A 49,464-nucleotide genomic window follows, 5' to 3' on the forward strand; every position below is an offset into this window, starting at 1 on the left:
GCCCATCCCAATTTCAGGCACCAATAAATCATATCCGTTAGCGCCTGAGGATGGCCGGACAGGTGCAAGCTCCTAACGTGTTCGGAGACAGCCTCAGGCCCTAAGGCGAGCATCTGAGTAATAAGATGATCGACGGCGGCCCGATGTTGATCTTGAGCCAAACTGACTTTAGGTGCTGCCGCGGAAGCACCAACCGCACACACCGATTGATCATCCCTTGCCATCACGCCCTCTCAGAAAGAGAGAGCAGCTTTTCATTCGACTTAGAGCCGAACCGCGGCGCGCCGGCCCGAATGGCGTCCGCAACGTAGGAAGGCGCAAGGTGCCCGTAGTGGGCCTCGACCATCTTGGTATCCACATGGCCCAGGTTCTTCGCCACCACCATCAACGGCACGCCGCCCATGACGGCGTGGCTGGCCCATGTGTGCCTTAGCCCGTGAAAATTGATCGGTGGGGAAATTTTCGCGCGGCGGCTGGCCTCTTTGATCGGGATTTGCTGCGCGGAGCGTATCCACGCGGTGCCGTCCGCTCTCTTGAAAATAGGCTCATCGCTGGCGCGACCTACGCAGATCGAACGGAAGAACGCCACTCCCTCGTCGGTCAAAATGATATGGCGCGGCCTGCCGCCCTTGGAGTCGTCCACCGATACAGTGCCGCCCTTAACGTCAAAATCAGCGACCTTGAATCGAATGAGCTCGCCATATCGTGCGCCGGTCTGCAACGCTCCCTCGACCAATTGGCGGAAATCCGGATCAGATGCGTTGAGCAGGCGCCGCGCCTCAACAATGGCCAGATAGCGGACACGAGCAGATTCCGCGCCCTTAAACGGCTTTACGCGCCGCCAGGCGGCGTCCGATTTCAGCTTCTTGTCGTTCCATGCGTAATTGAGACCGCCCTTTAGGACCTTCAGAATTCGGTTTGCGGTCGATTTTCGTCGACGTTTCCAGTCCGGGTCGTTTTGATGTGCTCGATGGTTTTGCTTTGTGCCCGGCTTGGTGCGCTGGCGAGCCGGAGAATTTGCGATCTTCATATGCCAATTTCGCAGCTGATCAACGGTCAGAGATTCGGCTTCTAGGTCTCCCAACTCCGGCAGGATGAATGCGTTGATGCTGTAGCGCGCGGTCCCGCCGGACTTCCGGTGGTTTTGCAAGAACTCGAGATATTCCATCATTATCGCGCGGACGGTGAGGGGGCCCGTTTTTCCCGCGGCGGTGTGAGCTCGCGTGACCATCCGCTCCCGTGCCCTCGCTTGGGCTTGTCGATAGTCGAGAATCGCCACTCCGTCCGCATCCGAATGATCGTCCGCAGTCGCGAGCGATTCCACCTCATAGCTTTGATTGCCGATGTAGTGCCGCGCCACCCACTTGCCGGAGCCTGCAAGGGGCTTTCGGTATCCGAGATGTAGCCCAGGCTCCAACGATCGGTAGTACGGCTTACCGCGCGCCCTAAGGCGACCACGGGCCGTTCTGCTATCGAGGGTGGTGTCCTTTATTGTCCGCGCCATGAATGCATTCCTCAATGGGCTGAAAACCGTCTTGTCCAACGAGTGTCCAATATATGGGTGCGCACACCCAAAAACAGCAAGCGACACGCACGCATATAATCGTTGGAAAATAAGGGTTTCAGTACACACCTGCGCACGGCTAAAGACAATTCAACAGCCCTATATGGGCGGGACGACGGTGATCGAACGCGACAGATGATTTGGTGGCGGTAGCTGACGCTGGACAGGGGCGGCACCAGGTACAGGAACCTGCATCCTGCGCTCGCAGGTGGGCAAGATCATGCCTCTCCACCGCTATCGCCGGGGCTAATCGACGCCGCACGACGGGTTTGCCTCATGGGCGATAGGGCGATAAGACGACGCCTGTCCGCGCGCTAATCCAAGAAGCACGACCTGCCAATGCGAATTCTCTGCACCAATGACGATGGCATCCACGCCCCGGGCCTGAAGATTGTCGAGCAGATCGCGCGCGCCTTGTCCGACGACGTCTGGATCGTGGCGCCCGAACTCGACCAGTCCGGCGTCTCGCATTCGCTCTCGCTCAATGATCCCCTTCGCCTGCGCGAAGTGGGGCCGCGCCATTTCGCGGTAAGGGGAACGCCGACTGACTGCGTCATCATGGGTGCGCGCCATATTCTGCGTGACAAGATGCCGGACGTCGTGCTTTCGGGCGTCAACAAGGGCCGCAACGTCGCCGAGGACGTGGTCTATTCGGGCACCATCGCCGGCGCGCTGGAGGGCACGATTTTGGGCCTGCCTTCATTCGCGCTGTCGCAGGAATTTACGGCGCAGTCGCGCGAAAATCCGATGTGGGACGCCGCGCTCGAATTCGGTCCACCGATCCTGAGCAAGGTGATCAGTGCGGGCGTGCCGAAGAACACGGTGATCAACGTCAATTTTCCCGCCTGCGCTCCAGGCGAAGTCGCAGGCGTACGCGTGACGCGACAGGGCAAGCGCAATCTCGGCTTTCTGAAAATCGATCAACGGCGCGACGGCCGCGGCAATCCGTATTTCTGGATCGGTTTCGAGCGACTCGCAAAAGTCGATATTCCGGAAGAGGGCACGGATCTCTGGGCACTGGCGTCGCGCTATGTTTCGGTGACGCCGTTGCGGCTCGATCGCACGGACGAGGCATTTTCCGAAGCCCTTACCGCGATGCTCAAGTGAGACAAGGTCGCAGGGCAAAATCGCAAGCGGATGGGCGGCGGTTCGATTTCGCGATCGGCTAAGCGGCCGTGCTTTTCAGCGTGTTCTCGATCACCCGCGCCAGCGTCTCGATCTGGAAGGGTTTTTGCAGCGACGGCCGATCGCGGTACTCCTCGGGCAACCCCGATGAGCCGTAGCCGGTCGCGAAGATGAAGGGGCGGTTGCGCGCCCTGATGAGATCGGCCACCGGCGAGATCACCTTGCCGTTGACGTTGACGTCGAGAATGGCAAGGTCGAAATCGATCGACTGGGCAAGCCTGATCGCTTCGCTGATTTCGCCGGCTTCCGCGGCAATGCGGTAGCCCAGCTCCTCCAGCATGTCAGCGACCATCATCCTGATCATGACCTCATCTTCGACGAGGAATACAGAGCCGCCTAGCGGCCGCTTCGCAGTCATTCATCCAGTCCTTGCGCCAGTCCCCTGAAGCGAAAAGAATCGCAAATAACCCTCAACGTGGCAATCTTAACTTGTATACGAAGAAGGGGCGAGCTCAGCCGTTGGCTGGGCGGCGAAAGCGTGGCCAGGTCAGATCGCGCCCGCCGTTAAGGGTATATACTGGGTTCCTCATCAGGAACTCCGTATTGAGTCGAGATGCGTCTTGGGGCCGCAGGACGACTGGGCTGATGGCCGACCGCCCGTGAACGAACCTTGGGACCGCGATGTCCACGATGCAAAATCCGCCAGAGAAAATGATGTTTCAGCTCAGCCTGCGCCGGCGCGGGATCAGCGATCAGGCCGTGCTTCGCGCCATGGAGGAGATTCCGCGTGAAATGTTCGTTGAGGCGGCCGATCGCGCCGATGCGTACCGCGACAGCGCGCTCGGCATCGCCTGCGGGCAGACCATCAGCCAACCCTTCGTGGTGGCGTACATGACCGAACAGCTGCAGCTGCAGAAGCATCACAGGGTTCTGGAGATCGGCACCGGCTCGGGCTACCAGGCCGCTATCCTGTCCCGCCTTTGTGGTCACGTCCTGTCCATGGAGCGATACCGGACATTGGCCGACGTCGCCCGGGGCCGGCTCGCCAAGCTCGGCTGCGACAATGTGGAGGTGGTGCTCGGCGATGGCTTCGAGGTGCCGGCCGGTGCCGGCAATTTCGACCGCATCATCGTGACCGCGGCAATGGAGCAGATACCCGATGCGCTTGCCCAGCGTCTCGATCGCGACGGCATCCTCATCGCCCCGGTCGGGCCCCTTCACGGCACCCAGACCCTCATCCGACTGGTCAGGACGGAGGCCGGCTTGGAGCGCAAGGAGCTCGTCGACGTCCGCTTCGTGCCGGCGCTGCCCGGCATCGCCCGCGAGCTCTAAAAAGCCAGGATTGAGTGTTCCGCCAACGTCTTAATCCGGGGTTTAAGCGGTTGTTTACTCGGGACGTGTTTACTCAAAACAGTATTTTGTTGCGTACGAGTGAGTAACCATGTCCCGTGTCGTCGAGTGGCTTTGCTCGCGTCGCGTATCGCAGGTCGCGGTGCTGGCGCTGATGTCGATCGGTTTTGCCGGCTGCAGCGCCGATATGTCGTCACGTCTTTCGCAAAATCCCTTTGCCTCACAGGCTGAAGCGACCGCCTCCGTTTCGACCCCTGCGGTCGAACGCCGCGAGTTGCCGCAATATGCCCGCCCGCAGTCGCTGCCCCCGGCAATCTCGGCCCCGCAATCCTACCCTTCCACCGCGGTTTCCGGAGGAGGGCGGGGCATTGCCTCCTACACGCCACCGGCCCGTCCGATCGAAACCACCGGCAGCGTCCCGCGCTCGGTTGCTGCCCGTAACCGGGCTGGCACCACGATCATCGTCGGCACCAGCGACACGCTTGAAATCCTGGCGCGCCGCTACAAGGTCACGCCGGCCGCCATCCTGCAGGCCAATGGATACAAAGGACCACGTGCGCTGTCGCCCGGCCAGCAACTGATCATTCCTCACCCGGCAGCGGTCGCCGCGGCGTCCGCGCCGGCTGATCCGGTAGCCAGGCCCGCTGCCGCGGCGAATGCGGCGCCTTCAGTGCATGTCGTCAATCATGGTGATACCCTGCTCGGCGTTGCGCGCCGCAATCACGTCTCGGTGGCGGAACTCGCGAGAGCCAACGGCATCCAGCCGAACGCCAAACTCCGGCTGGGTATGAGGCTCACGGTGCCGGCGAAGGCCACCGCACTTTCTCCGGCCGCCCAGCCAGCGGTTACTGCGGTACAGCCTGCGGCCGCGTCGGCGCCTGCGACCAGGTTGGCTGCCGTGACCGCCGAGTCCCAGCAAAAAGCGCGTCTGGCGCAAGCCACGAATGAAGACGCACCGGCCGAAACTTCAGTCAAGGCGGCGGAGGCAACCGGCGCACTGCCGACGTTCCGCTGGCCGGTGCGCGGCAAGGTGATCACTAGCTACGGCGCCAAGACCAACGGCAAGGCCAATGACGGTATCAACCTGGCTGTGCCGGAGGGTACGCCGGTCAAGGCTGCCGAAGACGGCGTCGTTGCCTATTCGGGAAATGAACTGAAGGGTTACGGCAACCTGGTCCTGATCCGCCACGGCAATGGTTACGTGACCGCCTATGCGCATGCGAGCGAGCTTCTGGTAAAGCGCGGCGACAGCATCAAGCGAGGCCAGGTCATCGCCAAATCGGGGCAGTCGGGCGAAGTGGGCTCGCCACAACTTCATTTCGAGATTCGCAAGGGATCGACGCCGGTCGACCCGCTTCAATTCCTCAACGGAGCCTGAGCAAGGCGACCGCCATCATCGCCCTCGGCGCATGGCCGAGGGACGTTCGCCTTATTTCCCGCTGAGCCGGACCCCGAGCCGTCCCGCGAGCTCCTGGGTGAATTGCCACGCCACGCGCCCGGAACGGGAACCTCGTGTCGTCGACCATTCCAACGCCTCGCGCTCGAGCTCTTCTTCGCCGAGCTTGATGCCGAAATGGCCGCAATAGCCCTTCACCATCGCCAGGTATTCGTCCTGGCTGCATCGGTGGAAACCGAGCCACAATCCGAAGCGGTCGGAGAGCGATACTTTTTCTTCCACCGCCTCGCCAGGGTTGATGGCGGTCGAGCGTTCGTTCTCGATCATCTCGCGCGCCAGCAGGTGGCGCCGGTTGGAGGTCGCATAGAGGATCACGTTGTCGGGGCGGCCCTCGATACCCCCTTCCAGAACCGCCTTGAGCGACTTGTAGGAGGCGTCGTTGCCGTCGAACGACAGGTCGTCGCAGAACACGATGAAATTGAAGCGTGCTCCGCGCAAAAGATCCATCAGCGCCGGCAGGCTTTCGATGTCCTCGCGATGAATTTCGATCAGCTTCAAACGCTCGGCAGGTTTGCGGTTGAGGTTGATGCTGGCATGGGCCGCCTTGACCAGTGACGATTTGCCCATGCCACGTGCGCCCCAGAGCAGGGCATTGTTGGCGGGAAAACCATTGGCAAAGCGTTCGGTGTTTTCGATCAGGATGTCGCGCATCCGATCGATGCCCTTGAGCAGGCCAATGTCGACGCGGCTGACGCGTGGCACGGGCGCCAGCCGTCCGTCGGGGTGCCAGATGAAGGCGTCGGCATGGCCGAGAGAATCCGCCGTCGAGGATGCGTTCGATGCGGCGGACAGACTCGTGGCGATGGCCTCGAGCGCAAGCGCGATGCGCTCGGCTGCATCGCCTTCGACAGCGGCCGGCGGCTGTTTGGTTGCCGCTGCAGGCCTTTTTCGTTGTGGGGCCCTTGCGCCGGCACGAGCGGCTGTTTTGGGTGGCTTTTTCGACATCCTCGGCCTTCCTGATGCTGCACCCTTAACGGGCCTTACAGGGGGCCGCAAGCCGCCCAAATTGAGGGGTTTGGCAGCGTTGCAATTGGGACCGTGGCCGCTATAGTCCGCGCGAATTTACCGGATCGGCCTGGCGCTCGCCCGCCTTGCCACCTATCCCCGTTTCACGAGGATTTCCCCGAATGCTGATTACTCCTGCGTTTGCCCAGGCCGCAGCCGGCGGCGATGCCAACAGTATGTTGATGTCGCTGCTGCCCTTCGCCCTGATCTTCGTGATCATGTATTTCCTGATTTTGCGGCCGCAGCAGAAGAAGGTCAGGGATCATGCGGAACTGGTGAAGAACATCCGCCGCGGCGATACTGTTGTGACCTCCGGCGGGCTGGTCGGCAAGGTGACCAAGGTCGTGGACGACGATCAGATCGAATTCGAGATTTCGGAAGGTGTCCGTGTTCGCCAGATGCGGCAGATGATCTCGGGCGTCCGTGCCAAGGGCGAACCGGCCAAGGAGACCTCCAAGGACGAAACGTCCGCGGGCTGATACCCGGCACCGCATTCTCCTGGATCTGACGAGTCAATTCGATGTTGTATTTCACGCGGTGGAAGGCGCTGGCGATCATTCTCACGGCGCTGGTCGTGTGTCTGTTCGCAGTGCCGAACTTCTTTCCGGAGGCGAAAGTAAAGACCTGGCCGGCCTGGGCCCAGCGGCGTCTCGTCCTCGGGCTCGATCTGCAGGGCGGCTCCTACCTGCTTTTGGAAGTGGATTCCAATTACGTCCGGAAAGAAAAGCTCGACCAGGTGCGCGACGACGTTCGCCGCGCCTTGCGCGAAGCCAAGATCGGCTATACCGGCCTCACCGCGCGAAACGACGCCGTCGAAGTCCGCATCTCCAGAGACACCGAACTGCAGGCGGCGCTTTCCAAATTGCGCGAACTGTCGCAACCGCTCGGCGGCCTGCTCGGTTCAAGCGGCCAGCGCAGCCTAGAGGTTAGCGATGCCGGCGGTGGCTTGATACGCCTGACGGTTCCGCAAGCCGCGATCACCGAGCGCATCCGGCAGACGATCGAGCAGTCGATCCAGATCGTCGAACGGCGCGTCAACCAGCTCGGTACGGTCGAACCCGTAATCCAGCGCCAGGGCACCGATCGCATCCTGGTGCAGGTGCCGGGCCTGCAGGATCCGACCGAACTCAAGCGCATTCTCGGCAAGACCGCCAAGATGGAATTCCGCATGGTCGATACGGCCGTGGCGCCGGATGCAGCCGCGCAGGGCAGGGTGCCTCCTGAGGATGAAATTCTCATGAGCGCGCAGCCGCCGAAGATCCCCTATGTCATCAAAAAGCAGGTGCTCGTCTCCGGCGGCGAACTCACCGATGCCCAGCCTGGATTCGATCAGCGATCGGGCGAACCGATCGTCACCTTCCGCTTCAATTCGTCGGGCTCGCGCAAATTCGCGCAAGCCACTTCCGAGAATGTCGGCCAGCCTTTTGCCATCGTGCTCGACAACGAGGTAATTTCCGCACCGGTGATCCGGGAACCGATCACGGGCGGTTCCGGCCAGATCTCGGGCAATTTCACGGTGCAGGCCGCCAACGAATTGGCGATCCTGCTCCGCGCCGGCGCCCTGCCGGCGCCGCTGACCGTGATCGAAGAGCGCACGGTGGGGCCGGGCCTGGGCCAGGATTCGATCGAAAAGGGCGAACTTGCCGCTTACGTCGGTTCGATCATGGTCATTGTGTTCATGCTCGCAACCTACCGGCTGTTCGGTCTGTTCGCCAATATCGCGGTGGCGATCAACGTCGCCATGATCTTCGGGGTGCTGTCGCTGCTCAATGCGACGCTGACCTTGCCCGGCATCGCGGGCATCGTGCTCACGGTTGGTATCGCGGTCGATTCCAACGTGCTGATCTACGAGCGCATCCGCGAGGAAATTCGCGGGGGACGCAACGCGATTTCGGCGATCGATGCCGGTTTCAAGCGCGCGCTGGCGACGATTCTGGACTCCAACATCACCACCTTCATCGCCGCTGCCGTGCTGTTCTACATCGGCACCGGCCCGGTGCGCGGTTTTGCCGTTACCCTCGGGATCGGCATCCTTACCACGGTTTTTACCGCGTTCACGCTCACTCGCCTGATCGTGGCGTGGTGGGTGCGGTGGAAGCGGCCGCAAAGCGTGCCGATCTAGGGGAATGCGCACTTGACTCACTTCGTTCTTATTGCGCTGGGCATTCTGATCGTCGTGTTGACCATAGTCAGCGTGATGGGCGTGCTGCCGCCGCTGCGCATCGTGCCCGACAACACGCATTTCGATTTCACTCAGTTCCGCCGCATCAGCTTTCCGATCTCGGCGACGCTTTCGATTGTGGCGATCACGCTGTTCTTTACCCATGGACTGAATTTCGGGATCGATTTCAAGGGCGGCACGCTATTGGAGGTGCAGGCGAAGTCCGGCTCGGCCGACATCGCCTCGATGCGTGCGACCTTGAGCGGGCTTGGGCTTGGCGAGGTTCAATTGCAGCAGTTCGGCGGTCCGGCTGACGTCCTGATCAGGGTCGCCGAACAGCCCGGCGGCGATGCGGCGCAGCAGGAGGCGGTACAGAAAGTGCGCGGCGCGCTCGGCGATTCCGTCGATTACCGGCGCGTCGAAGTCGTCGGACCGCGCGTTTCCGGCGAACTGCTCGCCTACGGCATGATCGGCTTGATGCTCGCGATCGTCGGCATCCTGATCTATCTCTGGTTCCGGTTCGAATGGCAGTTTGCGCTCGGCGCCATGATCGCCAACGTCCACGACATCGTGTTGACGATCGGTTTCATGTCGATCTCGCAGGTCGACTTCGACCTCACCAGTATCGCAGCGCTGCTCACGATCCTCGGCTATTCCCTGAACGATACGGTCGTGATCTACGACCGTATCCGCGAGATGTTGCGCCGCTACAAGAAGATGCCGATGCCGCAGCTTCTCAACGAGTCCATCAATTCGACGCTGTCGCGCTCGATCATCACTCACGTCACGGTAACGCTAGCCCTGCTGGCGCTGCTTTTGTTTGGCGGCAATGCGATCCACAGCTTCACCGCCGTCATGATGTTCGGCGTGGTGCTGGTGGGCACCTACACGTCGATCTTCATTGCTGCGCCGATCCTGATCTATCTCGGCGTCGGTACCAGCCGGGTCGACGCACCGGATACGCCGCAGAAGAAGTAGCCATGGCGAGCCGCTCGGACGCCCCGCATCTTCCGAGGTCGGCCCCGATCGACGCTTACGGCAAAGGTGGCTTTGTCTTTGCCGGAATGTCGCATCGAGGCTCGCTGCTGTGCCTGCCGGATGCAATCTGGGCATGGCCGGTGACGAAACCTGCGGAAATAACCGAGGAATCGCTGGCGCGTGTGTTCGAAGCCGCCAACATCATCGACACTTTGATCCTCGGTTCGGGTACCGACGTCTGGGTCCCTCCGAAAGACCTGCGCCAGGCACTGCGCGCCGTCCACATCGTTCTGGACCCGATGCAGACCGGACCGGCGATCCGCACCTACAACATCATGATCGGCGAGAGGCGGCGTGTTGCGGCAGCGCTGGTCGCGGTTCCATGAGCGATCTGATGCAGGATTCGGCTCAAGCCAGGGAGGCGTCGAGCTTCTGTGCAGAGCTGGTACGCTCGCACGATTTTGTTCGCTACGCATCAAGCCTCTTCGTGTCTGCCCCGCGGCGTCGAGCCCTGTTGGCGCTATACGCCTTCAATGTCGAGGTTTCCCGGGTGCGCACGCAAGTGAGTCAGCCGCTGCCAGGCGAGATGCGCCTGCAGTGGTGGACCGACATGCTCGCGGGCATGGAGCACGGCGGCGTCGAGGGCAATCCGGTCGCCGCCGAATTGCTGCTGGCGATCCAGACCTGGGGGTTGCCGGTCGTGCGGCTGTCGCGCCTGATCGAGGAGCATCAATTCGACCTCTACAACGATCCGATGCCGACCGTGGCGGCGCTTGAAGGTTATATCAACGACACCTCGTCTGCCCTTTTCTCGCTGGCCAGTGCGGTGTTCGGGCAGTCCTCGGGCGGCATCGAGCATCTCGCGCGGCATGCAGGACTTGCGCAGGGGATGGTGCAGGTGATGATCTCATTGCCGCTCGACGCCTCGCGTCGGCAATTGTTCGTGCCGCAACAGGTCCTGGAAAACCAGGGTTGCGGGATCGAGGACGTCTTCGCCGGCAAGCAGACCCCGAACCTTCGCGCCGCGTTTGATCAGTTGCTGGGCGAGGCGCGGGCTCATTTGACGACGGCATTCGACCTGATGGCGACCGTTCCGCCGGAAGTACGCTCCGTTTTCCTGCCGTTGGCCCAGGTCCGGCGCGACCTGACACGGCTGTCGCGTGCCGACAACAATCCGTTCGCACTTGGCTCGACGCCGCGGTTTCAGACCTTGTGGACGTTATGGCGGGCGTCGCGGTCGCGGAAATTCTCCGCCTGAACGAGAATTGAATTCAGCCGCCTCGAAAATCGAATCGATCGCGCAGATTTTTGCGCGATTCCAGGATGTTTTTCAGGAAGGCGCGATCGGTTTCGTTCTTCATCATCGGTTCGATCAGGTCGAGCTGGTTGGTCGCCACGAGTTGCAGGAGTTCGGTTCGGACTCTGCCGCCCGCATCGCGCGGCAACGCCTTCACCACCTGGATGTGTTCCGGCGGCCTCGGACCCTTGCGGGCCGCTAGCTCATTCCTGATCCGGGCTTCGAGAGCGGTCTGATCGGCCTCCACGAAGGCATAAAGCCCGACGCCGGCGCGGCGATCGGCGAATGCGACGATGGCCGCATCGCGCACACCGGGATTGTTCCGGATCTTTTCGATCAACACGGGCGCGTCGTTGACAAGGCGCCTGCCGCCACCCTCGCGATCGGTAAAATTGAACAGGCCACGGGTAATGGCGTGATAAACGTTTTTGCCGGTCGCAAGCCAGAGACGGGCGGCGAGCGACTTGCGCGCCAGGATTTTGCGCTCCTTCGGGGTCAGCGCCGATGGTGCGTAGCTGCGCTTGTGTTTGAGCATATGCCTGAGGTCTTCGTAGGCCGCGATCCGGAACAGGGGGCCGCGCGTGCGGAAGCAGGCGGCGAGCTGGAAGTCGGTGAGATAAGCGTGCCCGTCACGACCGACCAGCCAGTTCTGCTCTTTGGCGAGATCATTGTGGCAAATGCCGGCACGATGCAGTTTGTGCAGCGCCTGTTTGGCCGACCGAAAATAGGCGGCATTATCGAAAGGTTTCGCAAGGTGCAGGGCGATGCCGTCGATGAAGCTGCGCACCAGTGCCTGGCGTCCTGCCCACAGCAATTCGGGTCCCACATTCAAACCCCCGACGTGCTCCAGCGCGCGGCGCTCGCGAGCGAAAAGATGCCGCGCGAAAGCATAGGACCACCACGGAACCCGATCGATCCGGCGCAGGACCGCATCGACGTCGCCGCCTGACTGCCGAAAGCGGCCACGCTCGACCGTTGAAAACACGTCGCGTTTGAGCAATACGCCTTCAGTCCATCGCGCCGACAGAACGTCGGCGTCTTCCTTTGGCAAATTCATAAAAAATACTCACGCTGCCGCGGCTACGCGCAAATGGTCTGTTATCCAATGGTCGAGATCGGCGAGGGCCCGGGCAGTAATAGCCCGACGCTTTGCTATCGTCTTTTCATTGCCGCGCAGGCGCGTTCCCTCAGCGCTTCTGGTCGGTGGATTGGCCAGCGGCGGAAACAATCCGAAATTGATGTTCATCGGCTGGAACGAGCGGGGGCCGTTGTCGATCGTCTCGATATGGCCGCCGGTGATATGGCCAAGCAATGACCCCAGCGCCGTGGTCGGAGGAGGTGGTGGCAGCAAGCGGCCACGCGACTCCGCTACGGCATAGAGGCCGGAGATCAAGCCGATGCTCGCGGACTCCACATAGCCCTCGCACCCCGTCATCTGGCCTGCGAACCGCAACCGCGGAGCGGCGCGAAGGCGCAACTGCGCGTCGAGCAACTTCGGCGAATTCAGAAAGGTGTTGCGGTGGAGACCCCCTAACCTTGCGAATTCCGCGTTTTCGAGGCCGGGAATCATGCGGAAGATGCGCTGCTGCGCGCCATACTTCAGCTTGGTTTGAAAACCCACCATGTTATAGAGCGTGCCGAGCTTGTTATCCTGGCGCAATTGCACGATCGCGTAAGCCTTGACCTGCGGGTTGTACGGATTGGTCAGCCCGACCGGTTTCATCGGCCCATGACGCAGCGTCTGAGGACCTCGTTCCGCCATCACTTCGATCGGAAGGCAGCCATCGAAATAGGGCGTATTGGTCTCCCACTCCCTGAAATCCGTCTTTTCACCGGCGATCAGTGCTGCAACAAAAGTGTCGTATTGCTCCCTTGTCATCGGGCAGTTGATGTAGTCGGCGCCGGTGCCGCCCGGGCCCGTCTTGTCATAGCGCGATTGAAACCAGGCCACGGACATGTCGATCGAATCCCGATGTACGATCGGCGCGATGGCATCGAAGAAGGCGAGCGCATTCTCCTCGGTCAGTTTGCGAATGGCTTCGGCCAACGGCGCAGCGGTAAGGGGGCCTGTCGCGACGATCACGTTGTCCCAGTCCAGGGGCGGAAGTCCGGCGACTTCGCCGCGCCGTAATTCGATCAGCGGATGATCGCGCAGCGCCTTGGTAATGAATGCGGAAAAGCCGTCCCGGTCGACCGCCAAAGCTCCGCCGGCGGGGACCTGGTTGGCGTCGGCGGCACGCATGATCAGCGAGCCCAGCCGCCGCATTTCGGCGTGCAGTAGTCCGACGGCATTGTTGGCTGCATCGTCGGAGCGAAACGAGTTCGAACAGACGAGTTCGGCAAGCCCATCGGTGCGATGGGCTTCGGTCATCCGGTGCGGTCGCATTTCGTGAAGAACGACGGAAATTCCGGCATTGGCGACCTGCCAGGCCGCTTCCGAGCCGGCAAGGCCGGCGCCGATGATATGCACGCGCCGAGATGAAGATGGGAGGCCTGTCATGAGGCACAGAGGTAGCGCGTTTCGGCACCAAGTGGAATGCGCGCCGGCGCGGTACGCACTCGATACGACAACGCCCGCAACTTGGCGGGCGTTATCCGTTTTCGATCGCAGGCTGGAACCGTGTCAGCCGTTGTAGTTGCCGGCTGCAACGCGCGGTATATCCGACCTGTCAAGGCCGATATCGGCCAATTCGCGGTCGGTGAGCTGGGACAGCTCAGCAACGTTGCGCTGATAATCCCGAAACGCCCGGATCATGCGAATGAGCGAGAGCAACATGGTAGTCTCCTTGAAAATCGATGATTCAGCTCTTGGAGGAGCTTCACCGTTGAAGTGAATATAGAGGAGGGTTCCTCCGCTCAGAAGCTCCCATGTTGCGCTGCAGCTAAACGGAATTTGCATGGCTAAGGAAGGGAATAGTTAACCACCTTGGCCGCAGGTGGCTGCGCCCCTACGTCAGTGATTACCTCGTCCGATGACCTTTGGGTAGAAATGCCCCTCACGTTGCAGCATTAGTTGGCGAAAGAGGTCGCCCCTAACCCGGAACACCGCCCAGAGCACGTGTTCTCGGCCTTCTGTTCCGGCCTGCAAGAAAAGTTGAATTATGCGTGATTCGCATGTGAAATAGGAATGAAAGATGAATCATTCCATGAGCATGCCGTGATTTTACGGCGCGTGGGCAAGTTGGTCGGCGAAATAGGCGACCGTTTTGGCGTAAACCTCGCTTTTGTTCCATTGCTGAAGGACGCCGAAGTTGGCGCTGCCGGGGTCCCATCCTTTGCCGCGTTGCCAGCCGTAACTGGCGAGGAAATTCGCGGTTGAGGCCAACACGTCCGGGGCGCTGCGAAGCAGGTCGCGGCGGCCGTTGGCGTCGAAATCGACCGCAAACTTGATGTAGGACGATGGCATGAACTGGGTCTGGCCGATCTCTCCCGCCCAGGCGCCGCGCATGTCGGCAGCGGTGAGGTCGCCACGCTCGATAATGCGAAGCGCATCCAGCAATTCGTTGCGGAACATTTCCGCGCGCCGGCAATCATAGGCCAGCGTCGCCAGCGAACGCATGGTCGGGAACTTGCCGGTATTGGCGCCGAAATCCGTCTCCAATCCCCAAATCGCAACGATGACCTCGCCGGGCACGCCGTAGGCCTGCTCGATGCGCGACAGCACCGAACCGTATTGCTTCATCATGTTGCTTCCGCGCGAAAGCCGCGGCGGCACCATGCGGCCGGAAAACTCCTCGAAGCTTTGGTTGAAGACCTTTTGTGAACGATCCCGGGAGAGCACCGCCTGGTCGAGCGTTACGCCGTTGAGGCCTGAGGCGATCGCCGATTGGGAGATTCCCTTCGCGGCGGCTTCAGCCTTGAACTCTTCGAGCCAAGCCGGAAAGCTGCCCGTGCCGCAGGGCACGGCCGAGACTGGCGTGGTCGAAATCGCAAGCATCGTGCTCACGGCGAAAAAACAGCGGGAGATCACGGGATGTCGCACGGAATCGTTTCGCTCTTCAGGGCTCGATGGCGAAATATGTCTGCGGCAACCACGGCCAAAACAAGGCTTTTACCAAGGTGGACCTTCGCGAGAGGCCTCAATCGGCGGCAGCGGTTACCGCTCGACGCGAAAACCGCGACGCGATCGCCTTGATCTTACATGCCGCCCTTACGCCGCCATGGAAACAGGTTAGCCGGGAAGTCGGCCGCTGGACGCCGTTCGCGCGGCGGACGCGGTGGGATCGGCTGCTGGTTGGGATCGGGCGCGACCACCTTGCGGTAGAGGTGCCAAGTCGCGTGTCCCAGCACGGGCACAACGACGGCAAGACCCAGGAATAGCGGAAGCGAGCCCGCGACCAGCAACACAGCGACGATCAACCCCCAGGCGGCCATGGGAATCGGGTTCATCGCGACAGCCCGAAGCGAAGTCACCATGGCATCGCCGGCACCCGCATGGCGATCGAGCATCAGCGGAAACGAGACCACGCTGATACACAAGGCAACGAGCGCAAACAGAAAGCCCACGCCGCAACCGACGATGATCAGCCACCATCCTTGCGGGGTGGTCAGCACACGCCGCAGGAAATCAGGCATTTCGGCAGCCGCCTCGTAGCCGAAGGCCGCGACATAGATCGCCTGCGCGGTTGCGACCCAGGTCACGAACAGCGCCAGCAACAGCGTGCCAAGCCCGAGCATGGCGCCGAACGACGGCGAACGGATCACCTCGACGGCATCCCAGGCGGAGGGCTCTTCGCCGCGTTCGCGTCGGCGGCTGAGTTCGTAAAGGCCGAGTGCCGCGAACGGGCCGAGCAGGGCAAAGCCCGCAGCCAGGGGAAAGAGCAGCGGCAAGACCGAATAACCCAGCACGAGGCGGGCCAGCACAAGCCCGAGCACCGGGTAAATCAGGCAGAGGATGATAGCGTGGCTCGGGACCGCCTTGAAATCTTCCCAGCCTAGCCGCAGCGCATCACGCAGATCGGAAAGGTTGATCTTGCGGATGACGGGAGTGGAAGTGGTGCCCTGTGCTGGCTGCGCCAGCGGCGCGGCGTTGCCGGAGTATTGTGTCGCCATGGTCGCTATCTCCCTAGACGCAGCGGACCTGCGCGGGACCGTCTGCAGAAACGATCACGATCAGGCCAGACGCGAAGACAGCGATCCAAAACTGGCCATGTCGCGAACTGAAACTTCAGCGTACTCCGATTTGCCGATACTGTCGCTCACGCTTGAGTGAGCGCTGCGGGTTGTTGCACGCGAATGTAGCATCACGTGGACGTCATTTCGCCCAAGTTAAGCTCACCTCGTGGCGCTTGCTTGCATTGGCAGGCAGAGTGATCGTCCTTAAGTCTTAAGCGATGCAGCCCGGCAGTGCCGAATTTGCAGCGTTATGGTTAAGCCGTCGTGCGTTGCCGGGTTGATCAGGCGCAAAAATTTAATGGGAGAGAGCGATGAGTATTTTTGGAAAAATCATGAGCGCTATTTTTGGAACCAAGGCTGAATCCGCTCCCGCAAGCAGCGGCACGGCGGGATCTGCTTCCGGACCTGCCCCGCAAGCCGGCAGCTCCTCGTCTCCTTCCGCCCCGCCGGCACAGAAGGTCGACGTCGCGCCCATCCTGGACAAGGCGGTGGCGGCCAAGAAGGAGAAGCTGCAATGGCGCACGTCGATCGTCGACCTGATGAAAGCGCTCGACATCGACTCCAGCCTTGCTGCGCGCAAGGAGCTGGCAAAGGAGCTCGGCTACACCGGCGACACCAGCGATTCCGCCACCATGAATGTGTGGCTGCACAAGCAGGTGATGGCGAAACTCGCCGCCAACGGCGGCAAGCTGCCTTCCGACATCAAGTGGTGAGGAGTTCCTCATCGACAAGCCAGGGGCCCGCCTCGTCGCGGGCCTTTTTATGCTCCACTGCGACCTCGCGCCGGATCCGACCGAGCTTGCTCGCCCCGAAAGCGGGCGCTAGATACCTTCGCGAAAAGCCCAACCGGCAACAGAGTGGAGCACCCATGGAAACCGTTGACCGCAGGGCCATTCTCGCCTCGGGCGCGCTGGCATTGGCGGGCGCCGCGACAACAAACGGTCCGGCGCAGGCGCAATCAGGCGCAAAACCGATTTTCGACGTCCCCGCAGTCACAATCCCGATCGCAGGCGAGAAGGACGTGTTTCCGGTCCGCCGTATCTATTGCATCGGCCGCAACTACGCCGCGCATGCGATCGAACGCGGATCCGACCCTACCCGCGAGCCGCCGTTCTTCTTCCAGAAGCCGACCGATGCGATCCAGTATGTCGCGGTGGGCGAAGTGGCGGATCATCCCTATCCCTCGCTCACCAAAAACTACCACCATGAGGTCGAACTGGTGGCAGCATTGAAATCGGGCGGCAGCAATATTTCGCCGGAGAAAGCGCTCGAGCACGTTTATGGTTATGCCCTCGGCCTCGACATGACGCGGCGCGATCTGCAAAACGGCATGGCCGCCGAGAAAAAGCCCTGGGAGATCGGCAAGAGTTTCGACCACGCCGCGGTGATCGGTCCGATCCATCCGGTGACGAAGAGCGGCCATCTGACCAAAGGCGCGATCTCGCTTGCCGTCAACGGCACGGTTCGGCAGGCCTCCGATCTCGACAAGATGATCTGGAGCGTCGCCGAGCAGATCGCCAAACTGTCGGAAGCCTTCGAATTGAAAGCCGGCGACATCATCTATTCGGGCACGCCTGAAAATGTGGGTCCGGTGGTCAAGGGCGACGTGCTGTTGTGCAAGCTCGACGGCCTGCCGGACATGTCGATCCGGATCGTCTGAAGCATCGATTAAGTCCGCGTCGACCCCGTCGGCTCAGCCTACCATGGTTTCGTGTTCGGGATGCCTGCGCAGGTAATTCGCCACGAAACTGCACCCCGCGATCACCTTGCGTCCGTCGGCGCGGATCAAGTCGAGCGCACCTTCCACCAGCAGCGAGGCGATGCCGCGGCCACGAAGGCTTCGCGGGGTCTCGGTGTGGGTAATAATGACCGCATCGGGCGTGAGGCGGTAGTTGGCAAAGGCAATCCCGCCATCGACGTCGAGTTCGAAACGGCTTTGTGCCTTGTTGTCGCGGACGGGGGCCATCATGGAAGCTTTTTGCAGGAGTATTTCACCGGCTTATTTAAGCGATGTGAAGGGGTGACGCAAAGCTGCGACTAACCATCAAAAATCCTTGATAGGAGCTCGATCCCCCGCTGGCCCCGGCCAGGCCGCGCTGGAGATTTCAAGCCTTCAGAAGAGCCGAATATTCGGGGTGCTTGTCGATGTAACCCTTCACGAACGGGCACTCGGCGACCAGCTTGAGGCCTTCACTGCGCACCTGGTCGAGCGCGCCCTTCACCAGTTTCGACCCGATGCCCTTGCCGCCGAGTTCACTCGGGACCTCGGTATGAACGAAGGTGATCACGTCACCCGAAATCCTGTAATAGGTCGCGGCGAGGTGGCCATCGACGGTGAGTTCAAAACGATGATGGGCCTTGTTGTTCACGACGTCGGTCATGCCTGCGTCTTCCGGTTTGGTTAGGCAAAGCATAGGTGTGGCGATGGCGGGGGCAAGGCCTCAATTCTGGAGAACGAGATCGGTGGCCCCCGTTAACAAACGCCAATGGATCGGGTTCAAGCCTGCCGGAAGGCGACCAAAGGCCGGCGTCGCCAGATCATGATGCGATTAAGCGGAATCGCATCATGATCTCATCTCTTTGTATGAGCATGATCGCCGCGCAAACGCGTTATGCGTTTGTTAGCCAAGGGAAAACCGGTTTCCACTTCGCGCTAACGCGGCCTTCGCGTCCGGATCATGCTCTAATCGCAAAAGGAAATTTCAACATGAAGCTCATCCTTGTTCTCCTCGGCGTGATTCTTCTTGTCGTGGCTGGCGTGTATTTTACCGTGCCCGCGGATCAATTGCCCACTTTCATGCCGGGTCACGAGGCCGGGCTGACGCGCGTGCACAGCAAGCACGGCATCGTCGCCGCCATCGCCGGCCTGGTGCTGATCGCGGCGGGATGGTGGACGGGACGCAGGTGAGCAAATGGAGGTCGGGGCAACCCGCGGTTCGCCGTCGCCTATCTCGATACCATCGACGCTCTGCCGCAATTCGCAACGTGGTCCGCCGGCTCGGCACGCTCCCGGAATGTGAAGCGCGCGCCTGGAGCGAATCCCGCGATTAGCGGTGCATTTCAGCCGGGATTGGTTGTCGCCAATTCGTATTTTTCTCTTTGAAGAGAGGTCGCTTGCTTTTCTCCATCATGAGAGTAACAATTTTCCGTCCAGACCAGCGCAGGGCGAGGTCGTCATGGACCAGTGTGTGTACGTCGCGCAAATGAACATCGAGCACTTCCGCCGGAAGCTGCTCACTGAGCAAGACGAGAAAACCCGGCGGCAGATCATCCAACTGCTTGCGGAAGAAGAGGCGAAGCTGGTTACGCTTACTCGCTCGTCTGACAAGAACTTCGAGAAGAGTAAATCCTAGTTGTAAAACCTAGTCTGGCATTTTCCCGGTTGGTAGTTACCACTCGCGCCAGTGTGTCGGCCGCAAATTATCGAGCAGCTTTTTGGTCTCGGCATTGATCCAGCCGTGGAGAAAACGGCGACATGGAAACGCGAGCGCATGGGTGCCGTCGTAATCGATGATGGCAAGCTCAAGGTCGCGGTCGAATGGCGCGGTGATGATCGGCTTCCATTCCATGGCCAAATTGTCGGACGGGGCCATTCGGGCGCCTTGACCTGGATCAGAAAGTTCGGATGCGCAAGGTGAGGTTGGCGCTCTCGGCGCACCACGCCAGCAGATCAGCTCGCGCGCGATGGGCGAAAAGAGCCGATCGCTTTCAGATTCGAATGTCAAACAGCCTTTCGTCATTCCGGGGCAGCCCGCAGGGCTGACCCCGGAATCCATCACGCCACAAACTCTGCGGAGAAATGGATTCTCTGATGTGCAATTGCACATCAAAGCTCGCTCGTTACACTCGCGCCCCGGAATGACGACGCGGAAGAAGTCTGAATTGCTTTCCGTCTTCGCTAAAGCTGCCGCGGACAAGTCGCTTACGCTCGCAATGACGCGCATAAGCCACACTTCTACATTCTCGCAGCGTGATCCGCCCGAGTCTTGCACAAATCCGTCCGCCCATAGAGGGCGCAGGGAATTGCCGGGTGCTTAAGCGGCACCCGCAGCCTCACGTGCTAATGAAAAAAGCACATGAGCCTAAGTCACCACAGGTACAGCCAAATCACCGGCATTCCCTGCGCGATGGTGTTAACGGTTTCCTTCGTGCTCTTCCCGGGGACCGGGCTTTCTTGCCCCCGTCATCGGCGCGATGCGAGAGCACCGTCGCCAACTTGACACCAGCATCGGGACGGCTAGTGCCCGCTTTCCGAAGTTCGTCCACCCGTGCAGCGCCTTCCTTCACGAACTTCGGAAAGCTAAGGGCACTAGAGCAAATTCAAAATTTCAGTGCCGCTTACGATTTGAAGTTTCTGTCGCAGACTCGCCGCAACCTTCGCAGAAACTTCAAATCGGCGGCACTGGTACCACACGACTTCGCCGTCCGCGCTCATTGCCGTTCGTCCGCCGACATGGCGCGTCCATCGCATCCCGCGCCCAACGTCCGTGACGACGCGTACGCCCCTCTTGTCGAGGCGGGATGCATCGAAATAGCCGGTGATTTGGCCGGAACTGGAAGCGAAAAATTTTTCCGTCCGGGACTGGACAGCTAGAAACTGCTTGAAGAAATCGTTTTTGCGCGCACGGGATTTTGCCCGCTTTGACGGCTTTCAAGGCCAGTGCCAGACCAAAGAATGCTCACAAATCCGGCATCGACGCGGCGGAGTGACGCGGCATCGGAGCCCCTTAAGCGCGCGGAAGCAGCGGGATCATCTTCTGCCGCTGTTCGATCGACGACGCGCTTCGCTCAATGCCTGCGCGCCGTCGTTGATGGATGGTATCGTGCGATAGTGAGCGTGTGATGCAGTGTCCCGATTCCGAAGTTCGCAAGACGAACTCGCAGGCTACAATGATGCGGACCTTCTGAACCGCCACACTTGGCTGGCTGTGTCATTGCTGAAAGTCAGGGAGGAGTGCAATGCCGAGAGGTACAATTGCGGCTGCATTAGTTGCAGGGGCATTGTTGTGGAGTGGCGGATTAACCGTCGCCCAACAAACCGGGTCGGAAGCCGAAGCCAAAGCGATGTTTGATCGAGCCGTTCGTGCACTCAAGGCAAACGAGGCGGCGGCCTTGAGTGCTTTCAATGATAAGAGCAACAAGGAATACCATGACCGCGACATTTATGTTTTCTGCTACAACATGTCTGATGGCAAGTTCACGGCCCATCCAAACCCTGCGATCATGAACACGGACGTGCGCGATCTAAAGTTCAAGGACGATCCGTTCGGACAGCGCGCATTCGATACCGTCAAGAACGCAGCGCAGGGGGGTGTCAGTACATTCGATTATATGTTTCCAAAGCCCGGTTCGACTGAACCCGTTCCGAAGCGATCATTTGAAACGCGCATAGGCGATCAGGCGTGTGGAGTGGCCTACTACAAATAAGGTTGTTGGCCCGCTTCGTCGCCGGGCATCGATTGTCCGGAATGGAAGTTCAGTCTCCGGCTATCCTCTCGAATGCTCCCCACAAGCAACAGGCTTGCGCGCTCGCTGGGTTCGTTCAGGGGCGCACAACAAGCAATGGCTGCACGTTTGCGCCTCCTGCCATCAGAGGATTCGACGGTTCGAAATGCTCATGCAGTTCTCGCTTCCGCACCAGCGTGCGCGCCTCGACAAACGCGTCCTTCAGGCTTGCGGCCTGGCGGAGCGCCACGTTGAAAAAAGCGTCGCCAAAATAGGTCCACCTGGCCTTGTCCTGACAGCCGAACGACGGATGGTTGGCATCGGCCGCGGTGATCACCAGCACGTCGGGATTGGCGAGGCGCGGGATGAAGACCCCGGAATAACAAGCCGAGATGACCACCACCTTGTGCCGGACGCCCGTTCTCGCGAGCATGTCAGCGAGACGAGACGGCGTAAGCGTCTGCGTGAGCCGCCCCGCCTTGATGGCAAGGCCTTCGGGAGAGCCATGCGACGTGAGAATCAAAAACAGAACATCTTTCTCGGCATCGAGGCCATTGGCTGCAGTCTGCAACGACGTCGCCAGGGCCTCGATCGTTGCATTTCCGCCTTTCCTGGAATTATACCGCACGTCGACCGGGCCAGTCTCGAAACGGTCCGTCATGACCTGGGCTGCGCCGATCGCCTCATTTCTGAACACGCCTTGATCGCCGAAAAGGCCGAAGGACACCACACCAACCTTTCGAGCCACCTCAACAGCGTGTGCCGGCGAAACCGGCGGGGCGATGATCAAAATAAAAGCGACGAGCGGCGCGCCGAGCCGCCTGATCCAGGACCCGGAGAACATGGGAAACCTCATTTCGAGCGCGCCGCTTTGGGACCTGCGGCGGATTGAAAATAGCGAAACTGCAAAAATAGCGGAACCACGGCGAATTTCTATGGTTCGGAACCCCACTTCTACAGCCACGTTTCGCCGCTTCGACGCGTCGATTTGAAGGCTTGACAGGTTGCGGATGCGACCCCAGTGACGCTATGCATAAGCCATGTCCCGCGATCTCCGCCTTCATCGCATTCCCGCCGACGTTCTCGACTATGAAATCGTCCAGGAACAGGCGGTTGCGCTCGGGCGGATGGGGCGGGCGCTGGAAGCCGTTCTCGCCAGGCTGGCCGAGTTCGATGCTGCCCATCCGCGTCCGCGCGCGGAGGCATCGCTGCGGCAGTTGCGACGTGCTCTGGTGATGGAGGCCGGCCACGCGCTCTGGATGCTCGTGGTGCAGCGAGAGGCGTGCGGCCTTCGCGACAGCCGCGCCGTCATGCGTGATTATAACGTGCCGGACGAGGTGCAGCAGCACATGGGGCTATATCATCGCCCTTCGGGCTAAGTAGCTGCTTCGCCAGCTAGTGAAATGGATCGCTCCCGCGATCGATGACCTTTTCTAGCCGCGCCTTAATCGTCGCGAATAAGCGTTCAAATCGCTTTACTGAATCTCCGATCATAAGGTTAGTCGGATTCACGGCCATCCGCCGAAAAAATAGGCCGGCGGTTCGCGTCTTATGAAATGTCAATCCCACCCGCTGAAACGCGTCCTCAAACCGCTTCACGATACGAGGAATATTGCTGTTCAAATCAAGTGTCTTGCCTTGAAGCTCTTTAGAATAAGCATCTCTAGCCAAGTCTTCAAAAATTGTCGGGTCAAGCAAGTCTTCAATGTCTGCTTCAGGCGGTTTCGTGGAATCGAACGCTTCTGAAATCAAGATTACCTGCTCGTCGCGCAGTAACCGCGACTTGATCATTTCATCACGAATTGAACGTCCCTGACTATCATCATCGAGTAGCGCCATGACTATGAGTTTTTGGGCCGTTAGTAAGCTCACCATATTGGGGACTTTGGGCGCGCCATCCACAGGTGGCAATGCAAGTCTAGGAGGCAATCCCTCCTTCCCCGCGGCCACGAAATGTTTTGAAACAGCCTCTAAAATCCACCAATCGGTGACACCCTCAACAACTAGGTTATTTGGCCCGATGAACAGGCTGTCGGCGTAATAGTATCCCAACGCGGCCCTAATCGGAGCGAGCGTGCGGCCGTCACCTGTTGGATTATTGGTAACTACGGTGCCATCTTCTTCAGAAATCGTAACGGTTCTTAGGCGATCCAAAGTCTGAATGGGAATCATGAACGGCGAATGCGTCGTGTAGAGAATTTGATTATCAAAGTCCTGTTCGAAGTGAGCCTGCAAATCCTTTTGCGATTCTATATGTAGGAATAGCCCCGGCTCGTCCAACAGCAAGATCGCGTTCTCTGCCGCCCCTCCGTTCGTGTCAGCCGAAAACGTAATGTAGAAAGAAAAGAACCATCGAAGTCCTCGGCTTCGCTCATCTAAATTCACTTCGACGTCGAAGACCTGCGTAGGATCAGATATCAAGGTCTCGAAGTGCTCAGCGTCAGGACTGAAGCGCACCTTCAACTGACGATCTTTCCAAAGTCTCCGGATTTCACCTGTTACTACGGCGCTTGCTCTGTTCGCTATTAGGTTTCTTTCTTCGTACTTTCCTTCGCCTTGCAACGAGTGTAATTGTGCTGGATCGATCCCGGCGACCTTACATAATTTCTCAAAATTCTTCTCCGCTTCGCTCAACGTGTTATTACTTTTACGTTGAAGGAATTGCGCGATATTTTGGTGTCCGTTTAGTTCTGGATATTCGTCAACAAAAATGAAGATAGGCAACCTTCCAACGATCCAGTCTCGAGCCTTTTGCTCATCGTCTTGGTAGGAGGCCAAGCGTTCCGCGAGCTGTAATAATTCTTTAACTGCCTTGGCGCCGGCCTCAGGCATTGACATGCCGGCCTCTCTAAGGCTCTCGTTAAGAGGGCCTTGCGCGGACGTAAAATTGGACGCCCATTTCTCCTTGCTTTCAAACGCGGTTGAAGCTTTCTCAAACTGAAGCAAAGCGGCGCCGATTGATGTCTGTTTGGCTACGTCAAGTGCGCCCGCTGCCGTCCTTATCGCCAGAGTAATAACTGAAGCCATGGCTTTTATTGCAGCGGTATCAAAAGCAATTGGGGCGAGATCTATGAAACCGACCGTTCGCTTCTTGCATAACACCTCCCAACCTCAACGTGTTTCACTTTGCTGGCGTTTGGTAACAGCTTAACGAGTTCGGCTTGCTCCTTAGTTGTAAGACTCCATCGCGATGATACGACCTGGGTATCAGCAGTGCATTCGCTTAATCTTCGATGCCGTGGGAAATTCTTGGTACGGTTTAGTTCAGCGAAGCCCTCGGCTGGATTTAGGGTTCTGAGACCCAACAATAAGTTTGATTTTCCACTTTCATTGCGTCCAAGAAGGGCCGTTATGCGTGATGTTTGGATATCTCCGCTATCCTTGATTGATCTAAAGTTCTGAATCCGAAATGACTCAAGATGCATTTAGTTGCCCCAACACTTAGCTGCATAAAGGACGGTTGCCGTCTGAGCGGCGCTCGACTTTTTCAACAAGATCAGATGGATGGCGAGGAGCCGCAGCTCGAAGCCCCCATTTATAACAACTTATCCTAGGGAACTCGCGCCACGCGAGCAACATAGAATTTAGCTACTAGTACGAGATCAGTCTGTAGGGTGGGTTGAGCACAGCGATACCCATCAAATGTCGCAAGCGATGGGTTTCGCAAGTGCTCAACCCATCCAACGGGCTGAAATGATCAGGCGAGTTCACGCCCGCCGATCCGACGACCGACCCTAACCTTTCCCGTCATGCCCGCGCTTGGCGCGGGCATCCACGTCTTACTTTCATCCCGTTGCGACAAGGCGTGGATGGCCGGGACAAGCCCGGCCATGACGAACTGAGCTGTCACACCGTCATCGCGAGCGCTAGCGAAAGCGATTCAATAAGACGAATCGTTGGGTGGGTGGAGCGAAGCAAAACCCACCTTGCGCGAGCTTTTTTGACGATCCCAGGGGATTCGTCGAGGCCGCGATCGGGGAGGGGTGAGCGAAACGTGAACTCACCATTGCGAAAGGAGCAAGGCGACGAAGCAAGTTTTCCCTTGCCGTCATTCCGGGGCGCGAGTGGAACGAGCGAACCCGGAATCCATCCAGCCACGTAATGCTGGGAGAAATGGATTCCGGGTCTGCGCCTCACGGCGCATCCCGGAATGACAAACAAAGCGTAGCCTGGATGAGCGCAGCGACATCCGGGTTTCCTTCCGAACCCGCATGTCACTTCGTTCATGCGGGCTACGCGCTACGCGCTGCCGGACTGCAATTGCATCGACGCCAACAGAGCATCGCGTTCAGGTGCCGGCATGGCGCGCATCCGACGTCGGCCAATCAGGCGCATAGCGGCGAACCCGGCGAGAAACAGCGCGAGCTTGCTGACGATGCCAAAGACCGACATGAACGAAGCCCACGTGACCAGACTGAAATTCAGGGCCACGAACGCATTTATCGCGGCGGATACAAACATCAGACCGGCCCAACAGAAGCCGACAATTAAAGCAATATCAGGCACTATCGTCCGCGCGATGGGAGGCAAATAGCGATTCATCCATCCGGGCCTGAGCATCACGACGCCGACGATCACGTAGATCGCGCTGGGTTTGAACTGCACGAAGCGCGGGTCATCGGTGAGCAGCGCCGTAGTGCCGGAGGCGATGACCAGAAAGAGGCTCAGCCATTCCATGGTCTCGATTTGTCTTCCGCGGGCAAACTGGGTGCCGATTTGCGCCAGCCCCAGGGCCACGCCGAGACCAACAGCGGCACGAATGTTGTCGGTGAGAAGAAACACAATGAGAAACAGGATGGTCGAGGCCAGATCGAGGAGCAGCAGTTTTGCGGCGTTCAGAAACAGTCGCATGACTACCCCCGCTATTCCGCCGCCTCGCTGGCGCCGCCACCGCCGCTCTTGCGGCGCTTGCCGGCTTTCGCCAGCACGGGCTCGAGAAACTTGCCGGTGTAGCTGCGCGGCGCCTTGACGACGTCTTCCGGCGTGCCCCAGGCGACGATCTCGCCGCCGCCGTCGCCGCCTTCGGGGCCGAGGTCGATCACCCAGTCGGCGGTCTTGATCACCTCGAGATTGTGTTCGATCACCACCACCGTGTTGCCCTGCGCCACCAGCTCGTGGAGCACTTCGAGCAGCTTCTTCACGTCGTGGAAATGCAACCCCGTGGTCGGCTCGTCCAGAATATAGAGCGTCCGCCCGGTGGCGCGTTTGGACAGCTCCTTGGCGAGCTTGACGCGCTGGGCTTCGCCGCCCGACAGCGTGGTGGCCTGCTGGCCGACATGGATGTAATCGAGGCCGACGCGGTGCAATGTCTTGAAGGTGTCGCGCACGCGCGGCACCGCCTTGAAGAATTCGGCGGCTTCCTCGACCGTCATGTCGAGCACGTCCGCAATCGACTTGCCCTTGAACAGCACTTCCAGCGTCTCGCGGTTGTAGCGCTTGCCCTTGCAGACGTCGCAGGTGACGTAGACGTCGGGCAAGAAGTGCATCTCGATCTTGATGACGCCGTCGCCCTCGCAAGCCTCGCAACGGCCGCCCTTGACGTTGAAGGAGAACCGGCCCGGCTCGTAGCCGCGCGCCTTGGCCTCGGGCAGGCCCGCAAACCATTCGCGGATCGGCGTGAACGCGCCGGTATAGGTCGCCGGGTTCGAGCGCGGGGTGCGGCCGATCGGCGACTGGTCGATGTCGATGATCTTGTCGATATGCTCCAGCCCCTCGATGCGGTCGTGAGGGGCGGCGCCTTCGCTGGCATTGTTGAGTTTTCGCGCGATAGACTTGTAAAGCGTGTCAATGAGCAAGGTCGACTTGCCGCCGCCGGAGACGCCGGTGACGCAGGTGAAAAGGCCTAACGGAATTTCCGCCGTGATGTTCTTCAGATTATTGCCGCGGGCATTGACCACCTTGATGGTGCGGCGGTGGTTCGGCGGCCGGCGTTCCGGGATTTCCACCGACAATTCGCCGGTGAGATATTTTCCGGTCAGCGAATTCGGGCTGCGCATGATGTCGGCGGGCGTGCCTTGCGCCACGATCTCGCCGCCGTGCACGCCGGCGCCGGGACCGATGTCGAGCACATGATCCGCATGGCGAATGGCGTCCTCGTCGTGCTCGACCACGATCACGGTATTGCCGAGATCGCGCAGGCGTTTGAGCGTGTCGAGCAGCCTGGCATTGTCGCGCTGGTGCAACCCGATCGAGGGTTCGTCCAGAACGTAGAGCACGCCGGTCAACCCGGAACCGATCTGCGAAGCGAGACGAATGCGCTGGCTCTCCCCGCCGGACAGCGTGCCCGAGGCGCGCGACAGCGTCAGGTAACCGAGACCGACATCGAGCAGGAAGGACAACCGTTCGCGGATTTCCTTCAACACCCGGCTCGCGATCTCGTTCTGCTGGGCATTGAGCGCCTTTGGCACCGTCTCGAACCATTCGCCGGCGCGGCGCACCGAAAGATCGGAGATTTCGCCGATATGCTTATCCGCGATTTTCACGCACAGCGCTTCCGGCTTGAGGCGGTAACCGTGGCAGGCCTCACAGGGCACGTCGGAAAAATACTTGCCGAGCTCCTCGCGCGCCCATTCGCTTTCGGTCTCGCGATAGCGGCGGTCGATGTTGGTGATCACGCCTTCGAACGGCTTTTTGGTGTCGTACGAGCGCACGCCATCTTCGTAGGAGAATTTGATCTCGTCCTCGCCTGAGCCGTGCAGGATTGCGGCTTGCGTCTTCTTCGGCAGGTCCTTCCACTTGGTGTCGAGAGAAAACTTGTAATGCTTGCCGAGCGCGGTCAGCGTCTGGATGTAATAGGGCGACGACGATCTGGCCCAAGGCGCGATCGCGCCGCGCCGCAAGGTCAGTTCCTTGTCGGGGATGACGAGGTCTTCGTCGACATGCTGTTCGACGCCGAGCCCGCCGCAGGCAGGACAGGCGCCATAGGGGTTGTTGAACGAGAACAGCCGCGGCTCGATTTCCGGAATGGTGAAGCCGGAGACCGGGCAGGCGAATTTTTCCGAAAACAAAATCCGCTCTGGCCCGCTCCTGTCGTGGATCTTTGCGACTTTCTTTTTTTCACCCTCCCCTGAAAGGGGAGGGTCGGCGCGTAGCGCCGGGGAGGGGTCATCCATGAAGGTCTGACCCCCTCCCGACTGCTTCGCAGTCGACCTCCCCCTTTCAGGGGGAGGTGCAGCAGAGCTGGGCCCATCCGCAAACTCGATCACCGCAAGCCCTTCGGCGAGCTTCAGCGCCGTCTCAAAACTTTCGGCAAGCCGCTGGCCGATATCCGGCCGAACCACGATGCGGTCGACCACCACATCGATGTCGTGCGGGAATTTCTTGTCGAGCGCAGGCGCGTCCGCAAGCTCGTAAAAGACGCCGTCGATCTTGACCCGTTGGAATCCCTTCTTGAGATATTCGGCGAGTTCCTTCCTGTACTCGCCCTTGCGGCCGCGCACGACCGGCGCGAGCAGATAGAGCCGCGTGCCCTCGGGAAGTGCCAGCACGCGATCGACCATCTGCGACACCGTCTGGCTCTCGATCGGAAGACCCGTGGCCGGCGAATAGGGCACGCCGACGCGCGCCCACAACAGCCGCATGTAATCGTAGATCTCGGTCACCGTGCCCACCGTCGAGCGCGGATTTTTCGAGGTGGTCTTTTGCTCAATCGAAATGGCGGGAGAAAGCCCGTCGATCTGGTCGACGTCCGGCTTCTGCATCATCTCCAGGAACTGGCGCGCGTAGGCCGAAAGCGACTCGACATAGCGCCGCTGGCCTTCGGCATAGATGGTGTCGAAGGCAAGCGAGGATTTGCCGGAACCGGAGAGGCCCGTGAACACCACGAGCTTGTCGCGCGGAATCTCCAGGTCGATGTTCTTCAGATTGTGCTCGCGCGCGCCGCGAATGCTGATCGCCCGCAGACTCGAGCCGGCCATCTGTTGGCGCTGCTTGGCCTTGATCACTTCGTCCATATCGGCATTTCCAGGCGCGGGACAGCGGTCGGCGCGTCGCTTGGAAAGAGCGATCAGACGCCAGTGGGGTGGTGCTGTCGGAACATAGGAAGAACGGGAAACGATTTCCAGTGTGTTGGATTTGAAGTTCCTATCAGTGGCTCCGCTGCTCTTCATAGGAACTTCAAATCCAAAACCCCACTGCAATCATAACTCTCTGGTGTCCCTATGATTCCGAAGTTCGTAAGCCACTATGCCGCGCAATCATACGAACTTCGGAATCGGGACACCAGTGCTCGTTACGAACCATCAACGGATAGTTCGAAATTGCCTGGAACATGGCAGCAGCGGGCAGCAGCACAGCCGCGCGCGAGGCATTCACGTAAACTAAAAGGCCGGCGCGAGGCCGGCCTTTTTCGCACCGAAGCGTGTTCGTCGCGATCAGTATTTTGCGACGACCGGGCTGCCAAAAGTGTAGTTCAGGCGAACCGTTCCCATGTCGACATCCTGCTTGATGCGCATGGTGCGATCGAAGCCGCCCATGAAGTTGATGAGGTTGGCGCTGCTGCTGCCCATGAAGAGGTGGTCGTATTCGACCGCGACCGACCAGCCGGGCGCGAAGCGGAATTCGAGGCCGGTCCCGATGGCGCCACCCCAGCGGGTGTTACTGGCAGTATCGAAAGCGGCATTCGCCGGGAAGCCGACAACGGCGATTTGCGAGATCCCGCTATAGGTGTCGCGCGTGACGGCCGCGCCGCCCTTGCCGTACCAGAGCAGATTGTTCCAGGCATAACCGATCTGGCCGGTGAACAGACCAATGGCGTCGATCTTGGTTTGATTCAGGAATGGTTGACCGCCGAAGGTTCCGATTCCGCTGATGTTCGATCCCTTCAGGTTAGCCCAGTCGCCCTGCGCCTCGACGCCGAACACCCAGTTGGTCATCTGCCAGCGGTAGCCGACCTGGCCGCCGACGAGCCCGCCCGTTGCGTTGTGGCAGCCCACGCTGGTCGGTGGCACTGCACCAACCCCGGTGGTGGCAGTCAAATCCCAGCAATTGTGGCTCGATGCGCCGCCGCCATTGATGCCGATGTAGAAGCCGCTCCAGTCGTAGACCGGCGCCACGATCGGGGGAGCCTTGGTGTAGGTGCGGGCAGGGAGATCGGCGGCAAGCGCTGGGACGGCCACGCTCAACGCAGTGATGGCGGCCATACCCACAAGAACTTTCTTCATTATTCGTCGTCTCCGGTTTGCTCGTATCGTCGGGTCTGAATTGAATTCGGGCGCAGCTTCACCGCAGCCAAGCGGTGCGCAGCAATATCGTCATACAACCGGAAATGTTGTGTCAGGAAAGATACACTCTTGCGCAGAGTGACGTCCGAGGCTTCACCATTGCGTCAGAGTCCGACCTGTTCGCCAATCGGCCATGAAAAAAGCCGGCGCGAGGCCGGCCTTTTGCACGTCAACATGCCTGATCGCGATCAGTATTTCCCGACCACCGGGCCGCCCCAGCGATAATTGACGCGGACGGAGACCATGTCGGCATCGCCGTGAACGCGATCGCTGCTGAAGAGCGTGCCGGTAGCGACCGTGGTGAAAGTGGTGTTGTTGTTGGGGATGAAGAAATGATCCCATTCGACCGCCGCCGACCAGTTCGGGGCGAAAGTGAATTCCGCGCCCAGGCCGACTGCGCCGCCCCAACGGTTGTCGCCCGGTGCGGTCGCGAAGACCGTGCCGTTGGACACGATGTCGTTGCGATCGGAAATGACGGCCGCGCCGCCCTTGAAATAAAGCAGCGCCGTGTTGAAGGCGTAGCCGATCTGGCCGGTGAAGAGGCCAAACGCATCCATGCGCGAGCGGTTGACGAAACCGGGATTGACGATGCTCGCGCTCGAGCCTTTGAGGTCGGCCCAATCGCCCTGCAAATCCAGGCCCCAAACCCAGGGGCCGGTCTGGAAGCGATAGCCCATCTGGCCGCCTGCGAAGCCACCGGACGTGTTGCGGCATCCATCAGAAGCGACGATGGCGCCGCTCGCCGAGATTGAATCCCAGCAGCGGTTTTCAGTGCCCCAGCCGCCGTTCAAACCGAGATAGAAGCCGCTCCAGTCGTAGAGCGCTGGCATCAACACTGGAGTCTTGGTGTAGACCGGAAGATCGGCAGCGGGCGCAGCGACGCTCATCGCAACGAGAGCAATCGCACCCAGCAGAAACCTCTTCATTCTGTTCTCCGGCTTTTTCTTCGCTTCGTTTTTTCGAAGCGTTTCGCCTCAAACCCAGGGCCGCGCCAGACGGTCCTTGGGCACCGTTTATAGCCTGATTGAAGGCCGAAAGCCGTCTCCGAAATGCAACAGTCGAGGGAGAAGGTGAACCATGCCGAAGTTAATGAATTGTAAGCTTTTTCGAAGCTTCACCCCCGCCGGCTGGAGCCCGCAGGTCAGGCTTGCTGCCCTTGGCGCGGTGGCTTGGCCCAGCCAGATTTTCGCCGGAACAAAACTGGAACATCAGGGATCGAGATGCTATATGTGGATAACCGGCCGGTGACCGGCCGATCAAAGGGCTCCCGGCGCTGACGAGCGTATAGGGTCAAACAGACGGTTTTGAGCGGGACGGGAAGTCCAGCGGGTGGCTGGACCATCGATTGTCCCGGTGAATGCGAGTGGAGAGCGGCGATGGCAGGAAGCGTGAACAAGGTGATTCTGGTCGGCAACCTCGGCAAGGATCCGGAAATCCGGCGCACCCAGGATGGGCGGCCGATCGCCAATCTCAGCGTTGCGACCTCCGAGACCTGGCGCGACAAGGCGACCGGCGAGCGCAAGGAAAAGACCGAGTGGCACCGGGTCGTGATTTTCAACGAGGGCCTCTGCAAGGTCGCGGAGCAATATCTGAAGAAGGGCGCCAAGGTTTATATCGAAGGCCAGTTGCAGACCCGCAAATGGACCGACCAGTCGGGCGCCGACAAATATTCGACCGAGGTGGTGTTGCAGGGCTTCAACTCCAACCTCACCATGCTCGATAGCCGCGGTGGTGGAGGCGGCAGTTTCGCCGCCGAGGATCAGGGGGGCGATTTCGGTGCCGGCGGGCCGAGTTCGGCACCGCGTCGCGCCGTTGCTGCGGGCGCGCGAAACGGCGACATGGACGACGACATCCCGTTCTGATCTGGGCGGAGTGGAAGCTGGTTCTGCGTGCCGGCCGCCAAGTGCTGGAATCGTGGCCGACAAGTTTGCTGCCTTGAGCCGTTTGGGGCGTTTCGGATCAGCCTTGCACCGCTGTTCGATGCTGTGCGGCGCAAGCCATCGGGGCGCGGCCTCGTAGCGCCTTCAAGGGCTTTGCAGCCGTGGTTCCGGAAGCGGATTCTACAAGCTGAAATACCGCTGCCGGCCTGCCCGCTAAGTCACTGGAAAAACGAAGGGAAAATCCGCTTTTCCCGGCCAGTTAAAGGTGGTTTTGAAGGCGTCGATGCGCTATATGATTCCCGATCAAAAACTGACCGGATTCCCCCTTGTCTGACACCGAAGATAACAAGCCCGGAGAGCCGCCGGCGCCCTCCGACATTCGTCCGGTATCCATCCTCGACGAGATGAAGCGCTCCTACCTCGATTACGCCATGAGCGTGATCGTGGCGCGCGCGCTGCCGGATGCGCGCGACGGTCTGAAGCCGGTGCACCGCCGCATCCTCTATGCGATGCACGAGAGTGGCTACACGCCGGACAAGAAGCATAAGAAATCCGCCGGCATCGTCGGCGACGTGATGGGCCAGTATCATCCGCACGGCGATCAGGCGATCTACGACGCTCTCGTGCGCATGGCGCAGGATTTTTCCATGCGCGCTCCGCTCGTCGACGGGCAGGGCAATTTCGGCTCGGTCGACGGCGACCCGCCGGCGGCGATGCGCTACACGGAATCGCGGCTGGCCAAGATCGCGCTGGCCTTGCTCGACGACACCGACAAGGACACGGTCGACTTCCAGGACAATTATGACGGCTCCGCCCGGGAGCCGGTGGTGCTGCCGGCGAAATTTCCGAACCTTCTGGTCAACGGCGCAGGCGGCATCGCGGTCGGCATGGCCACCAACATCCCGCCGCACAATCTCGGCGAGGTCGTCGATGCCTGCACCGCGCTGATCGACAATCCCGGGCTGTCGATCGAGGACCTCATCAACATCATTCCGGGTCCGGATTTTCCGACCGGCGGCATCATCCTCGGACGCCAGGGCATCCGTGCGGCCTATCACCTTGGCCGGGGCTCGATCGTGATGCGCGGCAAGGTTTCGATCGACACTATCCGCAAGGACCGCGAGGCGATCGTCGTCTCGGAGATCCCCTACCAGGTCAACAAGGCCGCAATGGTGGAGCGCATTGCCGAGCTCGTGCGCGAAAAGAAAATCGAGGGCATCGCCGACCTGCGCGACGAATCCGATCGCGAGGGCTACCGCGTCGTGGTCGAGCTCAAGCGCGACGCGATGGCTGATGTCGTGTTGAACCAGCTCTACCGTTTCACGCCGCTGCAGACGACGTTCGGGGCCAACATGGTCGCGCTCGACAACGGTCGCCCGCAGACGATGAACCTGAAGGACCTGCTGACCGTTTTCATCGCCTTCCGCGAGCAGGTGGTGACGCGGCGCACCAAGTTCCTGCTCGGCAAGGCGCGCGACCGCGCCCATATCCTGGTCGGTCTGGCGATTGCGGTGGCGAATATCGACGAGGTCATCCGCGTGATCCGCACCTCGCCCGATCCCAATACGGCGCGCGATACCCTGATGTCGCGCGACTGGCCGGCAAGGGACGTGGCCGCGATGATCACGCTGATCGACGATCCCCGCCACCGCCTTGCCGAAGACGGCACCGCGCGGCTGTCGATGGAGCAGGCCAGGGCCATTCTCGATCTGCGCCTGCAGCGGCTCACCGCGCTCGGCCGCGAGGAGATTTCCGAGGAACTCGACAAGCTTGCGGTCGAGATCAACGATTATCTCGACATCCTGCGTTCGCGCGCCCGCGTCCAGGCCATCATCAAGAGCGAGCTTGCCGAGGTGAGAGCCGAATTCGCCACGCCGCGCAGGACCGTCATCATGGATCAGGAAGGCGAGGTCGAGGACGAAGACCTGATCCAGCGCGAGGACATGGTGGTCACGGTCTCGCACGCCGGTTACGTCAAGCGGGTGCCGCTGTCGACCTATCGCGCGCAGCGGCGCGGCGGCAAGGGAAGGGCGGGTATGCAGACCCGCGACGAGGATTTCGTCAGCCGCCTGTTCGTGGCCTCGACCCACACGCCGGTCTTGTTCTTCTCTTCGCGCGGACAGGTGTACAAGGAAAAGGTCTGGCGACTGCCGGTGGCGGCGCCGAACGCCCGCGGCAAGGCGCTCATCAACATCCTGCCGCTCGAGCAGGGCGAACGCATCACCACCATCATGCCGTTGCCCGAGGATGAATCCTCCTGGGCCAATCTCGACGTGATGTTTGCGACCACCGGCGGCAATGTCCGCCGCAACAAGTTGTCCGACTTCGTCGACGTCCGCCGTTCCGGCATCATCGCCATGAAGCTCGAGGACGGCGAGGCGATCGTCGACGTGCAGATCTGCACCGAGCACGACGACGTGCTGCTGACGGCGGCCGGCGGCCAGTGCATCCGCTTTGCCGTCACCGATGTGCGGGTGTTCTCGGGACGCACCTCGATGGGTGTGCGCGGTATCGCGCTGCCCGAAGGCGACAAGCTGATTTCGTTGGCGATCCTGCGGCACGTCGAGGCGACGTCGGACGAAAGATCGGCCTATCTGAAGATGCGGCGTGCGGTCGCCGGTGAGGCCGGGGCCGAGGAGGCCGCGGACGCCGACGCCGAGGAGGCCTCGAGCGCCATCCAGCTCAGCCCGGAGCGCTATGTCGAGATGTCGGCCCAGGAGCAGGTGGTGCTCACGGTCTCCGTCAACGGCTACGGCAAGCGCACCTCATCGTTCGAGTACCGGACGACCGGGCGCGGCGGCAAAGGCATCGTGGCGATGTCGGTCAACAGCCGCAACGGCAAGCTGGTCGCTTCCTTCCCGGTCGAGGACTCCGACCAGATCATGCTGGTGACCGACAAGGGCCAGCTCATCCGCTGCCCCGTGGAGGATATCCGGATCGCCGGCCGCTCGACCCAGGGCGTCATCGTGTTCGATACGGCGGAAGACGAGCACGTCGTCTCGGTCGAGCACATTGGCGAGGAAGCCGAAAACGGAAACGGAGGCTAGGCGACAACCGAGCCTCCGCTTCAGACGAGAATCGCGGAAATCCTTGTCCTGCGGCGCGGCTTACGGCGTGCGGTCGGCGGTGACCAGACGGGCCTGCTTGATCTGTGTTGGAGTGCTGGAACCCGCCAGGCGCAGGCAAGCGGGCTCGAAATTCGGCCAAGCCTGTTGCGAGCAATCGCGTCCAATTGGGTGAATATCCAGCCGATCGCCCTTGGCAAGCACATGCGGCACGCTGGCTTCGACTTCCGGCGCAAAGCCGGGAAGCAGGGCGAGAGCGGTGGCGACAAGCGCAGCAATAGCGATGGCTGAAACAGCTTTGATCATGAATGTCGGTCCCCATGTCACGGGGCCGTGGCGGCCCCTCGTTGGCTGGTCAACGCCATACAAAGTGCCCGTTTCCGGATGGCTTCTCATTGCGCGAAAGTGGTTTCATTCCCGCGCTGTTTCGTTTCATCGCCCCGCCCGCCAACGAAACAGAGCCGGCACGCAAGTCCGGGCCATCCCCGGAAGTGGTTCAACGGACGATAAAAAAGCCAAATGTTTGCTGATTGACGGACTTGCGAAAACCGTTCGGCTTGCGGGCCCGCGCCGGGCGGGGTAGGACGGATTTATGCCCCGTATCGCGCTTTATGCCGGCTCCTTCGACCCCGTGACCAATGGCCATCTGGACGTGGTCAGCCAGGCTGTCGGCCTGTGCGACCGCCTGGTGGTCGCGATCGGCGTCCATCCCGGCAAGGCCCCGTTATTTCCGGTCGAGGAGCGGCTCGCGATGGTGCGCGAGGTGTTCGAGCCCGTGGCCAAAGGCGCTCAGTGCGAACTCGAGTGCACCACTTTCGACGACCTCACGGTCACCGCGGCAAAACGCGCCAATGCGACCATCCTCATTCGCGGCCTGCGCGACGGCACCGACCTCGACTATGAAATGCAGATCGCCGGAATGAACGGGACCATGGCGCCGCAGATCCGCACTGTGTTCCTTCCGGCCTCGCCGACGGTTCGCCCGATCACGGCCACACTGGTGCGCCAGATCGCCGGGATGGGCGGTGACGTCTCGCACTTTGTGCCGAAGGCCGTGGCCAGGCGCATCAAGACCAAATTCGCCCGCTAGCATCTTCTGGAGCCTCCATGATCCGAATTCTCGCCGTTTTCGCCGCGCTCGTCTGCGCCGCCCCCGCAATCGCCCAGCCGCTTCCAGCCGGCCTCGACAAACAGAATGCGATCGTCATCGACACCAGCAAGGGACGGATCGTCGTCAAGCTGAGGAACGACATTGCGCCCCAGCATGCCGAGCGCATCAAGCAGCTCGTGCGCGAGGGTTTTTACAACAACGTCCCGTTCCACCGCGTGATCGACGGCTTCATGGCGCAGACCGGCGACGGCCAGAATTTCAACGGCACCGGCGGATCGAAATACCCGAACCTGAAGCAGGAATTTTCCAACGTGCACTTCAAGCGCGGAATCGTCGGAATGGCGCGGCGCGGCGACAGCGTCGATTCCGCCAATTCGCAGTTCTTCATCATGTTTGCCGACGGAGCGAGCCTCGACGGCCAGTACACCGTGATCGGCGAGGTGGTGCAGGGCATGGACGTGGTCGACGCGCTGAAAAAGGCCTCCCCCGGATCCGCTGGCGGCGCCGTCACCGATCCCGACAAGATGGTCAAGGTGCAGGTCGCATCCGACATCAAGTGACGCCAGTGCGGGGCTCCACCAGGTTGGTCCGAGCCCGCATCCTGCGGATCTGGTCGGCGGCAGCACTGTTGCTGATGGGAACGACGCCTGCGCTGGCGGAACCGGCCCAGGTCAACACCATCAGCGAACTCTTTGCGCGATTGGGGAGCTGCTGGAAGCCGCCGCCGCCGTCTCAGGCCCATCCTGGCATCGACGTCACCGTGATTGTGAGCTTTAACCGGGCAGGCGAGATCCTCGGCCATCCCCGGATCACCTATGAATCGGAACAGGCTGACGACAACGACCGCCTGATGTACCGGATCGCCGTGATGGAGGCGTTGAAGCGCTGTACGCCGATGCCATTTACTGAAGGGATGGCCGGCGCGGTCGCCGGCCGGCCTTTCGCGGTCCAGTTTCGAAATCGGAAACTTCCCCCCAAACCATTAGAGAGAAGAGCATGGCTGACACCGAAAATACTTTGATCCTCGACACCACGCAGGGACGTGTCACCATCGAGATGCGGCCCGATCTCGCGCCCAACCATGTCGCGCGCATCAAGGAACTGGTGCGCGATGGATTCTATGACGGCATCGTATTCCACCGCGTGATCGATGGTTTCATGGCCCAGACCGGCTGTCCGCACGGCACTGGCACCGGCGGTTCCGGCACTAAACTCAAGGCCGAGTTCAACGACGAGCCGCACGTGCGCGGCACGGTATCGATGGCGCGAGCCGCCAATCCGGATTCCGGCGACAGCCAGTTCTTCATCTGCTTCGACGATGCGTCGTTCCTGAACCGGCAGTATACGGTGTGGGGCAAGGTGACGTCGGGCATGGAAAATGTCGACAAGATCAAGCGCGGCGAGCCGGTCAGGGATCCCGACAAGATCGTCAAGGCGCACATGGCGCTGGATGCGGCGTGAGGCAGGATTGTCATTCCGGGGCGCGCGGCACGCGCGAACTATGGTGCGCGATTGCGCACCTGAGAATCTCGAGATTCCGGATGGCTTCGCTTCGCGAACCCTCCGGAATGACGCCCACATAATACCCACCGGCCATGCGCACCGATCTCTTCGACTTCGAACTTCCATCCGACCGCATCGCCTTGCGTCCGGCAAGCCCGCGCGATTCCGCGCGAATGCTCGTCGTCGGGCCGGGCGCGGCGTTGCGCGACCACCGCGTCGTCGACCTTCCACAATTGTTGAGGCCCGGCGACCAGCTGGTGGTTAACGACACCAAGGTCATATCGGCCCAGCTTGCCGGCCGGCGCATCGGCCGGGAAACCGAACCGAAGATCGAGGCGACGCTGATCAAGCGGCTCGATGCCTCGCGCTGGCAGGCATTGGTAAAACCGGCCAAGAAGCTTGCGCCGGGTGACGTGGTCCGGTTCGGCCATGAGGGAAGGGTCTGCCTTCTCGGCCACCTCGATGCCGAAGTCGAACACAAGGGCGAGGACGGCGAAGTCACGCTGTCGTTTTCGTTTCACGGGCCTGCGCTCGACTCCGCCATTGCCGACCTCGGCAGTCCGCCGCTGCCGCCCTATATCGCCGGGAGGCGCGCAACCGACGAGCGGGACGTCGCCGACTATCAGACCATGTTTGCAGAGAGGGAAGGCGCGGTCGCGGCTCCCACGGCAGGATTGCACTTCACGCCGGCGCTTGAGGCTGCGTTACGCAAGCACGGCATCGGCATCGAGCGGATCACACTCCATGTCGGAGCGGGGACCTTCCTGCCGGTCAAGGCGCAAGACACAAGTCTGCACAAGATGCATTCCGAATGGGGTGCCGTCCGAGGGGAGACTGCCGATGCGCTGAACGCCGCGCGCGCCAGGGGCGGCCGCATCGTCGCGGTCGGCACCACCTCGCTGCGGCTGTTGGAGAGCGCGGCGACGGAGGACGGCACCGTCGCGCCGTTTGCCGGCGAGACCTCGATCTTCATCACGCCGGGCTATCGCTTTCGCGCCGTCGACATTCTCCTGTCCAATTTTCATCTGCCGCGTTCGACCCTGTTTATGCTGGTCTCGGCCTTCAGTGGGCTCGAAACCATGAAGCGGGCCTATGCTCACGCCATCGAGAGCGGCTATCGCTTCTATTCGTACGGAGACGCTTGCCTGCTGTTTCGTGATAGATCGATTGCATGACTTTACCGAACCATTTTGAACTGCTCGGCCGTGACGGTCAGGCCCGCACCGGGCGGCTGACCACCCCGCACGGCATGGTCCGAACGCCTGCGTTCATGCCCGTGGGCACAGCCGGTGCCATGAAGGGCATGCACTGGCGCGAGGTGCGGGACGCGGGCACCGACATCGTGCTCGGCAACACCTATCATTTGATGCTGCGACCCGGTGCGGAGCGGATCGCGGCGCTCGGCGGTTTGCAGGCCTTTACCGGCTGGAACGGTCCGATGCTGACGGATTCCGGCGGCTTCCAGGTGATGTCGCTGTCCGAATTGCGCAAGATCGGCGAGCGGGCGGTCACCTTTCGCTCCCATATCGACGGCGCAATGGTCGAATTGTCGCCGGAGCGCTCGATCGAGGTCCAGCGCCTGCTCGGCTCCGACATCGCGATGCAGATGGACGAGTGCATCCGCTTGCCCGCCGCACCGGAAGACATCGAGCGCGCGATGCAACTTTCCCTGCGCTGGGCCGAGCGCAGCAAGCGCGCGTTTGAAAGCGCGCCTGAGGGCTACATGCTGTTCGGCATCGCCCAGGGCGGCGACGTGCCCGAGCTGCGCCGGGCAAGCGCTCGGGGCCTCGTCGAGATCGGCTTTCACGGTTACGCCATTGGCGGGCTTGCCGTCGGCGAACCGCAATCGGTGATGCTCGCGATGATCGAGGAGGTCACCCCGATCCTGCCCTTCGAGCGGCCGCGCTATTTGATGGGGGTCGGCACACCCGACGACATCCTGGAAGCGGTCGCGCGCGGCGTTGACATGTTCGATTGCGTGATGCCGACCCGCAACGGGCGGCACGGCGTGGCGTTCACGCGGTTCGGCCAGATCAACCTGCGCAATGCCCGTCATGCCGATGATCCACGACCGCTCGATGAGGAGAGTTCGTGGCCTTCAGCGCGCAGCTATTCGCGCGCCTATCTGCATCACCTCGTCAAATCGGGCGAGACGCTGGGCGCGATGCTGCTGTCGGAAATCAACATCGCGTATTACCAGCGCCTGATGCACGACATCAGGAACGTGATTTCCGAAGGCAGCTTCGCAACTTTCCGTGAGCGCACGCGGCGAGAGTGGGCGAAGGGAGATATTCCCGCCCGCTCATGACGATTCGATCATGGGGTCGGTCAAACGCAAATTCGAAAAAGCGGTTTGCGCGGGCAAGCGCTACGCGTTTGCCTTGAGATTTTCCCTCAACGACGAGCTGAACCTAGTTGCAGACCGGACGCTTGAGCGAATGTTTGGTCACAAAACCGTACCCGCACGTATCGCAGGTCCAGAGATAGCTGACGAGATTGTCGGCCAGATAGGCGGAAGCCTCCGCAGCCACCATCGAATCGGCGCAAACCGGGCAGGTCGGCAGATCGCAGCCGCGCGGATCGCGGTCGGTGGAGACGGTCGACATGGCATCAGCAACTGCTGGCATCGTGACCTCCTTGTTGCGATCTGATCCCCGTACCACATCATACTGCCACACATTGACGATGACGCAACACAAATACGTTTGATTTAAGTAATTTCGGAAATTTGAATTTTTGCATCGCAGCGAAATCCAAATGCGCACTATTCTTCCTTGCACGGAAGCATGACCAACCCGTAATGAAAGAATCGCTTGCAAATTCGAACAGAGCGCGCTCGCGTGGAGCCTTCATGAGCATGTCGCCATCAACGTCTGCGACGCAACGTCACGGCCGGGGCCGCGTCTTCGACAGTATTGTTGACGCGATCGGCGATACGCCCATCGTGCGGCTTGGCAAGCTGCCTCAACAGCACGGCTCGAATGCCAACATTCTCGCCAAACTCGAATATTTCAATCCGGCCGCGAGCGTGAAGGATCGAATCGGCGTTGCCATGATTGTGGCGATGGAAAAAGCCGGACTGATCAACGCCGACACGGTCCTGATTGAACCGACATCCGGAAATACAGGAATCGCGCTGGCCTTTGTGGCGGCCTCTCGTGGTTACCGGCTCAAGCTGGTCATGCCTGACTCAATGTCGATCGAGCGGCGCAAAATGCTGGCGTTTCTTGGCGCCGAAATCATTCTGACACCGGCGGCACAGGGGATGAGGGGATCGATCGCGACCGCCGAAGAGCTGGTGCGAACGACGCCCAATGCGGTGATGCCGCAGCAGTTCAAGAACCCCGCCAATCCGGAAATTCACCGCCGCACCACGGCGGAGGAAATCTGGAACGACACCGGCGGCAACATCGACATCTTCGTTGCCGGCGTCGGCACGGGCGGGACCATCACGGGCGTTGGGCAGGTGCTAAAACCCCGCAAACCCTCGCTGCGTGTCGTGGCTGTGGAGCCCGAGGAAAGTCCGGTGCTGTCCGGCGGTCAGCATTCCCCGCACAAGATCCAGGGGATCGGGGCCGGTTTCATTCCCGAAATTCTCGACCGTTCCGTCATCGACGAGATCGTCAGGATCGACAGCGCGACAGCGATCGACATGTCGCGGGCGCTTGCTCGCAACGAGGGCATTCCGGGTGGCATCTCCTCTGGCGCCGCGATTGCGGCGGCACTTCTGATCGGCAAACGGCCGGAAAACGCCGGCAAGACCATCGTGGCGGTGGTGCCGTCGTTTGCGGAGCGCTATCTATCCACCGTACTGTTTGAAGGAATCTAGTGCGACGAATTTGAAATTCCTGTCGGTATCGCGGCAAGTTCGTGAACTTCAAATTCAAAGCCGCTACGCAAATCAACAAGTTGCCAGAGCTCCTTTGATTCCGAAGTTCGCATCAGAGGTCGCCACGATAGCTTGCGAACTTCCGAATCGGAGCTCTAGCCTTGCCGGATCAACCAAGACGACCGAGAACACTCAATGACGCCCGCACCGAAGCCGAGGCCGCGTTCAAGAAAGTGACACGGAAAGAGGCCGAAACGTTGCCTAAGAAAATGGCACTGCCCGGGGTCAAGGAACTGGTTTCGCTGCGGATCGACCAGGACGTGCTCGAGTTTTTCCAGCAAGGCGGACCCGGCTGGCAGGACCGGATCAACGACGCGCTGAGAAAGGCGGCAGGGAAATAAATTTCATGGGGGGACGCTCGGCGATTTCCCGTCTTGCACTGATGACGGGATTGCTTTCGGAGCCGGTCACCGCGGAAACGGTTCCCTACCAGTGCATCATTCTGCCGGGCGAGGAGGTCGCCAGTATCATGATGACCAACTCGTTGAGCAGCAACGCGTCCTGTATCGTGACCTGCAAATTCTCCACCACGCGCTACAACAACAATCCGCAGATCACTTGCGCCAAACCGGTTCCGGCGGGCAAGGAGGTCCAGATGTGTCTCTTGACCTCGGGCGGCGACAAGATGGTGAAGCTGATCGAAGGTTACGCGGAGTGCACCAAATAGGTTGAGCGGCTCGTTCGGCAAGCCGAAAGGAACCTGGTCAGGCCGTTATCGGTTGATCAGCCGCATCATCGCGGAAGCAAGAAGCCCCAGCGGGCGTGGCGTTGGCCTGCGGCTCTGGGGCCCGGGTTCGGGAGCTTGTCATGAAACTGAGCAGCCTTGTCGCTGCAGCAGCACTGGTTTTTGCCGGCAATGCAAGTGCGGCCGAACCGATCAATTGGCAACGCTATATCGTCGCAGAAACCGGTGCGAGCGTCGATATTCCGACTTCGGTCTTCACGGAAGATGCGGGTAAACCGGAAGGCGCCTACGGCAAGCAATTTCTGACCTCGGATGGACGTGCCAATCTGACCATTGAATCGCTGACAAATGAGGCCCGAGACTCGCCGGCCACGTTTCTCGCCAAGCGAAACCCGCCGAAAGACATCGTCTACAAGAAAATCACGTCGCGTTTTTTCGTGGTATCGAGCTTCCGCAACGACAAGATCTGGTACGACCGCTGCAACTTCGCCGCTTCCTTGGTCAATTGCGTCTTGATCAATTACCCGGCCGCCGAAAAACGTGGCTGGGATGGCATTGTCACCCGCATCAGCAATACCCTCGCCAGTGGAAACCTTCAGGGAACCGGATCGGGTGGCGGCGACTTAACGCTCGGGACCGTCGCCCGCCGTTAACAACGACGGCGCATGTCGCGGATAGCCAAAGGCCCCTGGGACCCGCTGTTCAAAACGAGCGCACGCGCGGATAGCCAAAGGTGACGGTCTCCCGTCGAAGCCATCTCGCCCAGCAAAGCCGATTTCCGGTCAGTGCCGGAAGATGCCGCCTACCACGCCGCCAATAAATGAAACGGGATTGGGCGGACCGCCGCCGCCCCGGCGTCGGCGGCGTGAGGAACTATCCGTATCTTCGCTTGAACTTGTCTGTGTCGCTGCGACGGGTTCGGACAAAAGCGCCTTGTGCTGGAGCTTGTTGAGATAGCCGCTGCTGGGATAGCCGCGCGCGGCTTGCCAGCGGGTAATCACACTGCGTGTTTCATCATCGAATTTTCCCGTCACTCTGGTGTCGAAGCCGAGACCCGTCAGACGCTTCTGCACATCGCGCCGCTGTACCCTGTTGAGCTTGATCTGGTCTTCCGTCGTCTGACTGGCTTCCTCGGTGAAGGTGGCCGGATCGACGCCGGCCGACAGATGGGCCCTGGCAGTGGACGTGGAGAACGAGATGCAGATCAGGGAAAGAATGACGATCACGTAGCGCATCTTGATCCCCTCGACAGATTCGCTTTTGCAACGCTGCGCTTAAGACTACACGAGAAATTGCGCCCGGCTCCAGAAAATCCGTCTGCTTCAACCTTGGCGTGATCTGGATATCCGCATCGCTTCGAAAGTGGATGCGAAAGGGGGTAGGCGGAACGCCTTCAGCTCCCCACCCGCACCAGCCGTGCAGCGGAGGGTTTCAGGTTGAGCAGGTTGCCCGTTAGGATCAGGGCTGCGCCGAGGACCGTGAACATATCAAGCTGCTCCGAATAGATCAGCCAGCCGGCTGCGGCGGTCAGCGGAACGCGCAGGAAATCCATCGGCAGTACGATCGTGGCGTCGGCATAGAGCATCGCGCGTGCCATGCAGAAATGAGAAAATGTGCCGCTGATGGCAACCATGATCAGGCAGAGCCAGATATAGAGCGACGGCCATTTCCACACATAAAGCGATGGCAGGAGGCCGGCCACCGACTGGATCACCATCATCCAGAACACAATCGCCACCGCCGCTTCGGTGCGGGTCAGCGACTTCATCATCGCAACCGAGGTGCCAAATCCCACCGCCGCCGCAAACGCGATCAGTTGACCCGGATTGATCTCGCCAGTCGCCGGGCGGACGATGACAAGCACGCCGACAAGACCGAGCGCAATCGCGGTTATTTTCCAGATCGTCATGCGCTCGCCCAGGAAACTTGCGGCCAGGATCGCCGTCCAGATCGGCATGGTGAATTCGATCGACACCACCTGTCCCAGCGGAATCAGGGTCAGCGAGAAAAACCAGCCGAGCTGTGCGGCGTAGTGGATGAGATTGCGCGCGAGATGGGCCAAAGGCCGCGACGTCTTCAAGGTCGCAAAGCCGCCGTAGAGGCGGATCAGCGGATAAAGCAGGACGATCCCCAGGACGGTGCGCACCTCCATGATCTGAAAGACGTTGAGTTCCCGCGTTGACTCACGGCCGGCTACCGCCATGACCAGCATCAGGCCGAGCCAGCCCGCCATCCACAACGCGGCCCTTGATTTCGAAGGTGCAGGGTTCATCGGTGGGGGTGACAAGACATGGCGGAACGTCTGCGTGAAGCGTGAGCGGACAGGCCGGTATCGGCGACCCAGTGGCGGTTTGCAACGCGCAAATGTGCTGAGGCTGCGATGCCGGTGGCGATGGGGCGAATGCGTTGGCTTCGAGCGCGAGAAATTCCGGCTCGACATTCTCAAACGTGCCGTGCACATCTATGCGCAAGAAGCCCTGGAGGAACTACTCATGCGCATCCTGCAACCGGCTGACTGGTCGAAACCGCGCGGCTTTTCGCATGGGGTTACCGTCGATGGCCCGGGCCGATGGATCGTGCTGGCCGGCCAGACCGGCGGCGACGACAAGGGCGAATATCAAGCGGACCTGGCCGGGCAGGTTGCGGTCGCATTGCGGCGGATAGTCCGCTTGCTCGAGGAGGCGGGAGCCGGGCCACAGCACATCGTCCGCCTGACCTGGTATTTGACCAGCCGGAGCGAATACGAGACTGCAGGCGCAGGCATCGCCTCGGCCTGGCGCGAGACGATCGGCAAGAATTTTCCGCCCTCGACGCTGCTTTATATTGACGGCCTGGTCGATGTCCGCGCCAAGGTCGAGATCGAAGTCACCGCGTTTGTCCCACCCGCTTAAACGGAGCGGAAACGACGGCGAAAAAATCCCCGCCGGCTCGCCGGCGGGGATTTCTGTCCGGCTGATCTGAGTTGGCTCAGGACTTGCTCAGGACTTGCTCAGGACTCGCTCAGGATTTGGACAGCGAAATCGAAGCGCCCCTGAACACGCTCTCGGCCCTGATCACGACGGACTGTTTGGTGCCGCGCGTGGTCAGCGTGATGTTGGCGGTAAATCCGGGAGCGCTGGCGACGACCTGGAAAACGCCGCCACCCGAGCGTCCTTCAAGATTGCCGTTGATGTTGCGGCTGGTTTCGCTCCAGGTGCCGGCAACGGCCGAGCCCTGGGCGACGACGTTGCTGGTCAAATTGAATTTGTAGGCGTCGCTGGCGCAGGTCAGCGTCTGCTGCAAACCATTTCCGCCCGCACCGACCGCGTAGGTGGCGCGGCACCGAATTCGTTCGGTCGAGCCGTCATCCAGCGTGACCGTGCCGCCGCCGGACCAAACTCCGGCCATGCCGGCAAACGGCCCCGATTGCGCGTGGCTTGTCGAGCCCCATAGCGCGGCCACCAGCAGCGCGGCGACGGCGAATATCAGCCGCCGGGCGTCGACGAGGATTTTTTGATGGGTGTTGTTGTCGCGAGGCTTTCGACCGGCCGCTGCACGATAGTTCCGCAAATGCTCCATTGCACTCCCCCGTTCAGCGTGGCGACTTTTCCGTCGTGGCATATGCACTATTGATCGACAAAAGCACAAGCCCTCCGCGACCAATACCGCCGCAGACATCGTGTCGCGGGAACCGAAATGCCAGTGCGGCGACGTCGTTATTATTCGTTTGCGGCACGGGTTGAAATCTTGTTCTGTCGTGCAATGAAAAATCGATACGATGCAAACGGTTATGAAGGGTTGATGAAAAATCGAGAGATCGATAATTCTAGTCGGTAATGCGGGGTGCGTTGGTTGCGAATTGCTCGTCCTGGGGTTTGCCGGGAAGGGCGTGGTAGGTATTGGCGTAGTCGATCATTTCGCCCAGCAGTCTCAGGCCCAATGGCGCCAGCGCGCGCTCCCACAATTCCCGCGCGGTTTCGCCCTTTTTGACGAAACACCAGTCCTGCACCGCGATCGCGCCGGCATCCATGCGATCGGCGAGGTGATAGACAGTGCCGCCGGCGATCGGATCCTTTTCGCGGATCGTCCACTCGACCGCAGCGAGGCCGCGATGCCTGGGTAAAAGCGAGGGATGGTATCCGATACCGCCGAGTTTGGCCGCGGCCAGCGCCTCCCGGCTGACGCGGGCATGGCTGTGCGCGGTAACGATGAGATCGGTGTCGTCTGCGATTTCGCTAGCCGCCACCAGTTTCGGATTGCCCTGGACGACGACATCGATCCCGGCCGCTCGGGCTGCGCCCGCGAGCCGGTCATCGGCATCGGCAACGACAACCCTGACAACGTCGACACCGCGCTGGCGCAGCATGTCCAGGGCAGTCACGCCGAAATGGCGGGAGCCGACGAGGGTGATCCGCATGGTGTTTCTTCCGTCCGGGAGTTGCCTGTTGTCCGTCGTTAACACGCTGTCGAGCGTTGTCACGCCATCGGCCAAAGGTGACGGCGGGTTATCAACAGGACCAGGCGAGGCGTGCGTGTGGCAAAATCATACGAAGGTCGGCACCGGGACACTAGTGCTCCGATTCCGAAGTTCGCAAACATGCGCGGCGACCTCTGAGGCGAACTTCGGAATCAAAGGAGCACTAGCAAGTTAATGTTTCTAGTGCGGTTTTTGAATTCGAAGTTCCTACGACGAGATTGCAGCAACACTGATAGGAACTTCGAATTCACCGCACTAGCGCGACGAAAATTTCGGAATCTTCTCCGCGAATCCGTTGAAGCATTTTAAGCGCTCGTCTTCCTCCTTGACGTAACGGCAATCCACCACGCCGTTCGCAGGTCCCGCCTTCTTGGGCTTTGGCTTCGGCGGAATGACCGCGTCGTAGCAGTCCAGCCGGTCCTTCGTCTCGTCGTCGATCTCAAGGCAAGCCAAGAGCTTCTCCGCCAAGGATTTCGGAGGGCCGTGCTGCTTTGAATGTGCCGGCGGCTTTCCGTCGGCTGGCGGAGGGCTGCCTTGCGCAAATGCAGCCGTCGCGTGCAGCAATACGACCAGCGCGAGCATCTTTTTCATGTCGATTTCCCCATTGCCGTCGCAATTAGCTCTACAAGGCACGTGGTGGGGATGGCAACACGAAGAAATGATGGGATGAGCGGCAAATCCGGCCCAAAACAGGCGATTTGGCGGAACCCGGCAACACAAAAGGCCCAAAATTGTCTGCAACGGGTGGGACGGGCCTTGGTCACCGTGGCTTTTGCGGTGGCGGTGATCCAGTGTGCCCACTAGGAATCGTCGAGGTGGCAGTGGAGCAAATATCAACATGAGCACGGTCAAACGTTCTCGCATCATCCTACCCCTGGTTTCGATCGTATCCGTCCTTGCGCTGTCTGCGCATGCGGAGGAGGGCAGAGGGCCGCCTCAGGGCCAGCCGGGAGTCCAGGGTCACCCGGCTCCGCCTCGCGGGGGGCAGGCACAGGTCCGTGGACCGCAGGGTGAGGCACGCTATGCGCGAATGGGCTTGGCGCAACGCAATTTCGGCGGACATGCCTATCACGGCCGTCTGGCCTGGGAGGGCGGACGCTGGCGCCAGGAAACCCACAACGGCCGTTATGGCTGGTGGTGGGATGTCGGCGGCGTCTGGTATTTCTACCCGCAGCCGATGGAAGGTCCGCCCACCTATGTTTCGGAGGTCGAGTTCCTGGACGATGTCGGCGGGCCTCCGGTCGCAGCCGGTTATCCGGCGGGACCGCCGGTGGCCTATGCGCCGCCTCCGCCTCCGCCGCCACCCCCTGCGCCGGACCCGGCCGCAAGCGCGGTCGGCGGTGCGATCGTCGGTGGGCTGCTCGGCGGCATCCTGACCGGCCGTCCGGGCGGTGCGGCTGTGGGTGCGATCGCCGGCGGCACCGCCGGCGCGATTTCCGGCGCGGTCGCTGCCAGCCGTCAAGGCTACTATCTCGCTCAAGGCAATTGCTATTACCGGTATCCATCGGGACAATACGTCCTGGTCGATCCCCGCACCTGTTATTGAAGCAAAGTTGATGCCTTCCAGCCCTTCGCTCTGCCGGCACCCGGCGGCGAAGGGCTTTGCTTTTCGACGTTGCGAAATCTGATCGGCTTTGACTCGCATCAATGTGAAAATTTGCTTCTGGACGTCAGATGAATGGCCGTGCGATTTGACGTTTGCAATCGCAGGGCAGATCGTGCTGCTGCATAGCCGTCGATGCGGAAGCGCTAGTGCGGCGAATTTGAAGTTCCTATCGGTATCGCGAAGTGCGTGATAGGAACTTCAAATTCAAAGCCGCTACTCAAACCAAAAAGTTGCTGGAGGTCCTTTGATTCCGAAGTTCGCATCAGAGGTCGCCGCGACAGCTTGCGAACTTCGGAATCGGAGCTCTGTTTTCCGGGCGAAACAAGAAGAACGAACCGGCCGAACATGCGAAAGTCAGCCACAACCTCGCTTCCATCCTTGAGCGTACGAATCGATCTCGACGGGATCGGGCGGATCGGGCCGGGCAAGATACTTTTGCTCGAACAAATCCGCTCCCACGGCTCGATCTCCGCAGCCGGCCGGGCGATGAACATGTCCTACAAGCGGGCGTGGGATCTGGTGGACGAGATCAATCACCTCTGCAGACGTGCA

55 protein-coding genes are annotated in these 49,464 nt (G+C 60.6%); 29 read left to right on the plus strand and 26 right to left on the minus strand.

The window, feature by feature from the left end:
• Positions 1-224, minus strand: a 224-nt coding sequence (locus tag VNX23_RS20345; RefSeq protein ID WP_325632924.1) for a hypothetical protein, incomplete at its 3' end; no start/stop codon positions are given.
• Positions 224-1,543, minus strand: a complete 1,320-nt coding sequence (locus tag VNX23_RS20350) for a site-specific integrase (RefSeq protein ID WP_325632926.1) — start codon at positions 1,541-1,543, stop codon at positions 224-226. The genes VNX23_RS20345 and VNX23_RS20350, both read right to left, overlap by 1 nt.
• Positions 1,544-1,903: 360 nt before the next feature.
• On the opposite strand from VNX23_RS20350, the gene surE reads away from it, so the two are divergent.
• Entirely contained in the window at positions 1,904-2,671 is a 768-nt protein-coding gene (gene surE / locus VNX23_RS20355) for a 5'/3'-nucleotidase SurE (protein WP_325632928.1), read from the plus strand.
• 58 nt (positions 2,672-2,729) lie between these two features.
• On the opposite strand, the gene VNX23_RS20360 is transcribed toward surE, so the two are convergent.
• On the minus strand, positions 2,730-3,107 hold the full coding sequence (locus VNX23_RS20360; protein ID WP_325632932.1) for a response regulator: 378 nt from the start codon (positions 3,105-3,107) through the stop codon (positions 2,730-2,732).
• A gap of 263 nt (positions 3,108-3,370) precedes the next feature.
• Between VNX23_RS20360 and VNX23_RS20365 the strand changes: the two genes are divergently transcribed.
• Both VNX23_RS20365 and VNX23_RS20370 read left to right on the plus strand, forming a co-directional pair.
• Positions 3,371-4,021: a protein-L-isoaspartate(D-aspartate) O-methyltransferase gene (locus tag VNX23_RS20365; RefSeq protein WP_325632934.1), complete on the plus strand. Its 651-nt coding sequence runs from the start codon at positions 3,371-3,373 to the stop codon at positions 4,019-4,021.
• Positions 4,022-4,130: 109 nt separating this feature from the next.
• Positions 4,131-5,417: a peptidoglycan DD-metalloendopeptidase family protein gene (locus VNX23_RS20370; RefSeq protein WP_325632936.1), complete on the plus strand. Its 1,287-nt coding sequence runs from the start codon at positions 4,131-4,133 to the stop codon at positions 5,415-5,417.
• Between the two features lie 51 nt (positions 5,418-5,468).
• On the opposite strand, the gene VNX23_RS20375 is transcribed toward VNX23_RS20370, so the two are convergent.
• Positions 5,469-6,440 carry an ATP-binding protein gene (locus VNX23_RS20375; protein ID WP_325632938.1) on the minus strand — a complete coding sequence of 324 codons (972 nt, stop codon included), beginning with the start codon at positions 6,438-6,440 and terminating at the stop codon, positions 5,469-5,471.
• A gap of 182 nt (positions 6,441-6,622) precedes the next feature.
• Between VNX23_RS20375 and yajC the strand changes: the two genes are divergently transcribed.
• From yajC to VNX23_RS20400, 5 genes are read left to right on the plus strand one after another with little or no spacing between them, the layout of a single operon-like run.
• A complete protein-coding gene (gene yajC, locus VNX23_RS20380) occupies positions 6,623-6,979 on the plus strand; it encodes a preprotein translocase subunit YajC (protein WP_325632940.1) in 357 nt (118 codons plus the stop codon).
• Positions 6,980-7,020: 41 nt separating this feature from the next.
• The gene (gene secD, locus VNX23_RS20385) at positions 7,021-8,622 is read left to right on the plus strand and encodes a protein translocase subunit SecD (RefSeq protein ID WP_325632942.1); all 1,602 of its coding nucleotides are present in this window, start codon (positions 7,021-7,023) and stop codon (positions 8,620-8,622) included.
• 12 nt (positions 8,623-8,634) lie between these two features.
• Positions 8,635-9,639 carry a protein translocase subunit SecF gene (gene secF / locus VNX23_RS20390; RefSeq protein ID WP_325632944.1) on the plus strand — a complete coding sequence of 335 codons (1,005 nt, stop codon included), beginning with the start codon at positions 8,635-8,637 and terminating at the stop codon, positions 9,637-9,639.
• A gap of 2 nt (positions 9,640-9,641) precedes the next feature.
• The gene (locus VNX23_RS20395; RefSeq protein ID WP_325632946.1) at positions 9,642-10,025 is read left to right on the plus strand and encodes an Mth938-like domain-containing protein; all 384 of its coding nucleotides are present in this window, start codon (positions 9,642-9,644) and stop codon (positions 10,023-10,025) included.
• Positions 10,026-10,033: 8 nt separating this feature from the next.
• The gene (locus tag VNX23_RS20400; protein ID WP_414643041.1) at positions 10,034-10,897 is read left to right on the plus strand and encodes a phytoene/squalene synthase family protein; all 864 of its coding nucleotides are present in this window, start codon (positions 10,034-10,036) and stop codon (positions 10,895-10,897) included.
• Positions 10,898-10,910: 13 nt separating this feature from the next.
• On the opposite strand, the gene VNX23_RS20405 is transcribed toward VNX23_RS20400, so the two are convergent.
• The 5 genes from VNX23_RS20405 to VNX23_RS20425 all read right to left on the minus strand — a co-directional run bounded on the left by VNX23_RS20405 (position 10,911) and on the right by VNX23_RS20425 (position 15,988).
• On the minus strand, positions 10,911-11,993 hold the full coding sequence (locus VNX23_RS20405; protein ID WP_325632950.1) for a serine/threonine protein kinase: 1,083 nt from the start codon (positions 11,991-11,993) through the stop codon (positions 10,911-10,913).
• A 9-nt stretch (positions 11,994-12,002) separates the two neighbouring features.
• Complete coding sequence (trmFO, locus tag VNX23_RS20410; protein WP_325632951.1) at positions 12,003-13,436, minus strand: methylenetetrahydrofolate--tRNA-(uracil(54)-C(5))-methyltransferase (FADH(2)-oxidizing) TrmFO; 1,434 nt, start codon at positions 13,434-13,436, stop codon at positions 12,003-12,005.
• A gap of 123 nt (positions 13,437-13,559) precedes the next feature.
• Positions 13,560-13,712 carry a DUF1127 domain-containing protein gene (locus tag VNX23_RS20415; RefSeq protein ID WP_325632953.1) on the minus strand — a complete coding sequence of 51 codons (153 nt, stop codon included), beginning with the start codon at positions 13,710-13,712 and terminating at the stop codon, positions 13,560-13,562.
• A gap of 387 nt (positions 13,713-14,099) precedes the next feature.
• Positions 14,100-14,873 carry a lytic murein transglycosylase gene (locus tag VNX23_RS20420; protein ID WP_325632955.1) on the minus strand — a complete coding sequence of 258 codons (774 nt, stop codon included), beginning with the start codon at positions 14,871-14,873 and terminating at the stop codon, positions 14,100-14,102.
• A 200-nt stretch (positions 14,874-15,073) separates the two neighbouring features.
• Entirely contained in the window at positions 15,074-15,988 is a 915-nt protein-coding gene (locus VNX23_RS20425) for a DUF2189 domain-containing protein (protein WP_325632957.1), read from the minus strand.
• 374 nt (positions 15,989-16,362) lie between these two features.
• Between VNX23_RS20425 and VNX23_RS20430 the strand changes: the two genes are divergently transcribed.
• Positions 16,363-16,764 carry a DUF3597 domain-containing protein gene (locus VNX23_RS20430; RefSeq protein WP_325632959.1) on the plus strand — a complete coding sequence of 134 codons (402 nt, stop codon included), beginning with the start codon at positions 16,363-16,365 and terminating at the stop codon, positions 16,762-16,764.
• Positions 16,765-16,919: 155 nt separating this feature from the next.
• Positions 16,920-17,711, plus strand: coding sequence for a fumarylacetoacetate hydrolase family protein (locus tag VNX23_RS20435; RefSeq protein WP_325632961.1), 792 nt, complete (start codon positions 16,920-16,922; stop codon positions 17,709-17,711).
• A gap of 33 nt (positions 17,712-17,744) precedes the next feature.
• Here the strand turns inward: VNX23_RS20435 and VNX23_RS20440 are convergent, their stop codons facing one another.
• A complete protein-coding gene (locus VNX23_RS20440; RefSeq protein WP_325633022.1) occupies positions 17,745-18,017 on the minus strand; it encodes a GNAT family N-acetyltransferase in 273 nt (90 codons plus the stop codon).
• A gap of 139 nt (positions 18,018-18,156) precedes the next feature.
• Positions 18,157-18,432 carry a GNAT family N-acetyltransferase gene (locus tag VNX23_RS20445; RefSeq protein ID WP_325632963.1) on the minus strand — a complete coding sequence of 92 codons (276 nt, stop codon included), beginning with the start codon at positions 18,430-18,432 and terminating at the stop codon, positions 18,157-18,159.
• A 209-nt stretch (positions 18,433-18,641) separates the two neighbouring features.
• On the opposite strand from VNX23_RS20445, the gene VNX23_RS20450 reads away from it, so the two are divergent.
• Together VNX23_RS20450 and VNX23_RS20455 are read left to right on the plus strand one after the other, a co-directional pair.
• Positions 18,642-18,959, plus strand: a complete 318-nt coding sequence (locus VNX23_RS20450) for a hypothetical protein (protein WP_325632965.1) — start codon at positions 18,642-18,644, stop codon at positions 18,957-18,959.
• 268 nt (positions 18,960-19,227) lie between these two features.
• Positions 19,228-19,404 (plus strand): hypothetical protein, encoded by a 177-nt coding sequence (locus tag VNX23_RS20455; RefSeq protein ID WP_325632967.1) that lies wholly within the window; start codon positions 19,228-19,230, stop codon positions 19,402-19,404.
• Positions 19,405-19,440: 36 nt separating this feature from the next.
• On the opposite strand, the gene VNX23_RS20460 is transcribed toward VNX23_RS20455, so the two are convergent.
• Complete coding sequence (locus VNX23_RS20460) at positions 19,441-19,995, minus strand: hypothetical protein (RefSeq protein ID WP_325632969.1); 555 nt, start codon at positions 19,993-19,995, stop codon at positions 19,441-19,443.
• A 1,015-nt stretch (positions 19,996-21,010) separates the two neighbouring features.
• Here VNX23_RS20460 and VNX23_RS20465 point away from each other — a divergent pair.
• Positions 21,011-21,478, plus strand: coding sequence for a cache domain-containing protein (locus tag VNX23_RS20465; protein WP_325632971.1), 468 nt, complete (start codon positions 21,011-21,013; stop codon positions 21,476-21,478).
• Positions 21,479-21,593: 115 nt separating this feature from the next.
• Here VNX23_RS20465 and VNX23_RS20470 read toward each other — a convergent pair whose 3' ends face one another.
• Complete coding sequence (locus tag VNX23_RS20470) at positions 21,594-22,340, minus strand: C13 family peptidase (protein WP_325632973.1); 747 nt, start codon at positions 22,338-22,340, stop codon at positions 21,594-21,596.
• 196 nt (positions 22,341-22,536) lie between these two features.
• On the opposite strand from VNX23_RS20470, the gene VNX23_RS20475 reads away from it, so the two are divergent.
• Positions 22,537-22,875, plus strand: coding sequence for a DUF6665 family protein (locus tag VNX23_RS20475; protein ID WP_325632975.1), 339 nt, complete (start codon positions 22,537-22,539; stop codon positions 22,873-22,875).
• 16 nt (positions 22,876-22,891) lie between these two features.
• On the opposite strand, the gene VNX23_RS20480 is transcribed toward VNX23_RS20475, so the two are convergent.
• The 6 genes from VNX23_RS20480 to VNX23_RS20500 form a co-directional block, all read right to left on the minus strand.
• Positions 22,892-24,523, minus strand: a complete 1,632-nt coding sequence (locus VNX23_RS20480; RefSeq protein WP_325632977.1) for a hypothetical protein — start codon at positions 24,521-24,523, stop codon at positions 22,892-22,894.
• Positions 24,524-24,564: 41 nt separating this feature from the next.
• Positions 24,565-24,921: an AAA family ATPase gene (locus VNX23_RS31100; protein ID WP_414643038.1), complete on the minus strand. Its 357-nt coding sequence runs from the start codon at positions 24,919-24,921 to the stop codon at positions 24,565-24,567.
• 814 nt (positions 24,922-25,735) lie between these two features.
• On the minus strand, positions 25,736-26,347 hold the full coding sequence (locus VNX23_RS20485) for an inner membrane-spanning protein YciB (protein ID WP_325632979.1): 612 nt from the start codon (positions 26,345-26,347) through the stop codon (positions 25,736-25,738).
• Positions 26,348-26,358: 11 nt separating this feature from the next.
• Positions 26,359-29,448: an excinuclease ABC subunit UvrA gene (gene uvrA, locus VNX23_RS20490; protein ID WP_325632981.1), complete on the minus strand. Its 3,090-nt coding sequence runs from the start codon at positions 29,446-29,448 to the stop codon at positions 26,359-26,361.
• A 420-nt stretch (positions 29,449-29,868) separates the two neighbouring features.
• Positions 29,869-30,657: an outer membrane protein gene (locus VNX23_RS20495; RefSeq protein ID WP_325632983.1), complete on the minus strand. Its 789-nt coding sequence runs from the start codon at positions 30,655-30,657 to the stop codon at positions 29,869-29,871.
• Between the two features lie 248 nt (positions 30,658-30,905).
• A complete protein-coding gene (locus VNX23_RS20500; protein ID WP_325632985.1) occupies positions 30,906-31,643 on the minus strand; it encodes an outer membrane protein in 738 nt (245 codons plus the stop codon).
• Positions 31,644-32,093: 450 nt separating this feature from the next.
• On the opposite strand from VNX23_RS20500, the gene VNX23_RS20505 reads away from it, so the two are divergent.
• Positions 32,094-32,579, plus strand: a complete 486-nt coding sequence (locus VNX23_RS20505) for a single-stranded DNA-binding protein (protein WP_325632987.1) — start codon at positions 32,094-32,096, stop codon at positions 32,577-32,579.
• Between the two features lie 344 nt (positions 32,580-32,923).
• On the plus strand, positions 32,924-35,644 hold the full coding sequence (gyrA, locus tag VNX23_RS20510) for a DNA gyrase subunit A (RefSeq protein ID WP_325632989.1): 2,721 nt from the start codon (positions 32,924-32,926) through the stop codon (positions 35,642-35,644).
• A 60-nt stretch (positions 35,645-35,704) separates the two neighbouring features.
• Here gyrA and VNX23_RS20515 read toward each other — a convergent pair whose 3' ends face one another.
• A complete protein-coding gene (locus VNX23_RS20515; protein ID WP_325632990.1) occupies positions 35,705-35,968 on the minus strand; it encodes a hypothetical protein in 264 nt (87 codons plus the stop codon).
• Positions 35,969-36,254: 286 nt separating this feature from the next.
• Between VNX23_RS20515 and coaD the strand changes: the two genes are divergently transcribed.
• The 6 genes from coaD (at position 36,255) to tgt (ending at position 40,584) form a co-directional block, all read left to right on the plus strand.
• Positions 36,255-36,752 carry a pantetheine-phosphate adenylyltransferase gene (gene coaD, locus VNX23_RS20520; protein WP_325632992.1) on the plus strand — a complete coding sequence of 166 codons (498 nt, stop codon included), beginning with the start codon at positions 36,255-36,257 and terminating at the stop codon, positions 36,750-36,752.
• Positions 36,753-36,769: 17 nt separating this feature from the next.
• Positions 36,770-37,333, plus strand: coding sequence for a peptidylprolyl isomerase (locus VNX23_RS20525; protein WP_325632994.1), 564 nt, complete (start codon positions 36,770-36,772; stop codon positions 37,331-37,333).
• Positions 37,334-37,407: 74 nt separating this feature from the next.
• Entirely contained in the window at positions 37,408-37,794 is a 387-nt protein-coding gene (locus VNX23_RS20530; RefSeq protein ID WP_325633023.1) for a hypothetical protein, read from the plus strand.
• A complete protein-coding gene (locus tag VNX23_RS20535) occupies positions 37,770-38,234 on the plus strand; it encodes a peptidylprolyl isomerase (RefSeq protein ID WP_325632996.1) in 465 nt (154 codons plus the stop codon). The genes VNX23_RS20530 and VNX23_RS20535 overlap by 25 nt, the downstream gene beginning before the upstream one ends.
• Positions 38,235-38,368: 134 nt before the next feature.
• On the plus strand, positions 38,369-39,451 hold the full coding sequence (gene queA / locus VNX23_RS20540) for a tRNA preQ1(34) S-adenosylmethionine ribosyltransferase-isomerase QueA (protein WP_325632998.1): 1,083 nt from the start codon (positions 38,369-38,371) through the stop codon (positions 39,449-39,451).
• Complete coding sequence (gene tgt / locus VNX23_RS20545) at positions 39,448-40,584, plus strand: tRNA guanosine(34) transglycosylase Tgt (protein ID WP_325633000.1); 1,137 nt, start codon at positions 39,448-39,450, stop codon at positions 40,582-40,584. The genes queA and tgt overlap by 4 nt, the downstream gene beginning before the upstream one ends.
• A gap of 103 nt (positions 40,585-40,687) precedes the next feature.
• On the opposite strand, the gene VNX23_RS20550 is transcribed toward tgt, so the two are convergent.
• Positions 40,688-40,903 carry a hypothetical protein gene (locus VNX23_RS20550; protein WP_325633002.1) on the minus strand — a complete coding sequence of 72 codons (216 nt, stop codon included), beginning with the start codon at positions 40,901-40,903 and terminating at the stop codon, positions 40,688-40,690.
• Between the two features lie 224 nt (positions 40,904-41,127).
• On the opposite strand from VNX23_RS20550, the gene cysK reads away from it, so the two are divergent.
• The 4 genes from cysK (at position 41,128) to VNX23_RS20570 (ending at position 43,503) form a co-directional block, all read left to right on the plus strand.
• The gene (gene cysK, locus VNX23_RS20555) at positions 41,128-42,105 is read left to right on the plus strand and encodes a cysteine synthase A (RefSeq protein WP_325633004.1); all 978 of its coding nucleotides are present in this window, start codon (positions 41,128-41,130) and stop codon (positions 42,103-42,105) included.
• 161 nt (positions 42,106-42,266) lie between these two features.
• On the plus strand, positions 42,267-42,506 hold the full coding sequence (locus VNX23_RS20560) for a BrnA antitoxin family protein (RefSeq protein ID WP_325633006.1): 240 nt from the start codon (positions 42,267-42,269) through the stop codon (positions 42,504-42,506).
• Positions 42,507-42,511: 5 nt separating this feature from the next.
• Positions 42,512-42,832, plus strand: coding sequence for a hypothetical protein (locus VNX23_RS20565; protein ID WP_325633008.1), 321 nt, complete (start codon positions 42,512-42,514; stop codon positions 42,830-42,832).
• Between the two features lie 140 nt (positions 42,833-42,972).
• Positions 42,973-43,503 (plus strand): hypothetical protein, encoded by a 531-nt coding sequence (locus VNX23_RS20570; protein WP_325633010.1) that lies wholly within the window; start codon positions 42,973-42,975, stop codon positions 43,501-43,503.
• Positions 43,504-43,632: 129 nt separating this feature from the next.
• Here VNX23_RS20570 and VNX23_RS20575 read toward each other — a convergent pair whose 3' ends face one another.
• A complete protein-coding gene (locus VNX23_RS20575; protein WP_414643039.1) occupies positions 43,633-44,085 on the minus strand; it encodes a peptidoglycan-binding domain-containing protein in 453 nt (150 codons plus the stop codon).
• A gap of 158 nt (positions 44,086-44,243) precedes the next feature.
• Positions 44,244-45,122 carry a DMT family transporter gene (locus VNX23_RS20580; RefSeq protein ID WP_325633012.1) on the minus strand — a complete coding sequence of 293 codons (879 nt, stop codon included), beginning with the start codon at positions 45,120-45,122 and terminating at the stop codon, positions 44,244-44,246.
• 220 nt (positions 45,123-45,342) lie between these two features.
• On the opposite strand from VNX23_RS20580, the gene VNX23_RS20585 reads away from it, so the two are divergent.
• Positions 45,343-45,741 (plus strand): RidA family protein, encoded by a 399-nt coding sequence (locus tag VNX23_RS20585; protein WP_325633025.1) that lies wholly within the window; start codon positions 45,343-45,345, stop codon positions 45,739-45,741.
• A 109-nt stretch (positions 45,742-45,850) separates the two neighbouring features.
• Here VNX23_RS20585 and VNX23_RS20590 read toward each other — a convergent pair whose 3' ends face one another.
• The 3 genes from VNX23_RS20590 to VNX23_RS20600 form a co-directional block, all read right to left on the minus strand.
• Entirely contained in the window at positions 45,851-46,408 is a 558-nt protein-coding gene (locus VNX23_RS20590) for a hypothetical protein (protein ID WP_325633014.1), read from the minus strand.
• Positions 46,409-46,655: 247 nt separating this feature from the next.
• Positions 46,656-47,246 (minus strand): formyltransferase family protein, encoded by a 591-nt coding sequence (locus VNX23_RS20595; protein WP_325633016.1) that lies wholly within the window; start codon positions 47,244-47,246, stop codon positions 46,656-46,658.
• Positions 47,247-47,561: 315 nt separating this feature from the next.
• The gene (locus tag VNX23_RS20600) at positions 47,562-47,897 is read right to left on the minus strand and encodes a hypothetical protein (protein WP_325633018.1); all 336 of its coding nucleotides are present in this window, start codon (positions 47,895-47,897) and stop codon (positions 47,562-47,564) included.
• 247 nt (positions 47,898-48,144) lie between these two features.
• Here VNX23_RS20600 and VNX23_RS20605 point away from each other — a divergent pair, with 247 nt between their 5' ends.
• Together VNX23_RS20605 and VNX23_RS20610 are read left to right on the plus strand one after the other, a co-directional pair.
• Positions 48,145-48,852, plus strand: coding sequence for a hypothetical protein (locus tag VNX23_RS20605; RefSeq protein WP_325633020.1), 708 nt, complete (start codon positions 48,145-48,147; stop codon positions 48,850-48,852).
• A 405-nt stretch (positions 48,853-49,257) separates the two neighbouring features.
• The coding region (locus VNX23_RS20610) for a winged helix-turn-helix domain-containing protein (RefSeq protein ID WP_414643040.1) at positions 49,258-49,464 on the plus strand (207 nt) is incomplete at its 3' end.

It is taken from the genome of Bradyrhizobium sp. (assembly GCF_035570375.1).
GTDB lineage: Bacteria > Pseudomonadota > Alphaproteobacteria > Rhizobiales > Xanthobacteraceae > Bradyrhizobium.

Excerpts from the sequence above, each read along its gene's own strand:
- VNX23_RS20400 (WP_414643041.1), top strand. The coding sequence starts at position 10,034 with ATGCAGGATTCGGCTCAAGCCAGGGAGGCGTCGAGCTTCTGTGCAGAG.
- VNX23_RS20450 (WP_325632965.1), top strand. The coding sequence starts at position 18,642 with ATGATCGCCGCGCAAACGCGTTATGCGTTTGTTAGCCAAGGGAAAACC.
- VNX23_RS20460 (WP_325632969.1), bottom strand. The coding sequence starts at position 19,995 with ATGCGCGTCATTGCGAGCGTAAGCGACTTGTCCGCGGCAGCTTTAGCG.
- VNX23_RS20575 (WP_414643039.1), bottom strand. The coding sequence starts at position 44,085 with ATGCGCTACGTGATCGTCATTCTTTCCCTGATCTGCATCTCGTTCTCC.
- VNX23_RS20595 (WP_325633016.1), bottom strand. The coding sequence starts at position 47,246 with ATGCGGATCACCCTCGTCGGCTCCCGCCATTTCGGCGTGACTGCCCTG.
- VNX23_RS20525 (WP_325632994.1), top strand. The coding sequence starts at position 36,770 with ATGATCCGAATTCTCGCCGTTTTCGCCGCGCTCGTCTGCGCCGCCCCC.
- VNX23_RS20470 (WP_325632973.1), bottom strand. The coding sequence starts at position 22,340 with ATGTTCTCCGGGTCCTGGATCAGGCGGCTCGGCGCGCCGCTCGTCGCT.
- VNX23_RS20440 (WP_325633022.1), bottom strand. The coding sequence starts at position 18,017 with ATGGCCCCCGTCCGCGACAACAAGGCACAAAGCCGTTTCGAACTCGAC.
- VNX23_RS20600 (WP_325633018.1), bottom strand. The coding sequence starts at position 47,897 with ATGAAAAAGATGCTCGCGCTGGTCGTATTGCTGCACGCGACGGCTGCA.
- VNX23_RS31100 (WP_414643038.1), bottom strand. The coding sequence starts at position 24,921 with ATGCATCTTGAGTCATTTCGGATTCAGAACTTTAGATCAATCAAGGAT.
- trmFO (WP_325632951.1), bottom strand. The coding sequence starts at position 13,436 with ATGACAGGCCTCCCATCTTCATCTCGGCGCGTGCATATCATCGGCGCC.
- VNX23_RS20405 (WP_325632950.1), bottom strand. The coding sequence starts at position 11,993 with ATGAATTTGCCAAAGGAAGACGCCGACGTTCTGTCGGCGCGATGGACT.
- VNX23_RS20365 (WP_325632934.1), top strand. The coding sequence starts at position 3,371 with ATGTCCACGATGCAAAATCCGCCAGAGAAAATGATGTTTCAGCTCAGC.
- VNX23_RS20375 (WP_325632938.1), bottom strand. The coding sequence starts at position 6,440 with ATGTCGAAAAAGCCACCCAAAACAGCCGCTCGTGCCGGCGCAAGGGCC.
- VNX23_RS20465 (WP_325632971.1), top strand. The coding sequence starts at position 21,011 with ATGCCGAGAGGTACAATTGCGGCTGCATTAGTTGCAGGGGCATTGTTG.
- VNX23_RS20505 (WP_325632987.1), top strand. The coding sequence starts at position 32,094 with ATGGCAGGAAGCGTGAACAAGGTGATTCTGGTCGGCAACCTCGGCAAG.
- VNX23_RS20550 (WP_325633002.1), bottom strand. The coding sequence starts at position 40,903 with ATGCCAGCAGTTGCTGATGCCATGTCGACCGTCTCCACCGACCGCGAT.
- VNX23_RS20360 (WP_325632932.1), bottom strand. The coding sequence starts at position 3,107 with ATGACTGCGAAGCGGCCGCTAGGCGGCTCTGTATTCCTCGTCGAAGAT.
- VNX23_RS20515 (WP_325632990.1), bottom strand. The coding sequence starts at position 35,968 with ATGATCAAAGCTGTTTCAGCCATCGCTATTGCTGCGCTTGTCGCCACC.
- VNX23_RS20430 (WP_325632959.1), top strand. The coding sequence starts at position 16,363 with ATGAGTATTTTTGGAAAAATCATGAGCGCTATTTTTGGAACCAAGGCT.
- tgt (WP_325633000.1), top strand. The coding sequence starts at position 39,448 with ATGACTTTACCGAACCATTTTGAACTGCTCGGCCGTGACGGTCAGGCC.
- VNX23_RS20580 (WP_325633012.1), bottom strand. The coding sequence starts at position 45,122 with ATGAACCCTGCACCTTCGAAATCAAGGGCCGCGTTGTGGATGGCGGGC.
- VNX23_RS20415 (WP_325632953.1), bottom strand. The coding sequence starts at position 13,712 with ATGTTGCTCTCGCTCATTCGCATGATCCGGGCGTTTCGGGATTATCAG.
- VNX23_RS20480 (WP_325632977.1), bottom strand. The coding sequence starts at position 24,523 with ATGGCTTCAGTTATTACTCTGGCGATAAGGACGGCAGCGGGCGCACTT.
- VNX23_RS20395 (WP_325632946.1), top strand. The coding sequence starts at position 9,642 with ATGGCGAGCCGCTCGGACGCCCCGCATCTTCCGAGGTCGGCCCCGATC.
- VNX23_RS20590 (WP_325633014.1), bottom strand. The coding sequence starts at position 46,408 with ATGGAGCATTTGCGGAACTATCGTGCAGCGGCCGGTCGAAAGCCTCGC.
- VNX23_RS20420 (WP_325632955.1), bottom strand. The coding sequence starts at position 14,873 with ATGCTTGCGATTTCGACCACGCCAGTCTCGGCCGTGCCCTGCGGCACG.
- VNX23_RS20570 (WP_325633010.1), top strand. The coding sequence starts at position 42,973 with ATGAAACTGAGCAGCCTTGTCGCTGCAGCAGCACTGGTTTTTGCCGGC.
- coaD (WP_325632992.1), top strand. The coding sequence starts at position 36,255 with ATGCCCCGTATCGCGCTTTATGCCGGCTCCTTCGACCCCGTGACCAAT.
- queA (WP_325632998.1), top strand. The coding sequence starts at position 38,369 with ATGCGCACCGATCTCTTCGACTTCGAACTTCCATCCGACCGCATCGCC.
- VNX23_RS20530 (WP_325633023.1), top strand. The coding sequence starts at position 37,408 with ATGGGAACGACGCCTGCGCTGGCGGAACCGGCCCAGGTCAACACCATC.
- VNX23_RS20435 (WP_325632961.1), top strand. The coding sequence starts at position 16,920 with ATGGAAACCGTTGACCGCAGGGCCATTCTCGCCTCGGGCGCGCTGGCA.
- VNX23_RS20565 (WP_325633008.1), top strand. The coding sequence starts at position 42,512 with ATGGGGGGACGCTCGGCGATTTCCCGTCTTGCACTGATGACGGGATTG.
- VNX23_RS20370 (WP_325632936.1), top strand. The coding sequence starts at position 4,131 with ATGTCCCGTGTCGTCGAGTGGCTTTGCTCGCGTCGCGTATCGCAGGTC.
- VNX23_RS20485 (WP_325632979.1), bottom strand. The coding sequence starts at position 26,347 with ATGCGACTGTTTCTGAACGCCGCAAAACTGCTGCTCCTCGATCTGGCC.
- surE (WP_325632928.1), top strand. The coding sequence starts at position 1,904 with ATGCGAATTCTCTGCACCAATGACGATGGCATCCACGCCCCGGGCCTG.
- VNX23_RS20495 (WP_325632983.1), bottom strand. The coding sequence starts at position 30,657 with ATGAAGAAAGTTCTTGTGGGTATGGCCGCCATCACTGCGTTGAGCGTG.
- secD (WP_325632942.1), top strand. The coding sequence starts at position 7,021 with ATGTTGTATTTCACGCGGTGGAAGGCGCTGGCGATCATTCTCACGGCG.
- VNX23_RS20605 (WP_325633020.1), top strand. The coding sequence starts at position 48,145 with ATGAGCACGGTCAAACGTTCTCGCATCATCCTACCCCTGGTTTCGATC.
- VNX23_RS20425 (WP_325632957.1), bottom strand. The coding sequence starts at position 15,988 with ATGGCGACACAATACTCCGGCAACGCCGCGCCGCTGGCGCAGCCAGCA.
- uvrA (WP_325632981.1), bottom strand. The coding sequence starts at position 29,448 with ATGGACGAAGTGATCAAGGCCAAGCAGCGCCAACAGATGGCCGGCTCG.
- VNX23_RS20585 (WP_325633025.1), top strand. The coding sequence starts at position 45,343 with ATGCGCATCCTGCAACCGGCTGACTGGTCGAAACCGCGCGGCTTTTCG.
- VNX23_RS20455 (WP_325632967.1), top strand. The coding sequence starts at position 19,228 with ATGGACCAGTGTGTGTACGTCGCGCAAATGAACATCGAGCACTTCCGC.
- VNX23_RS20535 (WP_325632996.1), top strand. The coding sequence starts at position 37,770 with ATGGCTGACACCGAAAATACTTTGATCCTCGACACCACGCAGGGACGT.
- cysK (WP_325633004.1), top strand. The coding sequence starts at position 41,128 with ATGAGCATGTCGCCATCAACGTCTGCGACGCAACGTCACGGCCGGGGC.
- VNX23_RS20445 (WP_325632963.1), bottom strand. The coding sequence starts at position 18,432 with ATGACCGACGTCGTGAACAACAAGGCCCATCATCGTTTTGAACTCACC.
- yajC (WP_325632940.1), top strand. The coding sequence starts at position 6,623 with ATGCTGATTACTCCTGCGTTTGCCCAGGCCGCAGCCGGCGGCGATGCC.
- VNX23_RS20500 (WP_325632985.1), bottom strand. The coding sequence starts at position 31,643 with ATGAAGAGGTTTCTGCTGGGTGCGATTGCTCTCGTTGCGATGAGCGTC.
- VNX23_RS20475 (WP_325632975.1), top strand. The coding sequence starts at position 22,537 with ATGTCCCGCGATCTCCGCCTTCATCGCATTCCCGCCGACGTTCTCGAC.